Source organism: uncultured Bacteroides sp., from assembly GCF_902491285.1.
Taxonomy (GTDB): Bacteria; Bacteroidota; Bacteroidia; order Bacteroidales; family Bacteroidaceae; genus Bacteroides.
Genome location: NZ_CABUHK010000021.1, coordinates 1 through 57,671 on the forward strand (window position 1 = coordinate 1; position 57,671 = coordinate 57,671).

Genomic DNA, 57,671 nt, shown 5'->3' on the forward strand with positions numbered 1-57,671 from the left:
ACAACAAGTTCCAATATATTAAGCAGCTTGCGGGCATCTCCACCGGAGAAGCGCAACATGGCTGTTGTCTCTTTCAATTCGATTTTCCGTTCCTTCAATACGGTATCCGTAGTGATGGCGCGTTGCAGCAGTTCCAGCAGGTCTTCCTTTTCCAAAGATTTGAGCACATAAAGCTGGCAACGGGACAGGAGAGGGCGGATGACTTCGAACGACGGGTTTTCCGTTGTTGCGCCAATCAGCGTGACTGTTCCGTTTTCTACTGCTCCCAACAGAGAATCTTGTTGCGACTTGCTGAACCGATGGATTTCATCAATAAACAGTATCGGGCTGGACTGTGAAAAGAAGCGGTTGCTCTTGGCACGGTCTATCACTTCGCGCACGTCCTTCACACCGGAAGTTACAGCACTCAATGTATAAAAAGGAGTTTCCAGTTTGTTGGCTATGATTTGCGCAAGAGTCGTTTTGCCTACTCCGGGCGGGCCCCAAAGGATAAAAGAAGAGATGCGTCCTGCATCAATCATCTTGCGTAAGATAGCACCCGGCCCCACTAAATGTTTTTGGCCGATATATTCGTCTAAAGTCTTGGGCCGTAGCCGCTCTGCTAGAGGTTGCATAATTCTTAGAATACCATTAATACCATGAAACGGATACCATTCTTATTAATACCCGGATTGTCACGGTAGGTGAAACGATGTACATATTCAATGTGCAGCAACTTGAATATGTTGTAAATACCGACACTTGCTTCGACATACGGCACTTTCGGGTCCATCACGAAACTGGTAAACTTTCCGTCGCGCGTCGGGAAACGGAACAAGTCGGGATTGCTGCTCTTGAACGGATTATTCTTGTCCGTCAGTGTTCCCCACAATGCGCGGACACGGAACATCTCTCTCCATTTCAGGTTCTTGATGAGCGGAATACGGTTGAATAGTTTTCCATTCATGTCGTAAGACAAAGACAGGGAGGCGAAACGGTCGTTCAAGAATTCCATGTTATTGATGAGGTTGAACGTTTCCCGTTGGGTGATGTAGGACAAGTTGGCTTCCGGCAGAATCAACAGCGGGAAAGGCACGGTATTCCATTCTGCACCTGCTTTTACGCTACAGTCTATCTTTCCCCAGGAAGCGGGAAGCCAGAAACGTTTCCACACACTTGCTTCTGTACGGTTGAAGTTATATTCTCCGCCTAATACACCTTTGAATCCCATGGCATGAGTCAGCGTGAAAATAGGGGCATCCAGTGATACCGGCACGCGGCGTTGCTTGGAATTGACGAATGATTCGCCCGGAGCATAGCGCAATGTCAGGCTTGCTTCGGTAGTCGTGACGTCATGTACACGTGTTTGTGCAGCGTCGTTACGCAGATATTCCAGTTTTCCGGTAGGCTCGTCATTACGGTGGCGGAGCATCGCTTTCACTCCGAAACCGGTAAGCGTTTCGAGTTCGTAATTGACAGTCGCATCGCGCATATAGGACATTTGGTCTACCGTTGTTGTTTTCAGCGACAGGAAGATATTGTCTTTATCCGTAAACAGGAACTTATCCATCGGCGACATTACATCGTAACTGTAAGTTGCCGAAATATAATGTTTCGGGAATTCCCAAACCACATAATCGCGTTTGTTGAACGAATAAGTCAGCGTACCGCTATATTTCCACCGCTCGTCTTTCAGGCCGTAAGCGCCATATCCGCTCAAGAACCAATGCTTGTCGAAATGCGCCGTAGTCATGCCGCTCAACCGGAAACGGGTTCCATCGATGTAGTTGCTCGAAATCATCGTATTGATAGGGCCTATATCCACTTTACTCGGATGCCCTTTACTTCCTGTCTCTACAAAGTTCTCAATCAAGGCTTTCGCTCCGAAGATGATATATTTGAATCCCGGAATCTGTTCAAGACGGTTGACAAATATGTCCATCGTACTTTCCTTTTTCGTCAACGGAACCTGGCGGACGCTCGCCCAGTACTCGTCGCTTTTCGAAAGCATATCAGCTTCCTTTATCACGCTTCCTTTCAACCGGAAGAGCCGTTGTTCGATAGGGTCGAACTTGTAATCACTGTATTTTGTGATTCGTTCTACCTGCAATCCGCCTGCCGTTTTGTTGGAACTCCAGGAAAGGTCTACGGTCATATTGTCATCGGACAATACCCAGTTGCCGTTGGGAAGTTGTTCGTACTGCTGCACGATGTCCATGCGGTTGACGAAGTTGACTCCGGTCTTTTTGGGCAGATTCATCGTACATTTCTGTACGGCATACGTAGAATCATTCAGTACGTACAGATGCCCGGTGAACCCGAAGTCCTGCGAATTTTGCGGAACGAAAGTCAGATGTACGCATTCGCGCCTGTCCACCATCAATGTGTCCATCAGATAATATTTATAAAAAGAAATGGCGTTACTGCCGATAGGACTTACGAAGCGCTGTTGCAGCAGACGGATGTCGTCATCGTAGATGTTGATATCGGCAAAGACATCTTTCAATACAGTGCCGAGCATATCTCCTGTGGAGAAGAACTCTTCGATACCGTTGGAGTTTTTTCCTTTGATAATGGTTTTCTTGCTTTCGGGGTCTTTCCGGTAGATGGTTTGCGAAGCTGTCTCCTGTACGGAAATCGGGAGAATCAACTTATTCGTAGTTTCCGACACCTCTACCTGGTCTTTGAGGAAAGAATATTTCTTGTAGATACCTTTCTCCAGTTTTTCCGGCGTGAGGTCGTTGATAGACATTTTCATCTTCTCGTACTTTTCATACTGGTAGTAGTCGTTCACTTCGAGGACTTGCGCCTTTTTGTGCTCGATCACCTTTTTCATGAATTCGACTGCCGGATTATTCTTGCGGGAGTATTTTTCTTTTTTGGGCTTTACAACGACTTCGCTCAGAAGCACATTGTCCGGGGCTAATTGCACGTTAACCGTCTGGCTTCCATAGCTGACTTTAACCGTTTTGCTGATATAGCCGACGGCGGAGAAAACAAGTGTTCCACCGTTCCTGCGGGCATCGAGACTATATTCTCCGTCAATATTGGTGATGGTACCCATATCCTTCTTTTCCTGATAGTAGACGGAGATATACATCAATGGCTCATGTGTCACTGAATCAGTAACTACCCCTTTTATTTGCTGTGCAAAAGCATTTGAAGCTGCCAATACAAGTAAGAGCAGTATAAGTATTTTGCTATATCGTTGTTTCATAACGTTCGTAGTAGGGCTGCAAAGTTAACAAATAACTCTAAGGATAAGAGAATATATAACTTTTTTTACCCATCGTTTTTGGTTGTTTACAAGCATATATCGCCCAATGCTCAAATAAGTCAGGCTTGGGCATATATATTTAACAACTGGTTTCAGATTTAGTTTCATTTGTTGAAACTATTTGTATCATTCGGTGAAACATTTTGTTTCTCGGTGTGAAACTGTTTGTTTCTCGGTGTGAAACACTTCGTTTCCCGGTGTGAAACACTTTGTTTCAAGGCAGGTTGAAACTGCTTGCCCTACACTTTGACAGAATAGGGCAAGGAAGGTGATTGTTATTTGCTTGATAGAATCTGTACGATACGCTCTGCAGTGCGTCCGTCCCAACGTTCGGGGAGTTCGCCGTGCTTCCATTCGCCTTTCATCAGCGTGTCCATTGCTTTAGCGAGCAGGAACGGGTCTTCTCCGACAAGCTCGTTGGTTCCCATGCGCCATGTTTCCGGATGTTCGGCATATGTATTGAGGGTGATGCAGGGAATACCCATGAAGGTCGCTTCTTCGGCCACGTTGCCGGAGTCGGTGATGATTCCTTTTGCTTTGTTTATCAGATAACCGAAGAAAAGGTAATTCTGTGGCGGCATGATGTGTAGGTTCGGAGCTTCGATGCCCAGTTCTTTAATCGCATTGCGCACATACGTGTGCAAGGGTGCTACGATAGGCATGCCGGCAGACTTCTCAATCAATGTCTCCATCAGTTGTCGCAGATTCTCTTTGTCATTGAGCAATACGCGGCGGTTGAGGGTGAGCAGGAGGTAATTGCCTTCCTGTAATCCCAGTACGGAAAACCATATCGGTTTAAGTAACCGGTTGCGGTTGTATCGGATAGTATCTATCAGGATATTGCCTACATAATATACGTTTTCGCTTTCCGTGCCCGTCTGGTTCAGGTTACGGTTGGCAACCATGCCGGCTGTAAACAGATAGTCGGACAGCCCGTCGGTAATCATACGGTTCACTTCCTTCGGCATCTTCATGTCGAAAGAGCGGGTTCCGGCTACGAGGTGCGCCACCTTGATTCCTTGTTTTTTGGCTACGATGGCGCAACTCATGGTTGCGGTCAGGTCGTCCACTACAAGAACGACGTGTGCCGGGTTTTCGGTCAGCTCCTGTTCGAAGGCTACCATGATTCCTGCTGTCAAACTCGTTGGATTACTGCTTTCCACTCCCAGATACACATCGGGAGCTTTCATGTCAAGATCCGAAAAGAGAGAAGCGTCTAGACTTGTATCGTCTTTCCTTCCTGTGTAAACCAGCCGGTAAGAGATACTTTTACCCAGCGCCCGTGCGGCTTCAATAGCGCGTGTGATGGGAGCTATCTTCATAAAATTGGGGCGTGCCCCCGCGACAATTGTTATTTTCATATTGTTTCTACCTTATTCGGTTTAATTCGTGAAGCAAAAGTACATTTTCTTACGGAATTTATTCGTTACTTTGCATACAAAATAACAAATATATGCCCACATTCGTTCAAATTCTTGATTTTATAGGCACATTTGCCTTTGCTATTAGTGGTATCCGGCTGGCTTCGGCGAAGCGTTTCGACTGGTTCGGAGCCTATGTTGTCGGACTTGCTACGGCTATCGGGGGTGGTACCATCCGTGATGTCCTGCTTGATGTTACCCCCGGGTGGATGACAGACCCCATTTACCTGATTTGTACGGGGCTGGCTTTGCTGTGGGTTATCTGTTTCGGGCGTTGGCTTATCCGGCTCAACAATACTTTTTTTATTTTCGACAGCATCGGGCTGGCGCTGTTCACTGTGGTAGGTGTGGGCAAGAGCATAGCCTTGGGATATCCTTTTTGGGTGGCAATCATTATGGGTAGTATCACGGGAGCAGCCGGTGGCGTGATTCGTGATGTCTTTATCAACGAAATTCCCTTGATATTCCGGAAAGAAATTTATGCAATGGCTTGTGTGGTAGGCGGTATTGCCTATTGGCTCTGCGATGTGGCGGGGCTTGAGTCATACGGATGCCAGCTAATCGGCGGGTCGGCCGTATTCCTGACCCGCATCCTGGCTGTAAAATATCACATCTGTCTGCCTATATTAAAAGGTGGCGATGAGATAAGGGAAGAGTAGCAAAAACTTATTCGTCCTTCATTTCCAATTCTCCCTGGAAACTGATGGATTGCCGGTTCTGCATACTGACATCAATGTTTGCCGAACCGTTAGGGTATACTTTTGCTCTGAATTCATATCTGTCTTCAGGATTCCGGGCTATGAATTTGATGACAGCATTTCCTTTCTTATCCATTTCCATGGTATATTCCTTGAGGGGTGCTTTGAAGTTCAGCCCGTCACCGCCGCCATAAGGAATACTGTAAGCCCGTCCGAAATAAGGCAGGTAGGAGATGACCGAGTCATTTCTGATTTCCAGTGAGTAGGGAGATGTCAGCGGGATGGAACGTCCGCGCATCGGCAGAGCGGTCCGGGCATCTATCTTGTAATTTTCGGATGCGATGAGTTTCGTCACAGCTTCTTTTTTCTGTTCCTTCTTCTCTTTTTTACTTTGAGCCGAAAGGGTGGGGAACTCTGCCAGCAAGACCAGCACCAACATTAAGATTTGTTTCTTCATTTTCATATCAGTTGCATTTAGGTTGATATACATATGTATAACAACCAAATATACGAAAAAGTCGGGAGCTCTTCCCTTTCCTTTAATGAAAATTAAACAGAAATCCTGACCTTTACCTTAATATATATGAAGAACTTAGAACTGTTCCAGTATCTCAATCCGCTTTTCAATGGGGGGATGAGTGGCAAACAGACCGCTGAGCTTGCTATATAAGCCTTTTGTTTTCTTTTTGGGATTCTGAATAAATAATTGCGCTATATCTTTCCGTTGCACAGCTTCTATCGCCGGGTCGGCAGATATTTTGCGCAAAGCATTGGCGAGTGCCAGCGGGTTCTTTGTCATCTCCGCCGCTCCTGCATCTGCCATATATTCACGTTTGCGTGAAATGGCAAAACGCATCAGGCTGGCGAAAAGGAAACCGATAGCGGCTATCAACAAAGCGACAAGCATGAAAAGGAAAATTCCTCCGCTGCCTTTACTGTTGCTGCGTACACGTATATGTGTAATAGCATAGAATGTGATTTCCGTCAGCATGGAGAAGATTCCGACAAATACGATGGAGATAATCAGCAGGCGTACATCCCGATTGCGGATATGAGTTAGCTCATGTCCGATTACGGCTTCCAGTTCTTCATCATTCAGTTTCTTGATGATACCACTCGAAAGGGTAATCGTGTATGTACGGTCATTGATGCCGCTTGCGAATGCATTCAGCGAATCGTCATAAATGATATTTATCTTCGGCATACTCATGCCCTGGGACATACAGAGGTTTTCCACTAGATTATAAACGCGTTTGTTCTCTTTGCGGTCCAGCGGCTTGGAACCCGTGGCGGAATTAATGATTTTCGTATTGGCCCAATAGGCGATAAGAAACCAAATCGCCACCACTCCTAAAGTGTAGGGCAGGGAAGAGAGGAAAAAATGATTGACCATAGGCATCATCTCAACTTCCATGCTCTTTCCGTATCCGAAAAGAATCAGCAGATAGCAGGACAGGTAAAGGAGTGCTGTTACCAGACAAGGAAAGAGCAGCAATAGAAACACGGAACGTAGGTTGTTCCGGCTCTGCTGTGTTTGGATTCCGACGTATTGCATTGCGTGTTTGATTTATGCAGTGAGTGAACGGTGACTGGGTATTAGAAATTGATTTTGGGAGCTTGTTCCAGATTAGCGCGTTCGTTCTTTCCCAAATCGAACATAATTTCTCTTTGGAATCCGGTCATGCCTGCTATGATATTTGACGGGAATGTCTGAACGGCGTTATTATATTCTTTGGTTGCCGAGTTGAAATAACGGCGGACGGCAGCCAGCTTATTCTCCACATCGGCTATTTCTTCCTGTAATTGCAGGAAGTTCTGATTCGCTTTCAGGTCGGGATAAGCTTCCAGTGTGATTTTCAATCCTGCGAGGGCAGAGCTCAACTGGTTTTCAGCGGCTATCTTATCATCGATAGTCTTGGCGCTGACTGCGCCGTTGCGTGCCTGAATCACCCGGTCGAGTGTTTCCTTTTCGTGTGCGGCATATCCTTTCACGGTATCTACCAATTGAGGTATCAGGTCATGGCGCTGCTTCAACTGTACGTCAATGTCGGCAAAAGCGTTTTCACGGTTGTTTCTCAGTCTCACTAACGAATTGTACATGGATGCAAAAATAATGCCCAATAATACAATAATTCCTACAATAATAAGTATAGTCATCGTCTCTTCATTTATTTGATAATATTAATCAAAAGTAATCTATTTGGTTCTGTTAAGCAAATAAACGGGGACTTTTTTCTCCGAATACCACCTGAAATCTATCAGAAAGCACCTGAAAACTATCATTTGACAGAAATACCCCCTAAAAATTGATTAAAATCCCCCTGTATGAGACGTAAAATACCCTTAAACTTGCAACCGACGAGAAAAACGAAATATTAACCATAAAACCCTTAAAGTATGAAAAGTTTAAGTTTCAGAAAAGATTTAATTGGAGTTCAGGAGGAGTTGCTTCGTTTCGCTTATAAACTGACGGCCAATCGTGAAGAAGCGAATGATTTGTTGCAGGAAACATCTTTAAAAGCCTTGGATAACGAGGAAAAATTTGCTCCGGACACAAATTTCAAGGGATGGATGTATACTATCATGCGTAACATCTTTATTAATAACTACCGGAAAATAGTACGTGACCAGACTTTCGTAGACCCCACCGATAATTATTACCACTTGAACCTGCCGCAGGATTCAGGGTTCGAAAGCACGGAAGGTTCTTATGATTTGAAAGAAATGCACCGCATTGTCAATGCATTGCCCAAGGAGTATAAAGTGCCTTTTTCCATGCACGTATCAGGCTTCAAATATCGCGAAATTGCAGAAAAATTAGGTTTGCCATTAGGAACTGTGAAGAGCCGCATCTTCTTCACGCGTCAACGTTTGCAACAAGAACTGAAGGACTTCATTTAAAAGAGGATAATACATACAAACAAACTTAATGATATAAAGAGAGCAACGGAGATGGATTCCCGTTGCTCTTTCTTTTTTCTTATATGCTTAGGCATATGATGAATAACTGTGGTATCTGTCTACCGCTTTTTCTTTTTCCTGCTTTTGCTTTCTTTCTTTTCTGTCGTTTTTTCTTCCGGTGGAAACTTGGGAATCAGGTTCATCAACCGTAATATTTGTTTTTGGCGTTTTAGTATATAAGGCGAAGGATTGGCCGAGTCAAACCGTATCGGATTGGGAAGAGTAGCGGCTATGAGGGCGCATTGGCTTCTTGTCAGTTTGGCGGCCGTTGTGCCGAATTTATTTTCAGCGGCAGCTTGTGCACCGTAGATGCTGTTACCCATTTCAATAGAGTTGAGATAGACTTCCATGATTCGTTCTTTCGACCAGAACGTTTCGATGAGGAACGTGAAATAAACTTCGAGTCCTTTCCGTACCCACGAAGATTGCGGCCATAAGAAGACATTCTTGGCTGTCTGCTGACTGATGGTGCTTGCACCCCGTTTCCGTTTGCGTGTTTCATTCTCTTTCACCGCTTTCTTGATTTCTATGAAATCAAAACCGTTGTGTTCGGCAAAGCGGTTGTCTTCGGATGCAATGACTGCCATCGGCATACTGGGAGATATCTTATCAAAAGAAACCCACGTGTGTTTCCACGTGGGTTTATCTCCTGAAAAAATCTGCTGAACGCTTCGGATAACCATCAACGGAGTAATATAAACCGGCATAAACCGATAGATAATGACCGTCAGTAAAGTTGAAGCAAAGAAGAATATCAGCAGGTTTCGCGTATAACGCAGTAATTTTTTAATTAGCGGCTGCCTGTGCATCTCTAATCATTTGTTCACTAGCGTACATGTACACTTCTACACGGCGGTTCTGTTCGCGTCCGGCTGCAGTGTCATTGCTTGCAACAGGGTCGCTTTCGCCCATTCCTTGTACACTTTTAATCTGATTGGTAGAAACACCACAACTCAACAGGTAGCTGGATACACTCTGTGCACGTTCCTGTGACAAGTTCAGGTTTTTCTGGCGGCTTTGTTCGGCAGTACTGTTTTTCCAGCCCTGGTTATCGGTATATCCATAAATAGATACGTCCATGTCACGGTTCTGGTTAAGTACGTTGTTGGCGAATTTGCTGAGAGCAGATTTAGCGGCAGCACTCAGACTGGCATTACCTGTAGTGAAAAGAATACCCGAATCGAATGTTACTTTCACGGCTTGCAATCCGTTGTTGTCTGTTATCTGTTCTACTTGTGCGCCTTCAATTTGTTTTGCTTCTGCTGCTGCCTTATCCATCTTCTTGCCGATAAGAGCACCGGTTCCCGCACCTACTGCCGTACCAATGGCAGCACCGATGGCGGCACCTTTACCTTTGCCGATAACACCACCCAGGATTGCACCCAGTGCAGCACCCGAACCACCACCGATAGCAGCACCTTTACCAGTGTTGTTCATACTTCCACAACTACCAAATATCATGGCAATACTCATAAAGAGAACCATAAATTTCATCTTGTTCATAATGTTGATGTCTTTTTAATTGGTTTATAAAATAATATAGTTTTATACGAATCACATCGTATAATAAATAACACTGCAAAGATATATATTATTTGGCAAGCGTGTACTTTTTAAGTTAAAATAACTCGGCCAATTCTTTTCGCATGTTAATGAAAAGCTATGAAAAACTATGAAAAACTATCCTTTAGCTAGAGTAGGGATGCTCAGGCACTTCTTTTTGATTATGACAAACCAGCTTAAAAGAACCAGCCCCTTGGCAACAGTTGTGACACAGACAGCCCACCAGATGCCTTCTACTCCCATACCCATCCGGACAAACAAGATGGCGAGCGGGATACGCATATAATTGCAGACGATACTGATAACGGCAGGAGGTATCGTGCGCCCGATTCCGTAGAATACTCCCTGCATCGTGATTTCGAGCATCATGAAGAGTTGTGAATATCCGTCGATACGTAAGAACACACCACCGGCTTCATAGGCAGCCTGTTCGGGGACGAAGATAGAGAATACCTCGTTTCCGAAGAATACGAAAAGCAGTGTACAGAACGTTCCGAAAATTCCCGTCATCCATAAAGTCGTGTGCCAGGCTTTGAGTACTCGTTCGGTTCGTCCGGCCGCATAGTTTTGGGCGATGAAGGCGCTTAGTGCGGTGGAGAATCCCTGTGAAGTATTCCAAGTGATAGCTTCTATCTGTCCGCCGGTAGTGAAAGTCATCAGTCCGATATGCCCGCCCTGCTCTGAGGCCGTGCGGCAAAGGAACATATTGACGAAAGCAAACAAGGTATTTAAAGTAGCTACGGGCAGTCCCAGCTTTAAGATTCTCCGTGTGTATTTTTTCTTTAGGCGGGTGAAGAATGGAAAACCGCCCAATAACGCATCCCTGTGTCGCAACTGATAGACGAAAATCAGAAAGACGCTTGCTTCCGCAATCCAGGTTGCATAAGCCGCGCCGTTTGTCCCCAGTCCGAATCCGAAGATAAACAGAGGGTCGAGGATAATATTCAGTATCAATCCTGTCCCGCTTATGAAAAAAGGAATTTTGCTACGTCCTGCCGCATTGTAGATTCCGGTGAAGGCGGCGGAAAGGAATATGAACGGCAATCCGGTAGAAACAATTCGCAAGTACTGGACGGCATTGGCGGTAATGTGCTCTTCGAGTTCATAGATACGTATGATAGGGTCTGCGAAAACAAAAAGCAATCCACCCCAGCACAAAGAAAGAATCAATGCAATTGTAATATTGTGGGATGCAAAGTTTCGTGCATCTTCCTGACTCTGTGCACCGATGGACTGTCCGACACTAACCTCGGAACCTACTTTGTTTAATAAGGAGATAGAACCGGACATCCATGTCAGAATCCCGACAGAACCGATAGCGGCTACAGCTTCACTTCCCAGTCGTCCCACCCATGCCATATCCGTAAGACTATACGCCATTTGGATGAATGAGGTTGCCATGATAGGCATTGCCAGATTGAACAGTTGGCGGTTGATAGGACCTTGTGTGAGATTCTTTATTCCTTGCATATAATTTTTATAATCAAAATGAGGTGCAAAGATACACAAAATTACTATCTTCGCGCATCCAATAATTCATTAATCAAAGTATATATATACTATGAAACAGAAATTTTCTACTATTTTCTTCCTGTTGCTTCTTTTGCTGGCAGGTTCTCGGGTGGTAGCCCAAAATGCTCCGAAACCTTTTGATATTGAACAACCTTCACTACGTGTATTCCTTCCGGCGCCGGAACTGGCGACAGGTCGTGCTGTGGTGGCATGTCCCGGTGGCGGATATTCGCATCTGGCTGTCAATCATGAAGGTTATGACTGGGCACCGTATTTCAACAAACAAGGTATTGCGCTGATTGTTCTCAAATACCGTATGCCGAAAGGCGACCGCACACTTCCTATTTCGGATGCCGAAGCTGCTATGAAAATTGTGCGCGACAGTGCGGATGTGTGGAATCTGAATCCCAATGATATCGGTATTATGGGGTCTTCCGCCGGCGGTCATCTGGCTTCAACCGTTGCCACTCATGCCAAACCCGAACTTCGTCCGAACTTTCAGATTCTCTTTTATCCGGTGATTACGATGGATAAGTCTTATACTCATATGGGTTCACGCAATAACCTTTTGGGTAAGGACGCTTCTGCTGAATTGGAAACTGAGTATTCCAATGAAAAGCAAGTGACGAAAGACACGCCGCGTGCTTTTATCGTTTATAGTGATGATGACAAGGCAGTGCCGCCCGCTAACGGTGTGAATTATTATCTGGCTCTGAATAAGCATAAAGTCCCTGCCGTTCTCCATATCTATCCTTCCGGAGGACATGGCTGGGGGATTCGCGAGAGTTTCCTTTATAAAAACGAAATGCTGGACGAGCTGACTTCCTGGCTGCGTAGTTTCAAGGTTCCTCATAAAGATGCTATCCGTGTTGCCTGTATCGGCAATAGCATTACATATGGAGCACGTATCAAGAATCGCGACCGTGACAGCTATCCTGCTGTATTGGGCCGCATGATGGGGGATGCTTATTGGGTAAAGAATTTCGGAGTAAGTGCCCGCACTTTATTAAATAAAGGTGACCGTCCTTATATGAACGAAAAAACTTATCAGGATGCATTGGCTTTCAATCCCAATATCGTAGTTATCAAACTAGGAACGAACGATAGCAAATCATTCAACTGGAAGTATAAAGCAGACTTCACAAAAGACTTGCAGACGATGGTGGATGCTTTCAAAGCTCTGCCCGCACAACCCGAAATTTATCTCTGCTATCCTTCCAAAGCTTATCAGACCGGTGATAACATCAACGATGATATTATCGCTAAAGAAATAATTCCGATGATAAAGAAGGTTGCCAAGAAAAATAATTTGCCGGTTATCGATCTTCATACGGCAATGGACGGAATCCCCCAGCTTTTTCCGGACAAGATTCATCCGAACGAAGCAGGAGCTGAAATAATGGCAAAAGCTGTTTATAAGGCATTGAAGAAGTAAAACAAAATATAGAAATCACACCCTGCGCCCGACTGGAAATCTCTCTTTTCGAGAGAATTACAGTCGGGCGCTTTTTAGTTTAATGACGCATAATCTTCTTATAATATGCTAAAAAGAGTCTTTGTAGAAAGTCCTGGTTAAGTGGAATATTTATTTTTGTGCGCTTAACTATGTTAAAATGATTAGTGGATGTTATGAATAAACAGAAAGATTTCAAATTTTTCTCGAAGTTGATGAATCACGCTAACATGGGGTGGTGGAAGGCCGATTTAACAACTGCGAGCTATGAATGTTCTGGATATATATCAGAACTTTTGGGTTTGGATGAAACAGGAGTTATCAGTTTTGAGGATTTCAATAAACGTATACTGAAAGAGGAAGAGCATCCTACGACAGCTCATTCTTTTGGTGTACTTCAGATGTCGGAAACTGTATATTTGTTCGACACGGTGAAAGGCCCTGTCTGGATACGTAGCAAAGTCAGCTTTCAGGAAACGGACGAAGAGGGAAATAAAAAAGTCTATGGCATAGCCGAAGTTCAGGACGGTCCCGATATGGCAACAGCTTATCAGGCTTTGCGGTATAGTGAACGTCTTCTGGATTATATCTTCAAGCATTTACCTGTCGGTCTCGAACTGTATAATAAGGATGGAATCCTGGTTGGTCTGAATGACAAGGAACTGGAGATTTTTCATATAGATAGGAAAGAAGACTTGTTGGGGATTAATATCTTCGAGAATCCTATTTTCCCGGAGGAAATGAAAGAAAAGTTGAGGAATAACGAAGATACCGATTTTACTTTCCGCTATGATTTCTCGAAAGTGGGGCAGTATTATCAGAATTCAAAGAAAGAAGGGGTGATTGATTTAGCGACAAAAGCAACCATTCTGTATGATGACAATCATAATCCTATAGGTTGTCTGTTGATAAATTCGGATAAAACGGAGCCAACTGTTGTCTATAATAAGTCTCAAGACAAAGCCCGTCGTGAAGTCGAAGTGTCGGACTGCCTGAAGTCTGCTTTTTTGGCTAATATAAGTCATGAGATTCGTACTCCTCTGAATGCTATCGTCGGTTTTTCAAGTCTGTTGGCAAGCACGGAAAATATGGCGGAGAAAGAATTTTATAATTCGCAAATCACTCACAACAGCCAGCTTTTGCTCAATCTGATAAACGATGTTCTTGACCTTTCCAAGATAGAATCCGGGTATCTGGAGTTGCATCCTGATTGGTTTAATCTGGCAGACCTTTTTGATGAGAGCGTTTCGGAATATGCTTGTCAGATACCTTCCGGCATCGAACTTCGGGCTAATTATCCTCAACGGGATTTCTTGGTGAATTTAGACAGGACACGAATCAAACAGGTACTGGATAACTTCCTTTCGAATGCTCTCAAGAATACGACTTGCGGGCATATAGAGATATTCTATGAAGTAGATTCCCGCTATGTGCGTATCGGTGTCAGGGATACCGGATGTGGTATTCCGCAGGATATGAAAGACAAGATATTCGAAAGATTCGAGAAGATAGATTCTTTTATTCAAGGTGCGGGGTTGGGTTTGTCTATTTGTAAATCTATTGTTGACAAAATGAACGGACGTATATTGATCGATTCCCAATTGGGGATAGGCAGTACTTTTTTAATGGAATTGCCTTACCAATCTGTTCCGGTATAAAACAAAAAATCTCTTGATAACATCTGATTATCAAGAGATTAATTTGTTTTTAGTGATCCGCCTGGGAGCAGCGATTTGAAATATGGTAGAACTTAATTTGAATTTGATTTAATATGCAATCTGCTGATAATTGGCTGTTTTACTGCGAATTTATTTTAATGGATTGCAAACCGTATTTTATTCATTTTTCGTTAGATTTCAATTAGGAGGACAAAAGGAGGACAAAAATTTGCTTCGGAGGACAAAAAGTATTACCTTTGTATTGTAACACCTGAACATTATATTTTCTCTCCCATGGCAAAAATCCAAAGAAGCCTCTCGACAAAGGTTAACGACAATGGCAAGTCCGAAATAATGCTTAGACTTAGCCTATCGAAGAATGACAAAATCCGTATCAAGTCCAACATTTTTGTCCTTGCATCACGATTCAAGGATGGCACATTTATAAAACCTCGTGCTAATCAGCACGAGATTGCAGAACTGCGAGATACAGAAGACAGGCTTATATCGCTTGAGAGATTTTTAATCGGATTGAGCGAGACACATCCGATAAAAGAACTCACAAAGGATTTTATTACAGAACAGATTGACCGATGGCGCAATCCCGAAAAGTATGCGCCGAAAGAGGTAAGGATGAAGAAGCTGTCATTCAACGATATTATAGACGAGTTTCTCAAGCAGAAGCAGTTGTCGGAATCACGCGAGAGGCATTACCGTGTCCTTCAGCGCGCGTTGCATCGCTTTGAGATGTATCAACGTCTGACCAGCAAGAAATCTTACAAGTTTTCTTTTGATACCTGTACAACTGAGGAAGTTTATGCTTTTGAAGCCTTCCTTCGGGCTGAGCCGGAACTATATGACCAGTATCCTAACATCTACAAGTCTTTCCCTTCCATTACCCACAAGACGCACAAGGTAAAGAGACCAAAACCGAGAGGCGATAACTACATGGTGACTTTTACTAAGCGGTTCAAAGCCCTGTTCCATTGGTGTCATGCCCAGGGAATCACCATGAATAATCCTTTTGTAAAGTATGTGAGTTCCGTCTATGAGAAATACGGTACTCCTTCTATATTAAGGATGAAGAGGTATTGCAGCTTGCCGATTTCGATTTCTCATACAATAAGCGCCTTGACACGCAGAGGGATATATTCATATTTCAATGCTGTATCGGATGCCGCTTGGGTGATATGATGAAGATGACTCGTGCCAATGTAATAAATGGTGGTGTGGAGTACATTGCCTCTAAGACCGCCGATGAACGACCGGAAACAATTCGTGTTCCTTTATCAGACAGGGCGCAATTCATCATTGACAAGCACCGTGAAGAAGTCAAGGATGGTCGGTTGTTGCCGTTCATATCCCAACAGAAGTATAATGAGGCAATCAAAGAAATCTTTGAAGCGGCAGGAATAACACGACTCGTCACACGCCTCAATCCAACAACCGGCATTGAGGAACAGGTACCAATCAATACCATCGCAACCAGCCACATGGCTCGGCGAACCTTTGTCGGCAACCTTTACAAGAAAGTCAAAGACCAAAACCTTGTAAGTGCGTTGAGCGGACATTCCGTAGGCAGCAAGGCTTTCGCAAGATACCGCGAGATAGACGAGGACATGAAACGTGAACTTGTCAATGTCATGGGGTATTGAAATATATACAGTTATAGTAAATATTTGCTAAATTTGCATTATGAACAACGAGAATCATAACACTGAATATAAGCGGATTTGGAAAGACGAGTACCTTAAGTGGGTATGCGGCTTCGCTAATGCGCAGGGTGGAAAGATATATATTGGCATTGACGATGATATGTCTGACGTTGGCGTTACGCATCTGCATCAGTTGCTGGAAGATATTCCTAATAAGATTGTTACGATGTTGGGGATCGTTCCTGTTGTCAGTCATATAGAACGCGATGGAAAAGATATAATTGAGATTGATGTCGAGCCGTCCAACATACCTATCTCTTATAAAGGTGCTTTCTATATGCGGAGCGGCGCGACCAATCAGGAGCTGCGAGGACTGGCTTTACAACAGTTTCTAATGAAAAAAATCGGCAGAAGCTGGGAAGATACGCCCTGCTATGGCACTACGATTGACGATATAGACCCGGAGGTAATCCGGTACTTCTTGAAGAAAGGAATCAAGGAGAAACGAATGTCGCCCGATGCCGAAAATTCTACGCCGGAGGAAGTCATCTCGAATCTTGGGCTAATGGAGGATGGTGTTCCGTGTAATGGTGCCATTCTGCTTTTTGGCAAACACCCTCAACGCTGTTTCGTTACATCAAGTTTCAAGATAGGGCGTTTCGGCTCTACCAATTTTGATCTGTTAAGTCAGGAGATTGTTGACGGTAACCTCATACAGATGCCGGAAAGAGTGATGCGCGTTTTGGACGAGAAGTATCTGATACGCCCCATTCACTATGAGGGCTTGCAGCGCGTTGAGCCGCTTGAACTCCCTGAAGAAGCTTTACGCGAAATCATCTGCAACTCAATCGTCCACCGCGACCATCAGGGCACATGGACGCAGATGAGCGTTTATAGCGACCACATCCGACTTTGGAATGAAGGAAAGCTGCCGGATGATTTATCCGTTGAGAAGCTTATGGGAAAGCATACATCCCAGCCTCGTAATCCCAAAATGGCAGAGGCATTTTATCGAGCCGGATTCATCGAGGCCTGGGGTCGTGGCATTGAGAAGATCGTAAACGGCTTTAAGGCCGATGGTCTAACTCCACCCACATTTTCGGTTGAGCAGGGAGGCGTTACCGTCTACATTCCCCGCGAGAAATTCGTAGCAATCAACTTGGGCGGCACAACCGATATCGAACAGTTCAAAGGTTCAGAGAAAGCCGATGCAAACCGAACAGAAACCGAACAGAAACCGAACAGAAACCGAACAGAAACCGGACAGAAAGAGCGGATTGTCGAATTAATGAAAGCAGTTCCTATGATAACGAGAGCTGAACTATCAAAGGAGTTAGGATTGCATGAAAGTAGTGTTCAGCGACGCCTCGATGCTCTTGTGAAGGAGGGCCGAATTCGTCGTGTCGGTCCAGACAAAGGAGGTTCATGGGAGGTAATAGACCAATAGTAGCTGAATCTCTTATGCTTGAATTGCCGCATCACAATATTTGCAAATGAGTTTTTCGCAGTAGGAATACTTGTATACATGCTAATTTCAAAACGAATACACTCTGAATTCAATTAGATTTTTGATAAAACTATACCGACTTCTATCTATAAATATTCGAAAATGGACAAGTTAAATGCAGACTCATTGGCAGATAATTTGGTGAAACGTAGCTGGGAGGCGCTTAATCAATGCGACCACGATAAGGCATACCGACATATTCAGGAGTTTTGCCGTGAATGTACGAATGCTGATTTGCCGATTACAACTGTGTTAGGTTGGCTTCATGCGTATTGCGAATGGGGCATGCGCACTGGCGGCTATAAGGAAGCGCTTGCTACTCTGCGCGCCAATATAAAAAACTTCGAATCGGCCCCGGAACTGAAATTCGAACTGCTTCTTAATGGTGCTCGGCTGGAATGTGTGGGCAATCAGCTTGGCATATCTTCCGATTTGTCAATAAAGGCACTTGGGCTTGCCGAAGAACTTGAAGATCATTCGTTAATAGCCCGGGCTTACATGCAAATTGCTTCAATGTTTGCAAAAAAATATCACGGCTTGTCCATATATTTCTATCGTAAAGCAGAACGGCTTTATGACGAAGCCAAGGATAGTCATCAAAGGGATATGGTGCGCCTAGAGAGGGCTTTCTTAAGCTCTACAGCTTGTCGAATACTAAAGGCCTTACATCCTAATCATAATAATCTTGATAGGTTACAACAAGAAGCAGAGGAGATTATCGCTAAAATCGACTTAGGTAATCTAAACAAATTCGAACAACGACATTTACGATATTACCAGGCGGTCATCTTCAGAGACATCAAAGCTCTGTGCTGTCTTATTGAAGAGATTGAACCGCTTGATGCCCTTCCAGACAAGTGTCGATATAAGGATATGTTTATCGGGATTTGTATGGAACAGGGTAAATTTGAACTTGTCGATGAGATTGCTGATTCGTTTATCGCGGATAAGAAAGCGCTTTACGGAGGAAGTCTGGAAATCGAAGACTTGGCTCAAAAACTTCATCAGGCGATTGAGGCGCGCAAACCGTTGCAGTTTCTCCCACTCTTCATCCCCAAACCAACTGTTGCTGATGCCACGTTGCTCGACATTCTAGATAATTACGCACTTATGGATGAGATATGGGAACTTGACAAATCTGGTTTCCGTATGGTGTTCCCCGGTGTGCGTCAGGAAGGACTATTTGAACCAGTGGTTATGCCAGATGGTATATGTCGTCTCACTCCTCTGGCTCCAGCCTTCAATGTCTATTATCGTGGTCAGTCGCGACAAATCTCTCCCTCGAAGGCATCTTTGTTCAGGAATGGAATGACAGAAGCCACACGATTTGTAGAGCGTTTGAAGTATGTCGAATTTCGAAAGATAATAGAAGAATACCCTCTTACACATTTCTTGCGTAATACAATCGTAGCAACCGCACCTGACAAAAAAATGCATCATATACCATTGGCCATAGACCATCTCGCTCTCGCCCAGCACTACGGTATTAAGACTGAGTTGTTAGATATCACCACCGATAAATTCGTTGCTGCGTTCTTCGCCACCACTGATTGCAAGGATGACATTTATAAACCAATTGTCGACAACCGAGAAGAAAAAGGAGTGTTGTACCGTTACAGTATTCCACCAATGGAAATGTTTCCCGAGAAAGAGCCTCGGTTGAGAGCTGTCGGTCTGCAACCATTCTCACGCCCCGGAGAGCAATGCGGAATGGTGTATCCAATGACAGAGAACGAGGACTTCGAGAAAGTGGCGACTTCGATAGAAACCTTCCGGCATGACCGTACTGTATCGGAGTTCGTATTCAATTATACTAACCGTGGTCGAAAACTATTCCCGGACAGTCCAATGCAGAGTCATGCCACAAAAATAGTCAATTCGACGGTATTTTCCTACGGCGCTTTCTACGCAGTCAAGGAGGAATTTTATCCTGACTGCCCAGAAGAACAATTGCTGAATTATCTTTCTGAACGCAGCATTACTTTGGTTGAGAATGTTGATTTCGGATTTACAGAAGATGAGAAAGACGCTTGCATCAAGTATTGGCAAACCAATAGCGACAAATTCCTTTCACGAATCCGAATTCGATGGTGCTACAACGGCCCCATAAAGTTCGATGAATAACAGGAATCGCTGATTGATAAGAATCTCTCTTGAAATTGAAGAGAAAGTCGGTATAGACACCATCATCACCAACCACATGGCTAGGCGAGCCTTTGTAGGGCAGTCTTTATAAGAAGGTGAAAGATCAGAATCTTGTAGGCGCGTTGAACGGACACTCCGTAGGCAGCAACGTATTTGCAAGATACTCTGCCGTAGACAAGGACATGAAGCGTGCGTTTGTCAAAGTCATGAGATATTAAAGTTTTTAGGCAGCCTGCTAGTAGTTAAAGATTTTAATAATATTTCATCGGTAATCCGGCAATTCGTGCTAACGAGTTGTCGGATTTTCTTTTGACAGCCATCACTGTCTTGTTTTCAAATTATGGCAATTATTTTCAACCAGTTATACTACCTTTCAGATGTTAGGGTTGCTGTATTACGATTCGGAAAGCGGATTTGGCAACATGACCAATATATAAATATAATCTCTTTTATTATAGACACTTAAAAGTATTGCAGAGCTATTGACAAACCGTTTTATACATTATAACTTTGCGGAAAAATCAAACAATTACGCAATCATTATTGCGCTGATAAAACAATAACCGTTTAAAGTTTTAATGTTCTATAACGACCAAAATTCAAGTCCAAAACAAACTACGATGGTCATCATGAATATTGATGATCTGCGTGAGGCTTTCAAAGCCTGGAATCAGGAACAGATTGAGGCAAACGCGCCTCAGGAAGAAATCTACATCACCGCCAAGGATGCTGCCAAAATGCTTGGCGTAACCTTATCGACATTGTGGAGATGGGATAACGACAAGTATCTGGAGAAAATCAAGATAGGCAACAAGGTAAGGTACCGCCTGTCCGATGTTGAACGCATGATAAAGGGCGCGATATGACAACAGACTCTATCAAGCTGCTTCCGGTTTATGTCGATGAGCCGACCCACTGCGAAGCGGCATTTGATGATGAGGCGCAGGTGGTTGATGTGGAATATATTGATGTTTCCACGGAGCAAAACGAAAATTTCTATCAAGAAGATAGCGGGTGCCCTTATATCCGCGTAGGTACGGACTATTATCGTGAGGTGCTACGACCGCAGGCGAATGGAACCACCTGCAAGTGTCTTGTATATTGGAAGGCTTCGACTATCAAAGCTGACTTCGGGAAGGACTATCTGAATGATATACCGAAGTATGACTGCTTCTGTACCGTTCCGAGTCATACCGATTACCGCAAGATTATCGGCAACGCCTACAACCTCTATGAGCCAATCGTCCATCATCCCGAACCGGGAGATTGGAGCGCGATTGATGGCTTACTTCGCCACATCTTCGAGGAGCATTACGAGTATGGTCTTGACTATATCCAGTTGCTGTATCAGATGCCGCTTCAAAAGCTGCCGATACTGATATTGGTGTCAGAGCAGCGTAACACCGGCAAGACCACATTCCTCAATCTTCTCAAAGCAATCTTTCAAGACAATGCCACCTTCAACACCAATGAGGATTTCCGCAGCAAGTTCAATTCCGATTGGGCGGGCAAGCTGCTTATCATGGTAGATGAAGTCTTGCTTTCTCGGCGAGAGGATTCCGAGCGACTGAAGAATCTCAGTACGGCAACCTCATAAAAGATGGAGTCCAAAGGCAAAGACCGCAATGAGATTGCTTTCTTCGGCAAGTTTGTCCTCTGTTCCAACAACGAGCATTTTCCTATTGTAATTGACCGTGAGGAAGTGCGCTACTGGGTCCGCAAGGTTAACTCTTTGGAAACTGATGACCAGTTCTTCATGAAGAAACTTGTGGCACAGATTCCGGCGTTTCTCCACTTCATAATGCAAAGAGAGCTATCGGTGCAATGCGAAAATAGAATGTGGTTCAGTCCGGAAAGACTCCGTACCGCAGCACTCAACCGCATCGTGATTTCCAACCGCTCCAAGATTGAGTTTGAGGTTGCCGAACTGCTGATTGAGATAATGGATTACACCCGCGACACATCTGTGTCCTTCGTCGTAAACGACCTCGCGACCCTACTCAACTATCGCAATGTCCGTGCCGAGACGAGCGAGATACGCCGGCTGTTGCAGATATATTGGCACCTCAAACCGGCATCAAACTCTCTTACCTACCGCTTCTATTCGATGGGGATTCCACCTGCCAAGTACACCTCCAAGACCTCAGTCGGCAGATACTACACAGTCACTAAAGATTTTATTTTGAATTTATCTCTATTTTGATGAATTGATGAATGAATTAAAGAAAGGGAAGAAAATCAGCATGTTATAGTGCCGCAGGCTCTCATCAAAAGGTTTTACAGGCGTTGAGAAGCCTCCTATTCTTTCCCTTTCATTAATTATCATCTTGTGATGAATCAGATGGAGCTGTAATACTGCGAGTTACACATGCTTTCATCATTTCATCAAATTTCTACCGATTTTAATTTCACAAAAACAGCGTATTCCGGACTTCAAGGCCGCTATTGAATAGATGTCGGGCGCATCCGGAAAGACGTAGAGGGATTGCTTGCAATAAGACCTATGAGGGTATAGCCTAATATACCTTCATGCGAAGGTTGGCGGCTCCGATGCGGAGACTGACCGTGCAAGCACCCCTGTTATATAATTAATTCCAACCAAACCATAACCAAAAGCACCAATATTTATATGTCGTCACCTAAACAGATGATGGACTTCAAGCCCGTCAAATCAGTCGATGCCAATGTCAGCAATGAACATCAGCGCAACTGGAGCAATGAACTGTTCGAGCGAAAAGCCAAGAATCCCGACCACAATTACGACCGCTCCCGAACCGCCTTGAATTTTCAGGTCGGGCCGGGAGGAGTGATAACCGCCGTCGACAAATCGCGGCGTATCGGCGACAGGGTCGAGGAGATAATCAAAAAACATCTCCGGCCGGATGCCCGAGTGACCGCCTTCTCCAACCGTGCAGTCATGGTCGTATTCGGCGGCAACTGTGAGCGGATGCGCGAGATGGCTTTCGGCTCTCAGGTGCTTAACGATTATGAGGAAACAAACGGGCATCTGATTCGGCAACCGGAAATCGAACAATGGGCAAAGAACATCTATGGTTTTGTATGCCGAGAATTCGGAGAAGAAAACGTAGCTTCGTTCATTGTCCATCTTGACGAAACGGGACCACATGCGCACTGTGTTTTCGTGCCGTTGACAGCCGACGGACGCCTCTGTTCAAAGGAAGTAATCGGAGGTAAGAACAAGATTGAGGCGCAACAGTACATGAGAGACCTGCACACCCGACTTGCCGAAGTGAACCGCAAATACGGCCTTGACCGAGGCGACGACATACACGAGACCGGCGCACGCCATCGCTCGACCGCTGAATACAATCGCGACCTTCACCGTGAGAACGCCAAACTCGAAACTCTTATAAGTGACAAGTCCGGGCAGTTGGGCCGACTTGAAGAACAAATCAAGAAGGCTGAAACGCGCGTCAAAGGTCTTATGACCATGATTGCGAATCTTGAAAGGTAGGAGACTGAACTGAATGACGAGATAGCTCAGTTGGAAACTGACATCGAGAATGGTGCCGGAGATGTTTCCGAATTGCGCTGCCGCATCGCAGAACTTGAAAACCAGCTTGAATCTACCGGACAGAAGCTCGCCGACAAGCGTCTCAAACTCAAGCACGCCGACCGGCAACTTACCGAACTTCAGGATGAACTTGATGCACTCAGCGAGAAACGCGATAATGCGCAAAAAAATTTCCACGAGTTCACGGAAAAGAATCAGGAGCAGGTACGCATGAGGCTGACCGATGCCGTCTTTGCCAGGATGGTTGTCGATGTGAGGTCAATGATTGAATCCCTGCTACCGGAACAGAAAGCTGGGATTGACAGCGATTTCCTGACGGCAATCGCCGAGCAACCCAATGAGATTCTGAAGTGTGCCATGTATCTGTTCCTCGGCTATCTTGATGGCGCAACCCAATTCGCCAAGTCATGCGGAGGCGGAAGCTCTTCATCAGACCTCCCGTGGGGACGCAATCCGGATGAAGATGATCGCCGCTTCGCCTATCGCTGCATGATGCAGGCCCATCAAATGCTTCGCCCAGCAGCGACCAAACGCGGTATAGGCGGCAAAAGGTGAGACCGTAAGATCGTTGAATTCTCCCTCAGAGCCGATTAGTGAAGCCCAACGAATATGACTACATATGTGCGTGTGCCGATCCACACTCCGTCAGCATATCGTCAGGGCTGAACGGTAAGCCGCCCCCGAATAGCTACCATACTGCAAGCGAGCCTCGGATCCACAAAGTGGTGCCGAAGCTCGTTGATGAGTTTGCGATTGAAGCTTTGCGGTCGAGACCTTAGGCTCGATTCACGAAAGCGCGGCGTCGGAGCCGCAACTCCCTAAATTTTTTTATTCATTATATTCATCATACCCATCACGCAATCTATTGAGAGACTGCGACAAGCCAGAAAGTCCCGGAAATAAAGTCTCCGAAGATATGTTCATTTGTGAAAGTAGTTTTGTAATACCTAATTTCAGTGTGTTTGGAATAGTAATCTTAAACATTAAGATATTATCATTAGCCTTGTTTCTATCATCATGAGAATATTCAACAAATTTAGAAAACTCCATGCTATTAAACGAATAATCAGTTCTGTGGAAGGCTGAACCAGGGAGATAATTGTCAAGGTTGTACTTAAATGGAACTGATATATCAGTCGGTATTAAAAATAGTCCTTGCTGTATAGATAATCGTTCATTGCTCATCTTAGGCTTAATGGCAAGGATTTGTTGAGGACAATCACCAGGTTTGATATAACGTCCTATAAATGAATTTGCAAAATCATATGCATATGCATCAGCAGTGTTTAGAGATATAGAGGTTGCTTTCTTATCTACATTCTTTCTATATAAACTATACTTCCTTGAGTTAAGGATGTTCTTATTTATCGCCCATATTGCAGCGTCAGTATTATTAAAAGGATTTTGTGTGGCCATAAATAGGGCAACAAAAATAGACTCCGTGGCATCGACAAGTCGGGTGCAAGCACCATAATGTTGCATAATAGAAAGCCATTCGATATTGTCTTCCTCAGCGGGAATTCTATGCTTTTCGTAAAGAGGATATTTTCGTTTGAACTCTTGGAGCATTTCTGCTTCATATCTTCGGAGGATATCAAAATTATCCCCTCTCTGGTAAAGGCTTTTAATCATTCTCTCCAATGAAGAAGACAAATCCCAATCCGTATTTGCTTGTCCTCTAAAGTAGAAGTTAGAGAGGAATGTTGGGTCTAAGAGCGCAATGTCATTTGCGCTATCCATAACAACTTTATAATAAGTAAAGAACTTACTCATTTCAGATACGTTACTTCAAAACAGATTATAATGTTACGTTGGTATAGTTCTCGCGACCAAAGATGTCAGCGAAACGAGCATTGTAAGTCTGTCCGCCGAGTTCAAATGTTCCGGTTTATACAGCGGTATCGTAATCCTCAGAATCTACGGAATCATGGCGAGCAGTAAAGAATTTCTGCCCGTCAATAACCTCAACAAACAAAATGTTGTGTTGAGTGTATGTTAGTTTATTGTCTTCGGGATCTATGTACCACGATTTGACTTCACCTAATTTAGTCATGGCTATATATTGAAAAGTAGTTTTATGTTTGCGAAGTAGCTGTCTGCGGATTCCGATATCTCTAATGTGTTGCCGTTTTGAAAATTCTGAAATTCGGGAGATATTATATAATTGATGGAATAACCTTCTTAATGGCTAAACAGTTTTCAATATACCATTTGAAAATCTCTATCCACTGACTGGAATCGGTCATGTCGAAATTTTTCTTCAGATAAAAGCGAGTGGCTTTCGAGGCATCTTTCCATTCGATGTCCTTTTCTGATACACCTAGAGCTACTACAATTTCTGTTTTCTGCTTAATGAAATCGTTATATAGCTGCTTATCGTCAGGAATGTATATTCCAACGGTGGCTTCTCCTTTCTGCTTTTTAGCTTCTAAGCAAATATGAAAACGGCTATCGCCAACAGCGAGATCATACCAATTTTGAGATTTAGCAGTACGAAGTCTGAACGACTTAGTGAATGTTGTAGTCGCTGCATAGTCATTAAATGCTTGCCAAAATTCAAGTTGCAAAACTTGTGTGTCGGAGGCATCAGCATTTGGTTTTATCGTCTTTGCCCATTCATTGGGTCGCTCCACAATATTAAATTTAGGAGCTAACTTGGATGAGCCTATTTGCCAAAGTTCAATTTCTAACAAGTAGAAAGCAATCTGAGGAACGGTATTATCATTGAGCCATTCAATGGCCTCTCGATGTTCGTCACGTGCTTTTTTAACGACCCATACTATTGCTTTGGCTTGTTTGCCTGAGGCGTATGTTAGAAGTTGTCCGAGATGAGTGTGGTTGGAATCTTCTAACTGATTTTCAATAACAACGTAATTGTCGGTATTGGCTTCTTTTGCTAAAATGTCAGCCGAATAACCTCCCACCTTTGATTCTTTTTCAACAAGTTCCAATTCCATGTCGAGAATCTCGCCAACATAACTTAAATGTTCAGCGAGCCACGGTGTAAAGTCTTTTGCCTCGTTAGGCCAAGCCTTACGAAGATTGGTTTCTTGTTTAAGCATATCGAGTTCTATTATAGATAAAAAATCGTTACTTATTACCTTTCGAATTTCCGATTACATGGTTGTTTTCGGATTTTGCTGTTAACTATTTACAAAGTTAATAAATTATTCTGAAACAGCCGTTATGAAAACTAAAAAGTTATATTGCCGAGACTGCTCCAAAGATTGTGCACGAACTCGTTCACAATCCCTTTAGCGTCTTGAATGGAGGATAAAAAATCGGCGCGGAGGACAAATTGGGAAACATCACAACGAAATGTAGCGTAGGATGCAGGAATGGGTGGAAGTTAACTGGCGATTGAACTTGTGCATTTTTCGCATCAGTTCAAATGAATATACACATAACTATTTGTTATTGGGATTATTAGTTGTTGCATTTCATGCAACAACTGCTACATTGAAAATGACAGCGCCGTCTTGTTGATAAAATGTTGACAAATTTTGTTCGCTACAGACAATTTGCAGACAATAGTTCAAACTCTGGAAATCCGCTGACCCCTGATCCCTAACCTCGGAGCCCTTTTTTAATGGAATTGCCTTACCAATCTGTTCCGGTATAAAACAAAAAATCTCTTGATAACATCTGATTATCAAGAGATTAATTTGTTTTTAGTGATCCGCCTGGGGCTCGAACCCAGGACCCCAACATTAAAAGTGTTGTGCTCTACCTGCTGAGCTAGCGAATCAATCCTTGTTTGCTTTCTTTCGAATGCGGGTGCAAAGGTAGAACATTTTTTTATAACTCCAAAAGATTTCAAACATTTTTCTTATCTTTGTGCCATTATCAACAATATACATTATTAATATATGGCTGCTGACGATAAAAAAATTATCTTCTCAATGGTGGGAGTGAGCAAAGCTTTCACTCCGAATAAGAATGTGCTGAAAGACATTTACCTGTCCTTCTTCTATGGAGCAAAAATCGGGATTATCGGTTTGAACGGTTCCGGTAAGTCTACTTTATTGAAGATTATCGCAGGTTTGGAGAAATCTTATCAGGGCGAAGTGGTATTCTCTCCCGGATACTCTGTAGGTTACTTGGCACAGGAACCTCATCTGGATGACACAAAAACAGTAAAAGAAGTAGTAATGGAAGGCGTGCAACCTATTGTTGACGCACTTACAGAATACGAAGAAATCAACCAAAAATTCGGCCTGCCCGAGTACTATGAGGATCAGGATAAAATGGATGCCCTCTTTACCCGTCAAGGCGAATTGCAGGATATTATTGACGCAACAGACGCATGGAATCTCGATAGTAAACTGGAACGTGCGATGGATGCCCTTCGCTGTCCGCCCGAAGACCAACCGGTAGTCAATCTTTCCGGTGGCGAACGTCGCCGTGTGGCTCTCTGCCGTCTACTCTTGCAGAAACCCGATATTCTGTTGCTCGATGAGCCTACCAACCACCTGGACGCAGAGTCTATTGACTGGCTGGAGCAACACTTGCAACAATACGAAGGAACAGTTATTGCCGTAACCCACGACCGTTATTTCCTCGACCACGTTGCCGGATGGATTCTCGAACTCGACCGTGGCGAAGGTATTCCCTGGAAAGGCAACTACTCTTCCTGGCTGGAACAGAAAACCAAACGTATGGAAATGGAAGAGAAAACAGTCAGCAAACGTCGCAAGACGTTGGAACGCGAGCTTGAATGGGTTCGTATGGCTCCGAAAGCCCGTCAGGCAAAAGGTAAAGCCCGTCTTAACTCTTACGATAAATTGCTGAATGAAGACGTAAAAGAGAAAGAGGAGAAACTCGAAATATTTATCCCGAACGGTCCTCGTCTGGGTAACAAAGTAATCGAAGCCAAACATGTAGCCAAAGCCTATGGCGACAAACTTCTCTTCGACGACTTGAACTTCATGCTTCCCCCTAACGGCATTGTCGGTGTAATCGGTCCCAATGGTGCAGGAAAAACTACTTTGTTCCGCCTGATTATGGGCTTGGATACAGTAGACAAAGGCGAATTTGAAGTAGGAGAGACTGTGAAAGTAGCTTATGTAGACCAGCAACACCGTGATATCGACCCGAACAAGAGCGTTTATCAAGTCATCTCCGGCGGTAATGAATTGATTCGTATGGGTGGACGTGATGTAAATGCCCGTGCCTACCTTTCCCGCTTCAACTTCTCCGGTGGCGACCAGGAAAAACTTTGCGGCGTCCTTTCCGGTGGTGAAAGAAACCGTCTGCATCTGGCGATGGCTTTGAAAGAAGAAGGCAACGTACTGCTGCTCGATGAGCCTACCAATGACATCGACGTAAATACATTGCGTGCACTGGAAGAAGGTTTGGAAGACTTCGCAGGTTGTGCGGTAGTTATCTCCCACGACCGTTGGTTCCTCGACCGTATCTGTACACACATCCTTGCTTTCGAAGGAGACTCCAACGTATTCTACTTTGAAGGCTCTTATTCAGAGTACGAAGAAAATAAATTGAAACGTTTAGGAAATGAAGAGCCGAAACGTGTTCGTTATAGAAAGCTAATGACTGACTAAGATTTGATAATAGATTGGAAGTTTATAAAAACTTTATAAATCAGAATGAAAGGCTCTGCAAGAACTTGCAGGGCTTTTTTGTTCCTTAACGCAATAAAATGTTTATCTCTCTTAAAATTTTGTAGCAGGAATGTAACGTAGGTCTAAATAATATTAATTACCTTTGCTTAATCAAACAATAATTAATAAACGATTTTCCTTAATTAACAAAGAGAATTTTATGAGAAAACATTTTATTCATTTCCTGTTGGCAACCATGTTAATGGTAGGTACTGCAGCTACGGCTATTGCCCAGACAACAGTGAAAGGACAGGTGGTAGATGCGGATACAGATGAGCCATTAATTGGCGCTACTGTGACTGTTGAGGGAATTTCTCAAGGTAGTGTGACTGATGTAGATGGTTACTTTACTCTGAAGATGACTAAGAATGGTACTTTAATTGTTAAGTATCTTGGTTATAAAGAATTGCGGAAGAAGATAACTCAACACGGCACTATTGATTTGGGAGTTCTGAAATTAACACCTGACGCCATCGCATTGAATGACGTTACTATTACTTCTTCAGTGGCTGTAGCGCGTAAGACTCCTGTGGCTGTTTCGACTATTGATCCCGTTTTTATTGAAGAAAAACTAGGAACGCAAGAGTTTCCGGAGATATTGAAATCCACTCCGGGCGTATATGCCACTAAACAAGGTGGTGGATATGGTGATTCTAAGATTAACATGCGCGGCTTTAAGACAGAAAATATAGCTGTGATGATTAATGGTGTACCTATGAATGATATGGAATGGGGTGGCGTCTATTGGTCAAACTGGGCTGGATTGGCAGATGTGACACGTTCAATGCAGACACAGCGCGGTTTGGGTGCAGCAAAAGTTTCTGCTCCATCTGTCGGTGGTTCTATCAATATTGTAACCAAGACAATTGATGCCCAAAAAGGTGGTTCTGTTTCCTATGCTATGGGTAATGACGGATATAATAAAATACTTTTTACAGTATCCACAGGCTTGAGTAAGTCCGGTTGGGCGATGTCCATACTAGGCGGTAAGACTTGGGGAGACGGATATATTCAAGGGACTGAATTTGAAGGTTATAATTGGTTTGTGAATATAGCAAAGCGTTTCAATGATAATCATCAATTATCCTTTACTGCGTTTGCGGCGCCCCAATGGCATAATCAGCGTAATAATAATGATGGATTGTTTATTGACAGTTGGCAGTCATTAGCCAAAAATTATATGAATGGAGACAGTCCGTATAAATACAACCCGTCATACGGTTTTGGGCGTAACGGTGAACGTAAGACTTCTGCATACAATCAGTATAATAAGCCTCAAATCTCAATGAACCATTTGTGGCAAATTGATACTAAATCCAGTTTGAGCACAGCTCTTTATGTATCAATAGGTCGTGGGGCAGGATATTCAGGTCAAGGATTGACATCTGATGACAGAAATGCATGGTATGGTTCCTCATATGGTACTTTGAATACAAAATTCCGTAAATCGGACGGTACTTTTGCTTATGATGAGATTTATGATTTGAATGAAGCGAGTGAAAATGGTTCGGTGATGGCAATGTCCAAGTCTAAGAATGAACACAATTGGTATGGACTGCTTTCTACTTATACAACTAGATTCGGAGAGAACATCGACTTTTATGGTGGTGTTGATGTCCGTTATTATAAAGGAACACATACCAATGAATTAGTTGACCTTTACGGTGGTAAATATTTTGTAGACTCATCTTCCAGAAAGAACGTATTGGTAGCTAATAATGTTGCTGCGGCTGATCCGAGTTTTGTTAACCAGAAGTTGCAGGTAGGAGACGTTGTATATCGTGATTATGATGGCTATGTTGTATCAGAAGGCGCATTTGCACAGGCTGAATATAATAAAGGCAATCTAAATGCATTTATAGCCGGTTCAATTTCGAATACAGGTAACTGGCGTTACGACCGTTTCTACTACGACAAGGCACATGCCAAATCAAAAACAGTGAACTTCATAGGCTGGACGGCTAAAGGTGGTTTGAATTATAATCTAGGAGAACATCATAATGTCTTTGGTAATATCGGATTTATTAGTCGTGCTCCTTTCTTCTCTGGTGGAGCCTTTTTGCAATCTACTACAAGTAACATGACAAATTCGGATGCTGTGAATGAGAAGATTTTCTCAGCAGAATTAGGTTATGGTTTCCGCTCTAAATACTTCACTGCCAATTTGAATATTTATCATACAAAATGGATGGATAAGACTATGACCAAAGGCATCGAAGTTCTGGATAATGGTAAGTTTGTAGACCGTATGGGGTTGAACATGAGTGGTGTAGATGCTCTTCATCAAGGTATTGAACTAGACTTTGTAGCCAGACCTCTTTATTGGTTGGATGTTACAGGTATGCTTTCGATTGGAAACTGGCGATGGACAAGTAATGCCAAAGGATATTTCTATGATTCATCCGGTCAGCCGGTTTCAAAATATGGAAAGAATGCAGAAGGAAATGTAGAGATTGTTCATGCTTCCGGCATTCAAGCAGAAGACCATGCGTCTATGATAGTTAACTTGAAAGATGTCAAGGTCGGTGGTTCTGCTCAAACGACTGCTGCTTTAGGTACTATCTTTAAGATAAATAAGCAACTTCGTGTCGGTGTAGATTGGAATTTATATGCACGTAATTATGCAGACTGGTCATTTAATGCTAATGATATAGCGCTTAATGGAGTGAAAGATTACTCAACACCTTGGCGTATTCCGACAGCTAGTACATTTGATTTGAATGCTAATTATCGTTTTGAGATAGGTAAGGTTGGCGCGAGTATTTCAGGAAATGTAGAGAATGTGTTTAATCAGGAATATATCACGGATGCAACAGATGGTGGTAATCATGACTGGAAAACATCTTATGTATTCTATGGATTTGGTCGTACATTTAGCGTCAGACTTAAACTTAACTTTTAAAATTTAATTGATTAAAAACGATGAAGAAAAATCTATTTATTCCATTGGCGGCATTGATATTGCTGGCAGGGTGCGATTATAATGATAAGTACTTCGATGGTCTTGACGAGATTAGTAGGCCAACTGATGTGAAGAAAATCGAGTATACGTTGACTAATGAAGATTATGCAACGATTGCTTCTAATGCAACAAATAAGGCTTTGGCTAAGGAAAGAGGGCACGAGGACGAACTGGCAGCACTGAAAACGTCCATGACCTTTACTACAACAATCACTTCAATTGATTATCTTCCCGCCTTTATAGCTGCAAAATGGTACACTGCTGATGATAAATCCGTAGTAAAGATTACTTGCAATGAAGAGGGAAGCGAGTCCAGCCTGTCTGAAGCGGTAGTAAAATTCAGCAAAGGAGAATTATACACTTTGACAGATGCCGATTATAAGAAAGTTTGGGGAGAAGATATTAATATATTCTCTCCATCTCACCCGGCTTCTGATTATTTGCCGGAGATTCTGGCTGCTGCTGTTCCTGATGCAGAAGCGGGCGCTTATGTTTATGCGTCATACAATGTATCAGACCGTGAGCCGGTTGCTATAAGTTATGCTTTTAAAGAAGATTTTGAAGGTACGGAGCATAAAGTTGATATTGAAAGTAGTAAATGGACTAATATCACTGTAGCAGGAAAGAATAAATGGCAAGGTTATTCATTTGGCGGAAATTTGTATGCTAATATTTCTGCCTATAACCATAATGAGGACTTAAATGCGTATCTAGTTTCTAAGAAGATAGCAATTGAAGAAAACATGCTGCTGACTTTTGATGCATTGTATGCTAATTATAAAACTGAAGGCGGTAGGGTATCGGTATTAGTTTATACCGATTTGGATGAAGTAACTGCTGAAACTTTGGCTGCTGCAACTCCGGATGATTTAACTTCACGGTTTACTATCCCTACTTCAACAACAGGTAGTGGTGATCTTGCGAATGTAGGTGATGTCGATTTGTCTTCATATGCCGGTCAGGAAATACGTATTGCATTCCGATACGTTGGAAATGGTGTTACTGGTGAAACTTCTACTATTCGTATTGATAATGTGGCAATCAAAACTCCGGGTAAAAATACATATTCTATAGTAAACTCTCTATATGAGTATAATGGCGAAGTTTGGGAAGCATATTCAGGTGCAGATATCAGCGTATTGAGCCAATCGGATTTTATTCGTATGGGATTGAAATACGATAACTTCAGTTCCTCGGCGAAACCGGATACCTATTTGCCTACTTATATGGCTTTAACCTATCCGTATGCACAAAAAGATGATTTGAAATGTGTTGCATACAAATATTATGATGGGAAAGATACTTTCATTCAAGTTGGAGAGTATAAATGTGGTGAAGGTAACGTATGGGCTAGAACAAGCAATGTAGTAACTAACCAATTCAAACGTTCAAAAGGTGAATGGAAATATAGCCCAGATGTAACGATTGAACTGAAACCGGGTAGAAACCAACCGGAAGTGGCGGAATATTTCCAGGCAATCGTTGACTATGTTGCTAATGATCCGACAAAAGGTGAAGACTATTATCAGACAGGTTATAAAAATGCAGAGTTCTATTATGGTGCTTCATCCTACCAGAATAATATCAGTTTCAAGAAATCGTCGTGGAGAAGCTCTTGTCTGGCAGGTGAGAAAGCATACGGTTCGATGTCCGATGGTGAGTTGGATGATCTGCAGAAGAAACGTTTGCCTGAAGCATTTATTCCGGCATTAGAGAAACTTCATTCAGATGCAGATCTTTTGCCAAGTGGAACTGAACTTAACTATATAATTAATTTCGGAATTTATGAAGATAATTCTATTACTAAATGCACACACACTATTGCATATAAAGTAATAGGTAAGGGTAAGTTTGAATACGTTCCAGATTCATTCCAACCTCTTGAATAAAGAAACAATATTTTTGTAATAAACATAGTAAAGGCTGCTCGCGTAATGGTGAGTAGCCTTTATGTTTTTTGTTCAATTCTTAAACAATGTAATTGCAATATCCTTTTACATCTTCACCCTCATCACCACCGGATTATGGTCGCTATAATTCAAATCCGGTGAAAAATAATCCGTGCTCTTCAATTCCGGTGAATGGAGAATATAGTCGATTCTCAGCAGATGTTTGAAATACTTGAAAGTGTACATATATCCGTGTCCGCTTGTCTTGAATCCATCCTGCAACTTATCACCTTTCACCGTGTGATACACATAAGACGAAGGCAGGGAGTTAAAGTCACCGCAGACTAGAGTAGGATAGGGGGAATCGGAAATCAACAGGTTAAGAATATTAGCTTGGACGGCACGTTTTTCAAAGTTCTCGTACAGTCCGTCCATTAGAGTAAGAGCCGCACGTTCTGCCTGTTGCGTATCATCCGTGCGGAGTTCCCTTTCCAGCTTGCGCTTGTTACGGCTCACTTCTGTAGTTTGGAGATGATTATTAAACAAACGAATCATTCGCCCGTTGACCTCAATATCACACCAAAGACTGCAATTCTTGGAATCAGGATAGATGATAAGATGCTCCTCTTTGATAGGATAGCGGCTGAATACAGCCAGTTGTAACAACTGCTCCCCTTCGGGAGAAGAAGGTATGTAATGGTAAGACCAGTCGGAGAGAGCCACGCAAAGACTGTCAACACCAAATTCGCTATTAATGCCAAACTCCTGAAAACAAAGAATATCCGCTTGCTGGCTCTTCATGTAAGCAGCGATTTCTTTGCATGAATAGCCTGTATGCTCGTGGTTGAAAGCATCGACATTATAGGTCGCCACGGTCAATACTCCCGGAGTATATGCCCCCATTTTGACCATCGGCTTCGAAGCCGGGCTGAAAAGAGGAAACTGGAGCACACTACTGATATATCCCCAATTGCAAAATATAGCAATCAAAGGAATGAAAACCCAGCACCGCCAACGGGCAGTCCAATAAATGGCAATGGCCAGGTTTGCCAACAAAAGCACAGGCAGACCTAAACCGATGAAAGGCATAAATTTGAAACTGTCCGGTGTGGCGCTGCCTGCAAAAGCACCGGCTATTGTTACGCCTGCCAAGACGCCGGTCAGCAGGATAGATATGTAGTAAAATAGTCTGTAAAAGGCTTTCATCTAATCTTATAAGTTGTTTATTGAATAGTATATCGCAATTAGTTATTAATATATTATTTGTCTGTTGTACAGTCTGTCATGCAGGCTGCATATTAGAGGGGCATATTAGATACACTACACTCTTATGATGTCGACAGCCATTTCTTAATCATCGCCTTTAGCTTGTCCTGCGCTATCGGTTTAGCTATAAAATCATTGCATCCGGCTTCCTGTGCCGCTTTCCGATCCTGTTCGTAAGCAAAAGCACTTTGAGCAATAATAGGAACAGTTGCAGATAGTTCGCGAATGATTTTCGTAGCTTCCAGACCATCCAGATTCGGCATTTTTATATCCATCAGAATAAGGTCAGGCTTCACCTCGTCATACATAATAACCGCTTCCATTCCATCATGCGCACGAATAAGGCGATGTTTCTTTCCGAGAATAGCTTCAAGCAAGTCGAAGTTACTGTCCGTATCTTCGGCAACCAGGATACAAGCCGGTTTGACATTATCCAAATCTTGTGTTGCTTCGCTAGAAGAAGAATCACCATTTATTGAGGAAGCATCACCGTCTGACGAAGAAGAATTCCCACTCATTGAAGCCGTTTCTCCATCCATTGACGCTACCGCGCCACTTTCACTTTCCAAATTCACTTCCTCTTTCCCTGTACCCGTCCCCTTGTCCTTGTACGGCAAAGTAAACATAAACGTAGTCCCCACTCCAAACTCCGAACTGACAGAAATCTGTCCGCCGAGCCGTTCAACGATTGACTTACAAATAGACAATCCCAATCCCGTGCCTTGCGCATGCTGATTCAGCTTGGCGAAACGTTCAAACACACGTCCCACCTTTTCCGGTTCAATGCCCGTACCCGTATCCGTCACATGGAAAACAATCTGATTGTCCACCAATTCATAACCATAACTGATACTCCCTTCCTTCGTAAACTTCACCGCATTTCCAATCAGATTCGAAATCACCTGAAACACCCGGTTCTTATCCGTTTCAATCATCAGACTCTCGTCCGAAGGCTCGTAAACGAGACTCACTCCCTGTAGAGTACGGAAAATATGCGCATCATGCACCTCCTTGCATAAATAATGCAGATTGACAGGCCCGAAAGAAAACTCAACGATTCCCGATTCAATCTTCGACAAATCGAGAATCTCGTTAATCAATTGCAGAAGACGCTCATTATTAGCATTGACAATATTATAATACGTCTTTCTCTCCTCCGCATCGTCACTTTCAGCGATAAGATGCGAGAAGCCGACAATCGCATTCAGCGGAGTGCGTATCTCATGGCTCATATTGGCAAGGAAGGCCGACTTCAGGTTATCGGACATTTCCGCCTTCTCTTTAGACGACATCAGCTCCCGCTTCATCATTTCCAGTTCTGTGACGTCCCATTCGATGCTGACGATGATAGGCGAGGAGAGTTCGTCTCCATCCACCCTTATCTTCCGTTTGTCGAGGATAATCTGGTTTCCGTTCCTGTCCTTGCCTTCCACCGTCCAGTGCATTCCCTTTCCGGTGCTGGCCACCTGGATATCCTCCTGCCGCTTCTTCTCCGCCACGATGGACGGATAATAATCGAAGTCGTTCATACCAATCGAAGTACCGTTGAACGAGTCACGGTTGTACGATTCCCGATTCCGGTAGATATACCGGAAATCGTTGTTCACTTCCTTCACCACAATTCCCGCAGGAAGATTGTTGATGGTAGTATCCATAATTAGGTTCAGCCGTTTGATTTGTGCCTCATACCGCATACGTTCGGAAATATCATGTGCGAACGACCAGTAGCTGTCCTCACCCGAATCATTGGTGACGTTGTACATTGTACCCTCGTATGCCAATATATCCCTGTTAATCTTTGAAGGATGATGCGCGATGAAATTGCTGCTTCCGCTATGCAGGGCATTCCTGCAACGCTCATTCCAAGCATCTTGCGTAGGCATGTCGGCGGCAATATCATAAATCTTCAGTTTGCGGATATCCACATTCTCGCAAAGTCCGTGGTTGTGAAGGAAGCGCCGGTTGGCAAAAATAAGCGTGCCGTCCTCTTTGGCGGCAAAGATACTCTCCTTCGCATTGTTGATGGCGTGCGTCAGCGTATTAATATCATTTCTGCTATGTTGTATATCCGTGATATTCTGGATATACCCCTCGATATTGAGACTGCCGTCCGGAAGCTCCTCACGTAGGTAAGTCTGGATACGCATATAATAAATTTCCCCGTCCACCTTCACCCGGTAACTGATACTGTCCGTATTGAACTTTTCCACATTCCTGAGATGCCAGTTGATGAACGTCTCTTGATCTTCTTCGACGATATACTCCCTGTATTTCTCAAAAGAAATCGTCCGCACCGCTTCTTCGCACAATACTCCGGTATATCCCAGATAATGAAAAACATTCTCATTGGTGTTATATCCCCATTGCCCTATTTGCGCCACCTTCTGAATCTCCCGCAACGTGCGGTTCGCCTGTTCCAGTTGGCGTTTCACGTTGCTTCTTTGCGTGATGTCCCGATATTGGCAAAGCACCATCCCGTCATAAGGATGCATGAGACACTTGAAATAATACGTCTCGCCCCTCACTGCCAACTTGAAATTTTTGCTGATACTCCTTTGTTCCCTAAGTACCGTCTGAAAGACAGGCATCATCCTCTCCCTGGTATATTCCGGCAGAAGTTCGAATATATTTTTGCCTAAAAGTATATCTTCTTGCAGAAACCATGTGTCACAATACGGCGCGATATCCACGCAGACTCCGTTCCGGTCGACCAGCAACATCGTGTCCGCCGTCAGTTTCAGTATCCTCTGTGCATTATTTGCATCATGTAATGTTCTGTCCATGTCTGTTTTCTTTTTTTAGATGATTTGTCTTTACTTCTCCGCCCGCTTCGCCTTTTCCCAAGCCCCGTTACCTTTCTTCTTTTTCAGGTAACGTATCCCTTTCAACACATTGACATTCATAAAAAGAAAATAATACGGAATAAAGAGCAGCTTGTTCTTTATCTGCTTGGTAGACAGATAATAACCCCAATATCCCAATCCGTAGAAAAGCACCTGCAACACCAGCAGAACACCATAGAACACAGGCGCACCGCCTGCCAGCAAAATCGCGGCATTAAGCGGCAGCAACGCAAACAACAGAAACGGTGTAACAGACCACCGCAGCACCCGGTGCGACGTATATTGAAAACTCAACACCCCGTACCGGAAAGGATTCAGCAACGGGCGCAACCGCCAGATAGACTGCCAACCGCCCGCAGCAATACGTACCTTCCGCTTCTCTTCCTCCCGCATATCCGCCGATCCGCTTTCGATAGCATAAGCATTGGTACAGTAAGCAATGATATACCCCTTCATCGTAATCCTCAACGAAAGGATGAAATCATCCAGCAACGTATCCGGCTCCATCGCCTCGAACAACTCCCGGCGTACGGCAAACAGCTCTCCTGCAGCCCCCACAGCCGAGTACAACCGTGCGTCCAACGCCTTCAACGTCGACTCATACTTCCAGTAAATCCCTTCGCCACCGGCAGCCGCCCCGTCCTTGGTCTGCACAGCAATCCGTTTCTCACCGGCCACACAACCCACCTTCGGATTCTGAAAAGCAAGCACAATCTCCCGCACCGCTTCCCGGTTCACCATCGTGTTGGCATCCGTAAAGACCACGAGCGGAGTGTCTATAAGCGTCATTCCGCGCGTCATCGCCGCGGTCTTTCCCTGTCGCAACGGCTGGAAGTACACCGTCGCCTTTCCTGCCCAACGAGTCTGCAAACGTTCGGTCGTCCCGTCGTCACTGCCGTCCGTCACCCAGACGATGTGCAGCTTATCCGCCGGATAATCCAGTTCAAGACTGTTCTCCATCTTCTCGTCCACCACGTCTTCCTCGTTGAAAGCAGTGATGAAAAGCGTCACTTCCGGTAGTTCCTCGTTCGCCGATGGCAACGAACGCTTCACCGGCTTTACGAAAAGCTCTTTCAGTTTGACAAGGATATACAGCACAATCCCATAACCCAGATACGTGTAGAATACGACAAACAGGGCAAACCAAAAGACAATTTCGAGACAGAGAGTAAGAGTATCGTTCATAGTATCTATCTTTATTATTTCTGTTTTTTAATCCTCATGTACTCTTCCAGACTGATAGGAGAGTGTCTATGAGTTTTAGTTTTTACTTTGTTCTTTATCATATAATAAAAGGCGCCTATTACTTTCTTGAACTCTTTCGACGCGCTTCTGCGCGGATACATCTGTTCCACCATTTGGCGGCTCCACGGTTTAGTGAAGAAAGCAGTATATTTCTCGTCCGTCGGATTGACGATAAATTCCAAGTCATCCTTCCATTCGCACCGGTTCAGCATCAAGTCTCCTTCGGTGAGCCATAACAGTTTGTAGGTTAGCGACTGATAGGGCAGATAATTGAGAAACAGTTCGCCATAATTATTCTCATAATTCCCCGGCATTTTCGATTTCTCGAAAAGAATCAGTTTACCGTCCAGATAGAGAATAATCCATTTGTGCGATTTCTTGGGAAAGAGAAATTCCCCCAGCAGACTGGGAGTTTCCATATACCCCCTCTTGGCGACCCTGCACTGCTCGCGGATAAAATTCTCCGGATTTTCCGCGTGCTCGAGCACCTGGTTACAAATGACGTAATCAAACTCTTTATCCTTGAAAGGCAGAGCCTCACCGTCGGCATTGATAAACTCCTGATGCGGATAAATCTTCAGATTTCCGCAGCGGTGATAATTCGTGTCTACAAATAAATCCACAAGCACATCCGAGCGGAATGTAGGGCTGTGTCCGGGGCCCACTTCCAGTACTCTGTCTTTCTTGCCTATCTTCAGGTCGTTTCTGTCATAAGGATTACGTGTTATCATAACGGTATTTGTTTTTTAGTGTGTATCTTGTTTGTTTTTTATCAGATTGCTGTCCTCATCCTTATATTCGCTTTTCTTGGTAAAAATGCCGCCCAGCCCTTTGATAGCCTTCACCAGCCTCACTTTGAAACTATTGAAAAGAGAACCGTCATTATTCAGCGTCCCGTATCCTGTCATCACCCTCGCTTTTCCGGAGCGGATAAAAACGAGTTTGCCGAAAGGCTTCATGGCTAAGGCGAGCGAACCGTCCTCACCGCGGATGATGTCCGTCCGGAACCCGAACCGTCTGCCCAATTCGGTATTGAACCCGAACGTCATGCCACGTACGCAAAGCTCCGGACGCTGTATAGCCTGGATGCGCAGATGCATATCCCTCAAAGCCTCATACCACCATAGCCCTATGCCGGAATGGCGTTCATCGGGAATAAAACTCCACAGGCTGAACGTACAAGCCACCCCCGGCTTCATCAGTTGCCCGACGTGTGTCGCTACGTAACGGGGCGGATATATCGTATCGGTGTCAATGCAGATATGATACTTCCCTTTTGCCCGGTCGAGTCCGCATTGGCGGGCGTGTCCGGGGCCTTTCTTCGTCTCGTTGAAATACGTGACGCCCAGTTGCCGCATCACCTCTTCCGTGCGGTCTGTCGAATTATTGTTGACAGCCAGTATTTCTATCGGAAAATCACATTCATTGTCGCAAAGCGACCACAGACAACTCAGCAGGCGCGTCTCCTCATTATGACAAATGAGAATGACCGAAGCCAATGGCTGACTGTTTTCCGTTAACTGCCGCAACTTCTCCTTCACGCCGCTTACTACTTCCGCCGGTGCCGAAGCGAACGGCTTCTCGTAAACCTGTAAATATTTGGCATACCATTTCATAAGCAATTCCTTTTAAATAAGACTTCCCGACAGCCTAAACGAGACTCTCAAATAACTCCTTCCATTGTCCGGCGATTTGTTCAATCTTGAAGCGCTCCACGTCGATGCGTGCCTGCTGCCCCATCTTCCGGCGTATTTCATCATTTTCTATCAGATAACATATTTTGCCGGCCAACATCTCAATATTCCCGTTTTCCACCAACAGACCGTTTTTCCCATCGTCGATAATATCCCGCGGACCGCACGGACAAGCAAAAGAAACGGGTGGTATGCCGCACGCCATCGCTTCGATAATCACCATGCCAAACCCCTCGTAGCGTGATGAAAGGGCAAATATGGAACTTTCGCAATATTTTTCGTCAATATCAGGCGTACTGTGTTCCAGAATACAACTGGAAGCGATTCCCAACCTGTCGATTTGCTGTTGCAGTTGCTGTCGCATACCGTCGCCGTAGATACGCAGAACCCAGTCCGGATGCTGCATGTTGACGATGCTCCAGGCGTCAATCAGCCGGTCGAACCCTTTTTGTGGCATATACCTTCCTGCGGCAATCACCTGCTTGGACGACCCGTCGGACTGCCGTTCGGGGAAAAAAGGAAGCGGGTTGTATATCACCGCTACATTTTTCAGTTTCGTCCATTCCGCGGCGTCTTCATAGCTCAATACCACGAAGCGTTTCAGTTGCCGCACCTGTCGGATAAGCTGCCACATCCAGTACTTCTTCACGCAGTGCTGTACGAAAGCCGGGAGACGGTTATCGCTGAACTCACGGTAATTGGACTTGTTGAAGTGGATTTCCCCGAGTTTGATGCTGCCGTCCTTCATCTTATTGATAAAGTTGATGTCCCGCCGGAGAAGTGAGATGGTGATGTCCGGACGGATTTCGCACAAACAGTCGTTCAGCCGTTTCATGAATAATTGCTGCTTGTTCCAGTAGCCGGAGATTCGCTTCCACAGGCTGCGGCCGTACATCTCGTCATAATTGATATCGAGTTGGTGGAGAGTAATGGACGGATATAATTTGTAATACGGTTCCTTGTCTTTTCCGTCAGTCAGGATAATATGTATCTCGTAGCCGAAATGTTCCGCAAAATAATTTGCTTTCAACGTCAATACCCTCTCCATGCCGCTGGGGTAATAGAGTGAGGGGATGCAGTAGGCTATTTTTATCTTCTTGTTCATCAGCTATTGTTTGTAATTTGTTTCAGAATGACAGGGTGTTTGTTACCCGAATCCGATTTCATTAATCACTTTCTGCATTTGCGCTTTCCATGATAGCGGGCGGGCTGATTCGCGAATCTCGGCCGGAGTCATGGAAAGCGAGCGTTGAAACTCAATCAGCTTCGGGATGTCTATCGGCGATTCGTCCGCAGGGGCTTTCCATACATACGCCATAGCGTCGAAATCCTCATCCGTTTCCGAATACGTGAAGGCAAATCCGCGGGCGGCATATTCGCGGTTTTTCAGTGTCTTGATATGCGTGATACCGCTTCGGTGGCGTCCCAGGCTACCGATGGCAAAGTCAGCCTTTTCAAATTGCGCGTCCAGTTCCTCGCTGTGCAGAGGTCCGTGCAGAATGACATAAGGCTCCAGATGATTGTCACGGATGACAGGCAGGATTGCTTCTCGTTCGCGTTCACCGGCCATGGGCCCTACAATGTGGAAATACACTTTATAGTCGGGATTTGTACGGTAATACTCCGCCAGTCCGTTCACCAGCCGGTCAAATCCATGCCAGTAATGCACTTCCGCTACACCGATAAGATGCAGCTCATCGGTCGTCGCATTTTGGCTGTGCTTCATCGGGATGGCATCGAAGTCTATTCCGTTGGAAATTCGTATAGTCCGTCCGCCGAAAATCGTTTCAGCGTTGGAGAAGGTGACGATGCCGTCCAGTCTCTTGGCGAGCCGGTGGCGGAAACAGCGGTCGATAAACAGGGAAAACTTCATGGAACGCGTGATATATTCCTGGTCGTACGGATAAGTCGGTATTTCCATTACTACTTTGGCTCCGGTCTTTTTCAGGCGTTTCACCATCTTCAGGGTGAACGGGTTGGCGTTGTGGTGCGAACGTATATATACCAGTTCTATTTTTTCGTGGCGCGCATACTCAATGATAGGGGCGTAGTAGATACGCTTCCACATCTTTGCCGTAGTTCCTGTCCCAAAATCGGCAATGACCTCGTCGTCCACCATCAGACGGTGTTCGCCATGGGGAGTAATATCGTAATAACACAGGCGTGCGTCCACTCCACATTCTCTGAGGGCTTTCACCTGGTAGTGTATTTTCTTACTGATTCCATTGGCTTTGTCGAAGCCGTGGAAAATAAGGAACAAGGCTTTCATCGGTTTTTTCTGTTTCTATAATATCGTTTATTCTGTTCTTTTATTTCTCTGTTTTACCATGCTCCGTACTTTTTCGATGATATCAAATTCGTGCGTAGCTTGTATATATCCACCAAAGATAATAAAACTAATTGTACCTTTGGCAATAATTGTCACAAAAAAGTTCATACCTTCCATCGTGCATTGCATGGGCACGAGTGCCATCGCTATCAAACCGCTGACCGCGAACGGAGAAATAAGCTGACGTATGAGCAGCCGGAAGCTCCGCCGGAAGGTCACTCGGTACATCTGCCGGTAGCATTGCACGAAGTTGACGGTGAACGTCACCACGATGCAGCTTGCCACTGCCGTGAGCGTGCCGAAATAGAAAATGCCGAGCAACATTCCCGCCACGTTGAGCGTAGACGAAAACAACCCGCAGACGAACAGGCTCCGCGTGTCGCCTGCCGCCTGGAAGATGGAGCCCGACGAAGAAAGGATAATCTGTATGCCCACCGAAAGCGCCAGTATCCGGAATACGGGTACGGACGGCAGCCATTGACTGCCGAAGATAATCAGCGTCACTTCTTCCGCTGTAAAGAAAAGAAGTACGCTCAGCGGCAGTCCGATAAAGGCGAGGAAGCGGACGATACGTTCGTAGGAAGTAGCCAGCTTTTCTTTATCATCTTGTAAATCACTGAAGATGGGATGCATCACCGGGGTGATGACCTGCGTGATGTTTTGCAGGGGAAGCATCATCAGGCGGTAGGATTTTTCGTAATATCCGAGGTCGGACATGCTCATATACTTGCCAATCAGGAGTTTGTCAAGGTTGCGGCTGAAATAATTGATGACGTTGAACAGGAACTGGTAGGCGGAATAGGAAAAAATCTTCCGTAGTGCCGTCAGTCCCAGCGTGAAGCGCAGGCGTTGCGGATAGCGCTGGAAGGAGATGACGAATATCAGTATGCTGGATAGTATCGGGGTGATAATCAGCGCGTACAGTCCCGCTCCGCAGAGGGCGGCGGTCACGGCGGCGGCACCGCCGGATATTTGTATGACGAAGCTGCGGACAGCGATAAATTTGAACTCCTTGTTGCGGTAGAACAGCGCTCCGGGCACGATGGTGGCGGAAGCGAAAAACAGGTTGACGGAGAGCAGTTGGCACAGTGTCCGCAAGATGTCGCTCTCGTAATAGTGGGCGATGGGCCAGGACGCGGCGAAGAACAGCGCGCTGATGCCGATGCCCGTCCACACGGTAAATGAGAAAATGTCCGACAGTTCGCCTTTGGTCAGCGACTTGTTCTGTATGATGGCGGGCGATACGCCCATGTCCGTGAGCAGGTTGAAAAAAGCGATGATGACAGAGGCGATAGCTACTACTCCGAAGTCGTCCGGCGAGAGCAGGCGTGCCAGTATTCCCGCTACTACGAGGGAGATGACGACACCGCTGTATTTGGCAAGCGCGGTGTAGAAGACGCCCGAAAATAGCTGCCGCTTGATGTTGTTAGCCATTTACTGCGTCTTTATAAGTTTGCGCGTATTCCTTTCCCACTTTCCGGACATTCATGTTCTCCATGGCGTAGTCATAATTTGCTTCTCCCTTCTCTTGTAATGCAAGCCGGCGGGCGGATTTGAGTGCCCGGACAATGTCCGTTTTATCATCGGGGTCGAATGTCGGGTTACCGGTTTCGGAGAGTATCTCGCCGATATTTCCCACAGCGGGCCCCACCACCACTTTGTGGTAAAAGAAGGCAAGAGGGACATTGCCTGAGTTTAATATATCTTTTCGTTGGATGAATATCACATCCGAGGCAGCCATATAATAAGGTAGGTCGCAACTGTCCACCAGTTCATCGTTGGCTCCGGCTTCCAGCTTCATCCAGCGGTTGAGCAGCGGCATGAGCAGATAATATCCGGCACGTGAAGTCCATCGTTTGAGGAAATTGCCACCATAGTCGTTGCGTCTTGAGAAAGGATAAAGCCTGGGGGCGAGCAGTAACTTGTCCGGCTGGTCCCACGCGCGGAATGCTCCGAGCATCATGCGTATTTCTTCACGGTTGCGGAATTTGCCGAAAGCGGTGACGATGAACGCTTCCTGCGGAATCTTGAGATACTGGCGTGCACGCTCTACGCTGATATTCTCCTGATAGGTATATTGGTAAATATGGTGCGGAATCACGACATTCCGGCTGCCGGGATGCCTGGCGGCAAATTCGTCGCGGCTGAAACGCCCCATATGCACCACGACATCGCTTTGCGACTCGATGATGTCATACGCCCGGCTGATGACGTCGTTGGCATAGTGCGGGCGTACATTGTGGCGCGTATAAATGAAATGTGCCCCTCGCGAGCGGAAGAAACGAATCCGTTCTTCCAGCCGGCAGATGATGTCGGGATTGTCACAAGTCCAGCCCACTACTTCTTCGGGCCACTGGAAATGGATGATGTCATACGCCGTATCCGACTCCCAAAACTCTTGTGTGGAACATCGCACGTTGATACCCGTCATCCTGATAGCATCGCACAAGATGGGGACGAACAGGTTGTCTGTGTCCCCATCTTCTCTGAAAACAATAAGTGCTTTTATCGTCGAACTGTTTGTTTCTTCGCTGTCATTCATTTCTATACATTTGTTGTTCAGCTTAGCTGTGCCACAAAGGTAATAAAACTTATGAGAAACTTTATCTTTTTTTTATCTTCTTTTTGTCGGCAGGTTTCTTCTCTGTCTTGTTATTCTTTTTGTTCTTACCAAATTTCGCATTTCTCTTTAGTAGGGCTTTTCTGGCTTTCCGGCGTCTTTCCAGTTCTTCGTCGGTGGGCGCCTGTGCGAAAAGAATGGCATTCTTGTCGTAATTATTTATCTCGTCCTTGTCTATGACGGATATGACAAGGCATTTTCCTTCTTCCAATGCCTGCGTGGTTGCCCGGCGGAGGTTTTGGATATGAAACTCGCATTTCAGTGCTCTGAGATGTACGTAGAATGCCTGTGCATACGATAGAATCTTGTAGTTGCGCGATTTTTCCATCCGCCATGCCGTGCCGGAAGTGATGGAGCTTAGTTCTTGCATTTCCTCGTGAGACAGTGGAGAGATAGTACGTACGTAACAAATAAAACGGCCGAAAGTGGCATGGATGCATTTTTCTAGTTTCTGTCGCATTACTTCGTCCTCATTGAGGAGTTTTGGTTGTTTATTCATCTTTTTTTGGGGTTATTAAATTGTTGATGCAAAGGTCTTTAAAAGTTTTTATAGCACTCTATTCATTTCTGAAGAAGTGTATGTCATACATTTAAAAGACCTTTGTGCTCACGAAGTTACCCCACCGGAACAGGTGAGATTTTGTCGAATATTTTTTTAAACGGGAAAAAAGAATGAAGAAAGACCAGTATTTTAACTTGGAAGTGAATTTATTGAACGACGACAATATCGCCGGCATGATGTTGGAGCTGGATGCTGCGGAAGCTATCGGGATTTACGTGATGTTACTGCTGCATCTGCGCACGAAGGACAATTATGAGGCGTCTTGCAAGCCGCTTCAACTGAAAGCTTTTGCCCGTCGCTACGATTTGGATTTGGAAATGACAGAGCATGTGCTCCGTGGTTACAATCTTTTTGAGGTGGACGAGGAGCGGCAGACGTTCCGCGCTCCCTATCTGGACAGGGTGATGCATAGGCTTGAGGAGAAGTGGCGGGCGGACACCGAAAACGGCAAAAAAGGCGGTCGTCCGCGGAAGCCTGTCAAAAGCGCTGAAACGCCCGCCAGCAAGGGGCAAAAACCCAACGAAACCCAAGAGAAGAGAGTAGAGGAGAAGAGAAGTATTCCTTCTGTTGAAAACAACAGCAGGAATACCGGCGCACCGGAAGCGGTGGCGGTTGCTGCCGTTGCCGCTGCTGTCCCGGTTGCGGTGACGGGCGGGGTACGGATTCGTTCGGTGGACGAAGAGGGGCAACGCCCGTTGCAGCCTGTGGTGTCATGGGAAGTGTTGGTGGACAGTCTTGCCGATTCGCGGCTCTATATGGAGCTGGCAGGGCAGCGTTTCGGACTGGGGCGGCTCTTCCTCGACCGCCAGAAGCAGATTCTCAAGCTGTTCAAAGCTCATATACGGCTTTACGGGAAGGAGAAAGAGTTGCTTTTCTTTGATGATGTGAAACGGTATTTTTCCAATTATATCGCTGCAGGTTCACCCACTTGCGTCAAGTTGCGCGAAGCGTTGCTACAGGAACTCAGAGAACGGGACATCGGGAGCGCGAACCGTTTTGAGAGCATAGTCGGCAAGCGGCGGACGTATCTGGGACATCTCATCCCGGACGATGCGCCACCGCGACCGGACGGTTCGGCAGTGTGGGACAACGTGGGCAGGAGATGGCTGCATTGAGTCCGGCTTTCATCAATCGCCGGACGGGGGACTGATGGCTTTCAGCCCACGTCCGGAGATTGCTCTGCCCACGTCCGGCAGGTACTCATCCCGCGCTTGAATGGAAACCGGTCCGGCGCTTACGAACGCTCGTTCCGATGCCCGTCTGTTGCTCGTACCGGATGGAATTTGCTTTTATACCGTGTGGAAAATGAAATAATCTGAAAAATGAAATAATCTGAAAAACAAAATAGAAATTATGAGAAATTTTGCCAGTTACCAAGTCGATGTACGTCATCGCACGAGTGGAGTTATCAAAACAATCTGTAACCAATGTCTCCCGACGAGGCATAACAAGCGCGACCGTTCGCTGCGTGTCAATATCGACACCGGGCATTGCCATTGTTACCATTGCGGAGCCGATTTCTACGTCCCCGACGATAATGAGGAGCGTGAGAAGGCGGAGCGTCGGGCAGCCCGCCAGCGTCGTGCGGCAGCCGTTCCGCAGCATTTTCAGCGTCCGGTGTTCGACGCTTCGAAGACAACGCTTTCCGAAGCCACGGAACGTTGGCTGGTCGAGACGCGCTGCATCCCGCAGTCCGTCATTGCCGCGCTGCGCATCACGGAGCAGGAAGAATTTATGCCGCAGTCCAGCACGAAGGAGCGTTGCGTCTGCTTCAACTACTTCGATGGCGGGCAACTCGTAAACACGAAATTCCGCAGTGGCAAGAAGCATTTCAAAATGGTGCAGGGAGCCGAACTGATTCCTTACAATATCGACTCCGTCGTAGGACAAACGTCCTGCATCATCCACGAAGGCGAACTGGATGCCGCTTCTTCCATCGCCGCCGGATTTGAAAGTGTAATCTCCGTCCCCGCCGGCGCCAACTCCAATCTCTCGTGGCTCGACCGTTTCATGGAAACTCACTTCGAGGACTTGAAAGAAATCATCATTGCTGTAGACACCGATTCCCCCGGAATCCGCCTGCGCGACGAGCTTGTCAACCGCATGGGAGCCGAACGTTGCCGTATCGTCACTTACGGTCCGGAGTGCAAGGATGCCAACGAGCATCTCTGTAAATATGGCATTGAAAGTCTCCGCATCGCCATCGAGCAAGCGGCGGAAGTCCCGCTGGAAGGCATTTTTACCGCTGCCGACCTGCACAGCGACTTGCGTGCCTTGTTCGACAACGGTTTCGGTCCCGGTGCGGAGACCGGTTGGGAAGAAATGGATAAAATTTGTACTTACGAGCGTCGCCGCATCGTCATTGTGACCGGCATCCCCGGTGCGGGAAAATCAGAATGGGTGGACGAACTGGTGCTGCGCCTCTGCCTGCGGCATCAATGGAAGATTGGGTTTTTCAGTCCGGAGAATGTCCCCATCGTCTATCATCTCCGCAAACTGATTGAAAAACTTACCGGTCATCGCTTTCAGAACAACTGCGGCATGACGGACGCTCTTCTGGCACGCTCCGAAGAGTTTCTGGCGGAAAACGTATCGCACATTTCCCTCAAAGGTGACGTCAGCCCCGACCGCGTGCTTGCCAAAGCTCGTGAACTCGTCGTCCGCCGTGGCTGCCGCATCTTCGTCTTTGACCCTCTCAACCGCTTCGACCATGACCCCAAACCGGGACAGTCGGAAACGCAGTATCTCTCCAACTTATTGAATAAATTCACGGAATTTGCCACTCAATATAATTGCCTGCTGATAGTTGTCGCCCACCCGCGCAAGATGAACCGCAATCCTGTGACGAATGCCACCCCGCGTGTGGAAATGTACGATATTAACGGCTCCGCAGATTTTTACAACAAGGCTGATTACGGAATTGTGGTAGAGCGTGACAAGGAAATCGGTATCACCCGCGTATATGTGGATAAAGTGAAATTCAAACATCTCGGCGTAGGTGGTGTGGCTACTTTCGTCTACGACCCCGTCAGTGGGCGGTATCTCCCCTGTGAAGAATCCCACGATCCTGCCGTGCCCATCGACCAGCGTACCCGGAATACCGTCTTCGACACTTCCTGCTGGCTACCGGAAAAAGAACTGTTTGATTAGTGATTAACGGAGGAGTGATCACTAATCGCTACCCCGTTAATCACTATCTACGGTTCTTCGAGCACTTCCACGATGAGCCGTACCTGTGCGGGAGTGTAGCGTCTGCTTCGGGGATTCATGCCGGTGGCGAGCAGACGCTCTTTCAGTCCTGGTGCAGCGTCTATCCATTCGTTGAACCGGGCTACTGCGCTCTGTTGCTTGATGTAGGGGAGATATAATGCGGCAAGCTCGCCTTTTCCGTAGCTGCGGTATTGGAATGCTTTTTCTTCTTCCTGTTCGGGAAGATTGTCGGATTTTGCTTTCATTGATAGGGTGGTTGAGTTTGTTTTTACTAGCTATAAAGTTACGCATTTTTACTGAGTTGTGCAAGTTTTGGGTAATCTCATTTGAGGGAAATTGAAAACATCAGGGAAGATTGAAAAGGAATGGGGGGACGTTAAAAAAAGGAAAAGAAACCGCTCACTATGAAAAATATAGTATCTTTGTATAGACCGGATACATCTCGGTCTATACAAACGTAAAACAAAGAAAATGGGAAAATTTATCAATCCGTTTACGGACGTAGGTTTTAAAAAGATATTCGGGCAGGAAATTACGAAAGACTTGCTGATTGATTTCTTGAACGGCCTGCTTGTAAACGAGAAGAGTATCACGGATATCACTTTTTTGGATAAGGAGTTACTTCCTGAATACATGGGCGACCGCGGAGTTATTTACGATATTTATTGTACGACAGAGAGTGGTGAACAGTTTATTGTGGAGATGCAGAACAAGCAGCAGACGAATTTTAAGGAGCGGGCTCTTTTTTATTTATCGCATACTGTTGCCCGGCAAGGAGAGCGGGGCGCTCATTGGCAGTTTGACTTGAAAGCGGTGTATGGCGTGTTTTTCCTGAACTTCTGTCTGGCAGACGCTCCGCACAAACTTCGGACGGACGTGGTGTTGGCCGACCGTGATACGCATGAAACATTTTCGGATAAGTTACGTTTTATCTTTATCGAGCTTCCTTCTTTTCACAAAGAGGAATCGGAATGTGAAACTGATTTTGAACGTTGGATTTATGTATTGAAGAATATGGACACATTGAAAAGAATGCCTTTCAAGGCACGAAAATCTGTCTTCGAGAAGTTGGAGAAGATTGTGGACATTGCTTCCCTGACTAAAGAAGAGCGCATGAAATACGATGAGAGTATCAAAGTGTTTCGTGACCAACTGGCTACCATCTCGTTCGCGGAAGAAAAAGGCTGGCGAAAAGGACTGGAGAGAGGGATGGAAGAAGGTGTGGAGAAAGGTATGAAGGAAAAGAGCTGGGAAATAGCCCGTAACCTTAAGAAATTAGGAGTTTCCACCGATACTATCTCTCAGGCTTCCGGACTTTCCGTAGAAGAAATTGAAAATATCTGATGATAAGCACTTACAGGAATGGCGGCATGAGATTCGGAATCATGCTGCCATTTTTGTATCTTGGGCATTCAAAGATAGCAATGCCTGTTTTTATTCCTCTTTATTCCCTCTTAATCCTGCGTAGCCCGATGTAACCCGTCAGGCTGCCGGTGTGTTGCCGTATCTTTGTTTCACCATCAGAAAGGGAGAATGTCCTTCCTTTCGTAGAAACAATCTTTTAAGTATGGCAACAGTTACAGTAGTGCGCTACAAGCGCAGAAAACGAATCGGTGATGACGAGTCGCCGATGGTGTACGCTCTCAAACCCAAGTCCGGGGAAGCGAAAATCTATTCCATTGAATCTTTGGCGCGTGAAATCGAGTCTATCGGAGCACTTTCGGTAGAAGACGTGTCGCACGTCATGAAGTCCTTTGTCCGTGCGATGAAGAAAGTCCTTGTGGCGGGCAATAAGGTGAAAGTCGAAGGGCTGGGTATCTTTTATACTACGCTGACTTGTCCCGGTGTAGAGGTGGAAAAGGATTGCACCGTGAAGAATATCACCCGTGTCAACCTTCGTTTCAAAGTCGATAATTCCTTGCGTCTTGCCAACGACAGCACGGCGACCACTCGTGGCGGGGAGAATAATATGACCTTTGAGCTGCTCTCGGATAAGAAGTCAGCGTCCGGCGGGAACGGAAGTGGCGGTTCCGGTGGTTCCGGCGAAGGAGAAGGCGGTGACGGCGGAGAGACTCCCGACCCGGACCCGGCAGCTTAGTCGTATTTCCGGCTTACGGCTATTTCCCGACGGCAGGCTAGTGCACGGCTTTCCGTCTTCATATCAATAAAATAAACTATAAAATGCAAAGAAATGATTGACAGAATCTTAGACATTGTATTGGAAGTCCTGTTCTTCTTTCGCAGAAAGAGAAAGGGCAAAAAGAGTGAAAGGACGGGTCGATGAGGAAGATTGACCTGATTGTAATCCACTGTTCCGCCACCAGGGCGGACAGGGATTTCACGGAAGATGATTTGGAAGTGTGCCACCGGCGACGTGGTTTCAACGGGACGGGGTATCATTTCTATATTCGCAAAAATGGGGACATAAAAACGACTCGTGCCATCGAACGGGTTGGTGCGCATACAAAGGGACACAACTTGAACAGTATAGGTATCTGCTATGAGGGCGGACTCGATTGCCACGGTCGTCCTGCCGATACCCGCACGGAGTGGCAGATTCATTCAATGCACGTGCTTATCCTCACGCTGCTGCGTGATTATCTCGGTTGCCGCATTTGCGGGCATCGTGACTTGAGTCCGGATTTGAACGGAAACGGAGAAATCGAGCCGGAAGAGTGGGTGAAGGCTTGCCCGTGCTTTGAGGTGAATACTCAGATTATTAAAAGCTTTTGATAAAAAGAATATTCGGAAATGTAATAGTATCAAAGGAAAGACTTGCGACAAGTATATGTACTTGGTTGCAAGTCTTTTTTATATCAAATTGTCTTTACTTGGCAAATTCTTTGTATATCTTTAGCAACGATTCCGCCGTATTCCGCCAAGAGAACATCCGGCTGCGGTTGAGCCCGTATTCCACTTGCTGCTGATAGAACGCTTCGTCTTCTTCGAGTTGCAGTATCTTGTCTGTAATATCTTCCACGTTGAAAGGGTCTGCCAGCAAAGCGCCTTCGCCTGCTATTTCGGGCATGGCGGAAGTATTCCCTGCGATGATGGGCGTTCCGCAAGCCATCGCCTCGAGCATCGGGATGCCGAAACTTTCGCGAAGCGAAGGATACAGGAATGCGAATGCACCCCCATAAAGTGCCGCAAGGTCAGTATTCGCAATATATCCGGGGAAGCGGAGCGAACTTTTTATTTCCGTGATTTTCTCGTCTTCCAGTATCCGGTCGATAGCGTCTTCTTTGAGGTCGGCGATAAGTAACGGCAATTTCTTAGTTGATTTTTTCAGATAATCGCTGTATGCTTTCAGCACTCTCGGAGTGTTCTTTTTGGGGTCTGTGTTTCCCAGGAAGAACAGGTAATCGTCTGCGTCGATATACTTCCGCGTAATCTCCGGCGCTTTGGGTTGCAGGTGGAAGTGACTGTTGAATCCGTTGTACACGGCTACCAGTTGTTCGTCGGGCAGGTGCAGGGCTTCGAGAATACGCTTCCGCTCGAACTGGGAGACGGTGATAATCTTTTCGCATTTCGGCAGGATGCGCGGAACGACGAGACGGCGATAATGCCACCCCATTTCCTGATACCATGACAGGCTGGACGATTGGCGTTTCTCCAGATAGATTATGTCATGCAATGTCAGTACCAGGGGCACGGGGCAGTGCAGGGGGGCGGTGTTGCTTGTGCAATGTAGCAAATCGGGCTTGATACGCTTTACCGCACGGGGGAGCGCCACTTGTTCCCAAAGCGGATAGGTGGGGCATTTCAATTCGATGATATGCACGTTGTCCGAACTTTTGAGACATCTGTCTTCGCCGGGACTGACAAAGATGAAGTATTCGTTCTCATGGTCCATTTTCTGTAACTCCCGAATCGTTTCAAGAGCGACGAAATCCATCCCATGCTTGTTGGGGCGGAAGATACGCTGGGCTTCGATGGCTATTCTCATATTCTTTTCGTTTAAGGAATTGTTCTTTTTTTGATTTATTCTCCGTGCTCTGTATGGATAAACTTTTTGTAGGCTCCCTTCAGTTTGAACAGATTGCCGATGGTGGTCAATGCCAGCATGGGGATTCGTAATACGGCTTTGCCCAGTTGTTTGTTGAACAAGTGTCCCGGTATGGGGAGTGTCATTGCTGCTATTTGGGCGGCGGAGAGTATCCACCATTTGACTGCTATCGTCCATTCGTGTCCGGTAGCAGTGCCTTGCAGGCTTAGCCATATGCCGATAATCGTGATGACAAGTGTCAGACCGAAGACGCCCGCCAGTTGTATCAGTCGCGGGGGAAGCATCCATTGGAGTATCTTGTCGCAATAGTCCGGGTTGCCTTGACCTATCGCTTTGGGCAAGCTGAGGAGCGAGCTGCGGAGAATACCGAACTGTGCGGCTATCCAGCGTTTCCGTTGGTTGCTGATGGCTTCCTCTTTCTGCGTTTTTTCGTCGTATATGGGAATTTGCGGCAGGTAGACGGTGTGGATGCGCTGTTGCAGAAGCAGCACTTCGAGTTCTTTGTCTTCGCCTGCTGTTTCGAGAAGCCGCACGTTTTGTCGGAACCAGTCGGCTTCAAAAGCCATTCCCGAACCGGACAGGGCGGCGGAAAGTCCGAGGGCGTTGTGTCCGCTGCGGAAAATCCCGTTATTGATTTCTTCGCTGATACCGTCGAGAATAGAGATGTCAGTGTTCAGGTTTTTACCGGTGCGATGAGCCTGTACGGATTTTATTCCACTGTCGAAAGCACGGTTCACTTCGGCGAGAAAATCCGGTGAAGTCAGGTTGTCGGCATCCATGATGACCACTATGTCATAGTGTTCGTCGCTGATGGAATCTACTGCCATTGTCAATGCTTTGGCTTTGGAACTGTCCTTGTAGTTGGCTGTCAATAGGCGGATGGGCAGGGAACGCAAGTCTTCGTTGGTGGCAGGCTGCATCTGGTCGGAGATGACGATGATGTCAAACAGTTCCCGCGGATAGTCCTGTTGCAGGAAGCTACGTACGGAAGAGGCAATCACCCGGTCTTCCTTGTAAGCGGGGAAGAACACGATGAAGCGCCGGAGCGTGCGGGCTTCCGGGAAGCGGGGAGTCCGGTAGAACTTCGATGCGATGGCATACAGCAACAGATAGCAGACGCAAAGCGCAAGGAGTGTAAAGAGTATCCAGTCGATGATAATCATAGTATTCGGATTTTAGGGAGTTACTGTGTTTTTCTCGGACGAGGGGGAGAGCAGCCCGGTATTTACTCCGTAGAATACGGCTGCGGCGAGGTCGAAACGTCCTTTGAATGTATAGGTCAGGATGTTTTTGGTGGCAGCTATGGTGCTTTGGTAGAGGACGGCGGCGATGCGGTCGAATCCTCTCAGGTTGCGGCGGGCGTAGAATAGGCGGTTGCGTGTCAGGTAGTAGGTGCGCAGTTTGCTGAGTTGCCCGGTGCTCTGGCTTTCTTTATGGAAGACGGTGCAGCGAGGGTCGTACCATAGCTCGTAGCCGGCACGTGTCATGCTGGTGCTCCAGTCCAACTCTTCGTAATAGAGGAAGAATATTTCCGGCATCATTCCCGCTTTTTCTATCACTTCCCGCTTGAGCATCATGGCTGCGCCGTGTAGGTAGGGGGTGGGGTGGGGTGTGTCGAATGTGCCGTCGTCCGGGCAATCGAAACCGAGCATATGGTTGCGTAACGTGATGCGTGACAATGGGGTGAATCCGGCAAACTGTATGTGTTGCGGTGGAAAGGCGAAACGTATCTTAGGCGATACGCCGCCTATTTCGGGACGGCTTTCGAGGCGTTCTATCAGGCAGGCGATATGGTCTGACTCGATGTAGGTGTCGTTGTTGATGAAGAACAGGTATTTCCCTTTTGCCGCACGGATGCCGATGTTGTTGCCGCCGGAGAAACCGCGGTTCTCGTTGCTGCGGATGGCGACGACGGAAGGGTATAGTTGGCCTATCCGGGCTGCTTCATCTTCGCGGGAGGCGTTGTCTACCACAATGATTTCGTAGCTTACGGAGTGTATCTTGTCTTGCAAGGATTCTATCAGTTCGCAGGTGTCCTTAAAGCCGTTGTAGCAGATAGTGATAAAGGATATGTCCGGTGTGTTGTTTGTCATTCTTGTTCGTTGTTTTCTTGGATGGATACTAGTAATTGCTTGTCGATATGCGGGGCGGCAAAGCAGAGGGCAAAGCCTATATATACGGTCAATGGGTTGGGATACTGCATTACGTCGTTGACATAGGCGGCTATGAAGTAGCCTGCGTCCATGCAGAGCCATGCCGCTACGAGCCCTCGCAGATTTTTGTTGCGTACCTTGAACATCAATATCCATGAGCACCAGGCGAAAAGGATGCCGTGTATGCCGAGATAGAGAATCAGCCCGACGATTCCCGTTTCCACCCATACGCTGACCAGCCATGAGTCAGGCGGGTAGGGCATTTGTTCCTTGGAGTTGAAGTTGCCTGCTTTGGAGAGCCCGATGCCGTAGCCGATAGGTTTCTTAGCCATCAGCTCCTTCATTCTTTGCCGGTTTTCGACGCGCACCATGTAAGAGGCGTCTTCGGTAGGGTGGAAGGAAGAGCGCATTTTGTGGATATATTGGTTGCCGCTCCCGATATTGGTGTAATAGAAAAAGACAAAGACGCCGATGGATATGCATATGCCGGCCAGGAGTGCTTTCCAGTTCTTGGCTATGATGGTAATCATCAGCATGCCGCCCATGAGGACTCCCATGGCGGAGCGTGTCCCGGAGATTCCCATTCCGTAGATGCCGCAGAAGGCGATGAAGAGGAAGTAGATGCGCTTCCATTTTGAGTCGACAAAGAAGCCTGCAATGGCAAAGGTGACGCCTGCCATGGCAGAGTGTACGCCATAGTTTGCCGCGTCCGAGAAACAGGAGAAGTAGCGGATGCCCGACCAGATAATGTGTGTCCGGGCGCCGCCCAGGACATGAAGGAAGTAGAGGTCTTTGGAACTGAAACCGTGGTTTTTCTGCCAGTAGCCTTTAAGGGTGAAGATGATGACGAATACAGACCATATTATCAGCAGCAGTTCGACATCTTTCTTGGTACGTATCACTATCGGTATGACGAAGGCACATATCAGAGGGGTGAGGGCGTAGGGAGTGAGGTTGATGTTCCATGCTTCCATCACATTGTTGGGATTCATTATTTCCAGTAGGTAGAACAGCAGCCAGGCGGTAAAGAGCCAGGTCATTGTGTTCTGACCGGACCGCCAGTCGGTACGTTCGTCATTGCTGAGCTGTACAAGGCAAATGGTGGTGGACAGCAAGATGAGTGCCATTGAGAACAAGCCTATCTTGACATTTACAACCATGCTTGCCGCGACCAGGGCGAACTGCGCGGCAAGCAGAATGTGGAAAGTTATTATCCTATTCGTCATCGTCCTCGTCTTCTGCTTCTTTTGCTTTTCTCCTGAGGTTGAATTTGATTTTTTCCGTTAGTGATAGCTGACTGAGGCGATAGCCGATTCTGCGCAACAGCGTGTGTGGCGGAAGTTGTCCGGTGAAGTCCTCGGCTGCTTCCCGGCTGGCATTTGTCAGGCAGATGCGGAAGGGTACTTCCGTCTTGCCCATTTGCAGCATGAGTTGTTCGCAAAGCTGCTTGTCGATGGTTTTCCATCCCCGGTCTGCCGGAGCCACCAGGATATTGGCGTTGGCATCTTGCAGTAAGGCCGTCGGGATGTTGCTTTCGGACAAGGGCGGATAAGCGACAATCAGTATGTCTTCTCCTTGCGGGGTGTAAAAGTCTGTAATGCTTTTTGCCAGCAGGTATTGGGTGGAGTTAGTGTTGAAATCTTCTTTGTTGGTGATAAACTTCGTATTCAGCATGCGGCTCTGCATATATCCGCAAATCAGGTTCCCTATCACTTCCTCACCGGAATCTTCGCTGGTACTGAACAGGTTGATGATGAACACGCCGGGAGATTTCCGATTGGTCAGGAAACGGAGCAGGGAGTTGGTCAGTTCTCTAACGGAAGATTGTACGTAGGTCTTGGTCAGCCCACCGTAGCGGGAGAGTGTAAGACTGGGGACAGCGCCTATCACTTTATAGCCTGTCACGC

General features: G+C 45.8%; 47 protein-coding genes, 1 tRNA gene and 1 pseudogene (1 of these 49 running past the window's edge). 21 read left to right on the forward strand and 28 right to left on the reverse strand.

The window, feature by feature from the left end; translation table 11 throughout:
• From RDN93_RS07515 to RDN93_RS07525, 3 genes are all read right to left on the reverse strand, one after another.
• The coding region (locus RDN93_RS07515; RefSeq protein WP_308744923.1) for an AAA family ATPase at positions 1–614 on the reverse strand (614 nt) is incomplete at its 3' end.
• A 5-nt stretch (positions 615–619) separates the two neighbouring features.
• Positions 620–3,196: a DUF5686 family protein gene (locus tag RDN93_RS07520; protein ID WP_308744924.1), complete on the reverse strand. Its 2,577-nt coding sequence runs from the start codon at positions 3,194–3,196 to the stop codon at positions 620–622.
• 335 nt (positions 3,197–3,531) lie between these two features.
• The gene (locus tag RDN93_RS07525; protein WP_308744925.1) at positions 3,532–4,617 is read right to left on the reverse strand and encodes a UDP-N-acetyl glucosamine 2-epimerase; all 1,086 of its coding nucleotides are present in this window, start codon (positions 4,615–4,617) and stop codon (positions 3,532–3,534) included.
• A 92-nt stretch (positions 4,618–4,709) separates the two neighbouring features.
• Here RDN93_RS07525 and RDN93_RS07530 point away from each other — a divergent pair, with 92 nt between their 5' ends.
• On the forward strand, positions 4,710–5,336 hold the full coding sequence (locus tag RDN93_RS07530) for a trimeric intracellular cation channel family protein (RefSeq protein WP_308744926.1): 627 nt from the start codon (positions 4,710–4,712) through the stop codon (positions 5,334–5,336).
• Positions 5,337–5,343: 7 nt separating this feature from the next.
• On the opposite strand, the gene RDN93_RS07535 is transcribed toward RDN93_RS07530, so the two are convergent.
• The 3 genes from RDN93_RS07535 to RDN93_RS07545 all read right to left on the reverse strand — a co-directional run bounded on the left by RDN93_RS07535 (position 5,344) and on the right by RDN93_RS07545 (position 7,532).
• The gene (locus RDN93_RS07535) at positions 5,344–5,838 is read right to left on the reverse strand and encodes a DUF4251 domain-containing protein (RefSeq protein WP_308744927.1); all 495 of its coding nucleotides are present in this window, start codon (positions 5,836–5,838) and stop codon (positions 5,344–5,346) included.
• A 129-nt stretch (positions 5,839–5,967) separates the two neighbouring features.
• Positions 5,968–6,930: a M48 family metallopeptidase gene (locus tag RDN93_RS07540; protein WP_308744928.1), complete on the reverse strand. Its 963-nt coding sequence runs from the start codon at positions 6,928–6,930 to the stop codon at positions 5,968–5,970.
• A gap of 41 nt (positions 6,931–6,971) precedes the next feature.
• Entirely contained in the window at positions 6,972–7,532 is a 561-nt protein-coding gene (locus RDN93_RS07545; RefSeq protein WP_308744929.1) for a LemA family protein, read from the reverse strand.
• 240 nt (positions 7,533–7,772) lie between these two features.
• Between RDN93_RS07545 and RDN93_RS07550 the strand changes: the two genes are divergently transcribed.
• The gene (locus RDN93_RS07550) at positions 7,773–8,276 is read left to right on the forward strand and encodes an RNA polymerase sigma factor (RefSeq protein WP_308744930.1); all 504 of its coding nucleotides are present in this window, start codon (positions 7,773–7,775) and stop codon (positions 8,274–8,276) included.
• A gap of 119 nt (positions 8,277–8,395) precedes the next feature.
• Here the strand turns inward: RDN93_RS07550 and mtgA are convergent, their stop codons facing one another.
• From mtgA to RDN93_RS07565, 3 genes are all read right to left on the reverse strand, one after another.
• On the reverse strand, positions 8,396–9,145 hold the full coding sequence (gene mtgA, locus RDN93_RS07555; RefSeq protein ID WP_308744931.1) for a monofunctional biosynthetic peptidoglycan transglycosylase: 750 nt from the start codon (positions 9,143–9,145) through the stop codon (positions 8,396–8,398).
• Positions 9,123–9,839 (reverse strand): OmpA family protein, encoded by a 717-nt coding sequence (locus tag RDN93_RS07560; RefSeq protein WP_308744932.1) that lies wholly within the window; start codon positions 9,837–9,839, stop codon positions 9,123–9,125. Before RDN93_RS07560 ends, mtgA begins: the two co-directional genes overlap by 23 nt.
• 177 nt (positions 9,840–10,016) lie before the next feature.
• Entirely contained in the window at positions 10,017–11,369 is a 1,353-nt protein-coding gene (locus RDN93_RS07565; RefSeq protein ID WP_308744933.1) for an MATE family efflux transporter, read from the reverse strand.
• 91 nt (positions 11,370–11,460) lie between these two features.
• Between RDN93_RS07565 and RDN93_RS07570 the strand changes: the two genes are divergently transcribed.
• From RDN93_RS07570 to RDN93_RS07620, 11 genes and pseudogenes are all read left to right on the forward strand, one after another.
• Positions 11,461–12,846 (forward strand): GDSL-type esterase/lipase family protein, encoded by a 1,386-nt coding sequence (locus RDN93_RS07570; protein WP_308744934.1) that lies wholly within the window; start codon positions 11,461–11,463, stop codon positions 12,844–12,846.
• A 194-nt stretch (positions 12,847–13,040) separates the two neighbouring features.
• Entirely contained in the window at positions 13,041–14,522 is a 1,482-nt protein-coding gene (locus RDN93_RS07575) for a PAS domain-containing sensor histidine kinase (RefSeq protein WP_308744935.1), read from the forward strand.
• A gap of 294 nt (positions 14,523–14,816) precedes the next feature.
• Complete coding sequence (locus RDN93_RS07580; protein WP_308744936.1) at positions 14,817–15,716, forward strand: phage integrase SAM-like domain-containing protein; 900 nt, start codon at positions 14,817–14,819, stop codon at positions 15,714–15,716.
• Positions 15,614–16,177 carry a site-specific integrase gene (locus RDN93_RS07585; protein ID WP_374047374.1) on the forward strand — a complete coding sequence of 188 codons (564 nt, stop codon included), beginning with the start codon at positions 15,614–15,616 and terminating at the stop codon, positions 16,175–16,177. The genes RDN93_RS07580 and RDN93_RS07585 overlap by 103 nt, the downstream gene beginning before the upstream one ends.
• Positions 16,178–16,217: 40 nt before the next feature.
• Positions 16,218–17,624 (forward strand): ATP-binding protein, encoded by a 1,407-nt coding sequence (locus tag RDN93_RS07590; RefSeq protein WP_308744938.1) that lies wholly within the window; start codon positions 16,218–16,220, stop codon positions 17,622–17,624.
• A 162-nt stretch (positions 17,625–17,786) separates the two neighbouring features.
• Complete coding sequence (locus RDN93_RS07595; RefSeq protein WP_308744939.1) at positions 17,787–19,808, forward strand: FRG domain-containing protein; 2,022 nt, start codon at positions 17,787–17,789, stop codon at positions 19,806–19,808.
• A 116-nt stretch (positions 19,809–19,924) separates the two neighbouring features.
• On the forward strand, positions 19,925–20,047 hold the full coding sequence (locus RDN93_RS07600) for a hypothetical protein (protein ID WP_308744940.1): 123 nt from the start codon (positions 19,925–19,927) through the stop codon (positions 20,045–20,047).
• 402 nt (positions 20,048–20,449) lie between these two features.
• Complete coding sequence (locus tag RDN93_RS07605; protein ID WP_308744941.1) at positions 20,450–20,695, forward strand: helix-turn-helix domain-containing protein; 246 nt, start codon at positions 20,450–20,452, stop codon at positions 20,693–20,695.
• Between the two features lie 98 nt (positions 20,696–20,793).
• A pseudogene (locus RDN93_RS07610) lies at positions 20,794–22,032 on the forward strand (primase-helicase family protein).
• Between the two features lie 444 nt (positions 22,033–22,476).
• A complete protein-coding gene (mobV, locus tag RDN93_RS07615; protein ID WP_308744942.1) occupies positions 22,477–23,304 on the forward strand; it encodes a MobV family relaxase in 828 nt (275 codons plus the stop codon).
• 30 nt (positions 23,305–23,334) lie between these two features.
• Entirely contained in the window at positions 23,335–23,919 is a 585-nt protein-coding gene (locus RDN93_RS07620; protein WP_308744943.1) for a hypothetical protein, read from the forward strand.
• A gap of 273 nt (positions 23,920–24,192) precedes the next feature.
• Here the strand turns inward: RDN93_RS07620 and RDN93_RS07625 are convergent, their stop codons facing one another.
• The 3 genes from RDN93_RS07625 to RDN93_RS07635 all read right to left on the reverse strand — a co-directional run bounded on the left by RDN93_RS07625 (position 24,193) and on the right by RDN93_RS07635 (position 27,112).
• Positions 24,193–25,137 (reverse strand): FRG domain-containing protein, encoded by a 945-nt coding sequence (locus RDN93_RS07625; RefSeq protein WP_308744944.1) that lies wholly within the window; start codon positions 25,135–25,137, stop codon positions 24,193–24,195.
• Positions 25,138–25,520: 383 nt separating this feature from the next.
• Complete coding sequence (locus tag RDN93_RS07630) at positions 25,521–26,426, reverse strand: DUF4268 domain-containing protein (RefSeq protein WP_308744945.1); 906 nt, start codon at positions 26,424–26,426, stop codon at positions 25,521–25,523.
• A gap of 613 nt (positions 26,427–27,039) precedes the next feature.
• Positions 27,040–27,112, reverse strand: a tRNA-Lys gene (locus RDN93_RS07635).
• 121 nt (positions 27,113–27,233) lie between these two features.
• Between RDN93_RS07635 and ettA the strand changes: the two genes are divergently transcribed.
• The 3 genes from ettA to RDN93_RS07650 all read left to right on the forward strand — a co-directional run bounded on the left by ettA (position 27,234) and on the right by RDN93_RS07650 (position 33,836).
• Positions 27,234–28,925: an energy-dependent translational throttle protein EttA gene (gene ettA, locus RDN93_RS07640; protein WP_303875390.1), complete on the forward strand. Its 1,692-nt coding sequence runs from the start codon at positions 27,234–27,236 to the stop codon at positions 28,923–28,925.
• A gap of 220 nt (positions 28,926–29,145) precedes the next feature.
• On the forward strand, positions 29,146–31,887 hold the full coding sequence (locus tag RDN93_RS07645) for a TonB-dependent receptor (protein WP_308744946.1): 2,742 nt from the start codon (positions 29,146–29,148) through the stop codon (positions 31,885–31,887).
• A gap of 20 nt (positions 31,888–31,907) precedes the next feature.
• The gene (locus RDN93_RS07650; protein ID WP_308744947.1) at positions 31,908–33,836 is read left to right on the forward strand and encodes a choice-of-anchor J domain-containing protein; all 1,929 of its coding nucleotides are present in this window, start codon (positions 31,908–31,910) and stop codon (positions 33,834–33,836) included.
• Positions 33,837–33,941: 105 nt separating this feature from the next.
• Here RDN93_RS07650 and RDN93_RS07655 read toward each other — a convergent pair whose 3' ends face one another.
• From RDN93_RS07655 to RDN93_RS07700, 10 genes are all read right to left on the reverse strand, one after another.
• Positions 33,942–35,042, reverse strand: coding sequence for an endonuclease/exonuclease/phosphatase family protein (locus RDN93_RS07655; protein WP_308744948.1), 1,101 nt, complete (start codon positions 35,040–35,042; stop codon positions 33,942–33,944).
• Between the two features lie 122 nt (positions 35,043–35,164).
• The gene (locus RDN93_RS07660; protein WP_308744949.1) at positions 35,165–37,885 is read right to left on the reverse strand and encodes an ATP-binding protein; all 2,721 of its coding nucleotides are present in this window, start codon (positions 37,883–37,885) and stop codon (positions 35,165–35,167) included.
• 30 nt (positions 37,886–37,915) lie between these two features.
• On the reverse strand, positions 37,916–39,130 hold the full coding sequence (locus tag RDN93_RS07665) for a glycosyltransferase family 2 protein (protein ID WP_308744950.1): 1,215 nt from the start codon (positions 39,128–39,130) through the stop codon (positions 37,916–37,918).
• 14 nt (positions 39,131–39,144) lie between these two features.
• Positions 39,145–39,921 carry a class I SAM-dependent methyltransferase gene (locus tag RDN93_RS07670; RefSeq protein WP_308744951.1) on the reverse strand — a complete coding sequence of 259 codons (777 nt, stop codon included), beginning with the start codon at positions 39,919–39,921 and terminating at the stop codon, positions 39,145–39,147.
• A 15-nt stretch (positions 39,922–39,936) separates the two neighbouring features.
• Positions 39,937–40,806, reverse strand: coding sequence for a glycosyltransferase family 2 protein (locus RDN93_RS07675; protein ID WP_308744952.1), 870 nt, complete (start codon positions 40,804–40,806; stop codon positions 39,937–39,939).
• A gap of 34 nt (positions 40,807–40,840) precedes the next feature.
• Positions 40,841–41,989, reverse strand: coding sequence for a glycosyltransferase family 4 protein (locus RDN93_RS07680; protein WP_308744953.1), 1,149 nt, complete (start codon positions 41,987–41,989; stop codon positions 40,841–40,843).
• A 42-nt stretch (positions 41,990–42,031) separates the two neighbouring features.
• The gene (locus tag RDN93_RS07685; RefSeq protein ID WP_308744954.1) at positions 42,032–43,153 is read right to left on the reverse strand and encodes a glycosyltransferase; all 1,122 of its coding nucleotides are present in this window, start codon (positions 43,151–43,153) and stop codon (positions 42,032–42,034) included.
• A gap of 27 nt (positions 43,154–43,180) precedes the next feature.
• Positions 43,181–44,647: a lipopolysaccharide biosynthesis protein gene (locus RDN93_RS07690; protein ID WP_308744955.1), complete on the reverse strand. Its 1,467-nt coding sequence runs from the start codon at positions 44,645–44,647 to the stop codon at positions 43,181–43,183.
• Positions 44,640–45,755, reverse strand: coding sequence for a glycosyltransferase family 1 protein (locus RDN93_RS07695; protein WP_308744957.1), 1,116 nt, complete (start codon positions 45,753–45,755; stop codon positions 44,640–44,642). The genes RDN93_RS07690 and RDN93_RS07695 overlap by 8 nt, the downstream gene beginning before the upstream one ends.
• Positions 45,756–45,816: 61 nt before the next feature.
• Complete coding sequence (locus RDN93_RS07700; RefSeq protein WP_308744958.1) at positions 45,817–46,332, reverse strand: hypothetical protein; 516 nt, start codon at positions 46,330–46,332, stop codon at positions 45,817–45,819.
• A gap of 173 nt (positions 46,333–46,505) precedes the next feature.
• Here RDN93_RS07700 and RDN93_RS07705 point away from each other — a divergent pair, with 173 nt between their 5' ends.
• Entirely contained in the window at positions 46,506–47,510 is a 1,005-nt protein-coding gene (locus tag RDN93_RS07705; RefSeq protein ID WP_308744959.1) for a Lin1244/Lin1753 domain-containing protein, read from the forward strand.
• A gap of 238 nt (positions 47,511–47,748) precedes the next feature.
• Positions 47,749–49,545: a bifunctional DNA primase/helicase gene (locus tag RDN93_RS07710; RefSeq protein ID WP_308744960.1), complete on the forward strand. Its 1,797-nt coding sequence runs from the start codon at positions 47,749–47,751 to the stop codon at positions 49,543–49,545.
• A gap of 47 nt (positions 49,546–49,592) precedes the next feature.
• Here RDN93_RS07710 and RDN93_RS07715 read toward each other — a convergent pair whose 3' ends face one another.
• On the reverse strand, positions 49,593–49,850 hold the full coding sequence (locus RDN93_RS07715) for a DUF4248 domain-containing protein (protein WP_308744961.1): 258 nt from the start codon (positions 49,848–49,850) through the stop codon (positions 49,593–49,595).
• A 226-nt stretch (positions 49,851–50,076) separates the two neighbouring features.
• Between RDN93_RS07715 and RDN93_RS07720 the strand changes: the two genes are divergently transcribed.
• The 3 genes from RDN93_RS07720 to RDN93_RS07730 all read left to right on the forward strand — a co-directional run bounded on the left by RDN93_RS07720 (position 50,077) and on the right by RDN93_RS07730 (position 52,338).
• Positions 50,077–50,949, forward strand: coding sequence for an Rpn family recombination-promoting nuclease/putative transposase (locus RDN93_RS07720; RefSeq protein ID WP_308744962.1), 873 nt, complete (start codon positions 50,077–50,079; stop codon positions 50,947–50,949).
• A 223-nt stretch (positions 50,950–51,172) separates the two neighbouring features.
• Positions 51,173–51,703 (forward strand): DNA-binding protein, encoded by a 531-nt coding sequence (locus RDN93_RS07725; RefSeq protein WP_308744963.1) that lies wholly within the window; start codon positions 51,173–51,175, stop codon positions 51,701–51,703.
• Between the two features lie 182 nt (positions 51,704–51,885).
• The gene (locus RDN93_RS07730) at positions 51,886–52,338 is read left to right on the forward strand and encodes an N-acetylmuramoyl-L-alanine amidase (protein WP_308744964.1); all 453 of its coding nucleotides are present in this window, start codon (positions 51,886–51,888) and stop codon (positions 52,336–52,338) included.
• A gap of 94 nt (positions 52,339–52,432) precedes the next feature.
• On the opposite strand, the gene RDN93_RS07735 is transcribed toward RDN93_RS07730, so the two are convergent.
• The 5 genes in view from RDN93_RS07735 to RDN93_RS07755 are tightly spaced (at most 35 nt apart) and all read right to left on the reverse strand, a layout consistent with a single transcriptional unit that may run on beyond the window.
• Positions 52,433–53,551, reverse strand: coding sequence for a glycosyltransferase family 1 protein (locus RDN93_RS07735; protein ID WP_308744965.1), 1,119 nt, complete (start codon positions 53,549–53,551; stop codon positions 52,433–52,435).
• Positions 53,552–53,586: 35 nt separating this feature from the next.
• Positions 53,587–54,774, reverse strand: a complete 1,188-nt coding sequence (locus RDN93_RS07740) for a glycosyltransferase family 2 protein (protein ID WP_308744966.1) — start codon at positions 54,772–54,774, stop codon at positions 53,587–53,589.
• Positions 54,775–54,786: 12 nt separating this feature from the next.
• Positions 54,787–55,704 carry a glycosyltransferase family 2 protein gene (locus RDN93_RS07745; protein ID WP_308744967.1) on the reverse strand — a complete coding sequence of 306 codons (918 nt, stop codon included), beginning with the start codon at positions 55,702–55,704 and terminating at the stop codon, positions 54,787–54,789.
• Positions 55,701–56,990: an O-antigen ligase family protein gene (locus RDN93_RS07750; protein ID WP_308744968.1), complete on the reverse strand. Its 1,290-nt coding sequence runs from the start codon at positions 56,988–56,990 to the stop codon at positions 55,701–55,703. Before RDN93_RS07750 ends, RDN93_RS07745 begins: the two co-directional genes overlap by 4 nt.
• On the reverse strand, positions 56,980–57,671 hold the end of the coding sequence (locus RDN93_RS07755) for a hypothetical protein (protein WP_308744969.1). Its footprint extends 1,534 nt past the window's final position; only the last 692 of its 2,226 coding nucleotides appear in the window; its start codon lies off the right edge, out of view — the gene reads right to left on this strand; the stop codon is at positions 56,980–56,982. The genes RDN93_RS07750 and RDN93_RS07755 overlap by 11 nt, the downstream gene beginning before the upstream one ends.

Coding starts and splice junctions, on each gene's coding strand:
- RDN93_RS07520 (WP_308744924.1), bottom strand. CDS start 3,196: ATGAAACAACGATATAGCAAAATACTTATACTGCTCTTACTTGTATTG.
- RDN93_RS07525 (WP_308744925.1), bottom strand. CDS start 4,617: ATGAAAATAACAATTGTCGCGGGGGCACGCCCCAATTTTATGAAGATA.
- RDN93_RS07530 (WP_308744926.1), top strand. CDS start 4,710: ATGCCCACATTCGTTCAAATTCTTGATTTTATAGGCACATTTGCCTTT.
- RDN93_RS07535 (WP_308744927.1), bottom strand. CDS start 5,838: ATGAAAATGAAGAAACAAATCTTAATGTTGGTGCTGGTCTTGCTGGCA.
- RDN93_RS07540 (WP_308744928.1), bottom strand. CDS start 6,930: ATGCAATACGTCGGAATCCAAACACAGCAGAGCCGGAACAACCTACGT.
- RDN93_RS07545 (WP_308744929.1), bottom strand. CDS start 7,532: ATGACTATACTTATTATTGTAGGAATTATTGTATTATTGGGCATTATT.
- RDN93_RS07550 (WP_308744930.1), top strand. CDS start 7,773: ATGAAAAGTTTAAGTTTCAGAAAAGATTTAATTGGAGTTCAGGAGGAG.
- mtgA (WP_308744931.1), bottom strand. CDS start 9,145: ATGCACAGGCAGCCGCTAATTAAAAAATTACTGCGTTATACGCGAAAC.
- RDN93_RS07560 (WP_308744932.1), bottom strand. CDS start 9,839: ATGAACAAGATGAAATTTATGGTTCTCTTTATGAGTATTGCCATGATA.
- RDN93_RS07565 (WP_308744933.1), bottom strand. CDS start 11,369: ATGCAAGGAATAAAGAATCTCACACAAGGTCCTATCAACCGCCAACTG.
- RDN93_RS07570 (WP_308744934.1), top strand. CDS start 11,461: ATGAAACAGAAATTTTCTACTATTTTCTTCCTGTTGCTTCTTTTGCTG.
- RDN93_RS07575 (WP_308744935.1), top strand. CDS start 13,041: ATGAATAAACAGAAAGATTTCAAATTTTTCTCGAAGTTGATGAATCAC.
- RDN93_RS07580 (WP_308744936.1), top strand. CDS start 14,817: ATGGCAAAAATCCAAAGAAGCCTCTCGACAAAGGTTAACGACAATGGC.
- RDN93_RS07590 (WP_308744938.1), top strand. CDS start 16,218: ATGAACAACGAGAATCATAACACTGAATATAAGCGGATTTGGAAAGAC.
- RDN93_RS07595 (WP_308744939.1), top strand. CDS start 17,787: ATGGACAAGTTAAATGCAGACTCATTGGCAGATAATTTGGTGAAACGT.
- RDN93_RS07605 (WP_308744941.1), top strand. CDS start 20,450: ATGGTCATCATGAATATTGATGATCTGCGTGAGGCTTTCAAAGCCTGG.
- mobV (WP_308744942.1), top strand. CDS start 22,477: ATGATGGACTTCAAGCCCGTCAAATCAGTCGATGCCAATGTCAGCAAT.
- RDN93_RS07625 (WP_308744944.1), bottom strand. CDS start 25,137: ATGAGTAAGTTCTTTACTTATTATAAAGTTGTTATGGATAGCGCAAAT.
- RDN93_RS07630 (WP_308744945.1), bottom strand. CDS start 26,426: ATGCTTAAACAAGAAACCAATCTTCGTAAGGCTTGGCCTAACGAGGCA.
- ettA (WP_303875390.1), top strand. CDS start 27,234: ATGGCTGCTGACGATAAAAAAATTATCTTCTCAATGGTGGGAGTGAGC.
- RDN93_RS07645 (WP_308744946.1), top strand. CDS start 29,146: ATGAGAAAACATTTTATTCATTTCCTGTTGGCAACCATGTTAATGGTA.
- RDN93_RS07650 (WP_308744947.1), top strand. CDS start 31,908: ATGAAGAAAAATCTATTTATTCCATTGGCGGCATTGATATTGCTGGCA.
- RDN93_RS07655 (WP_308744948.1), bottom strand. CDS start 35,042: ATGAAAGCCTTTTACAGACTATTTTACTACATATCTATCCTGCTGACC.
- RDN93_RS07660 (WP_308744949.1), bottom strand. CDS start 37,885: ATGGACAGAACATTACATGATGCAAATAATGCACAGAGGATACTGAAA.
- RDN93_RS07665 (WP_308744950.1), bottom strand. CDS start 39,130: ATGAACGATACTCTTACTCTCTGTCTCGAAATTGTCTTTTGGTTTGCC.
- RDN93_RS07670 (WP_308744951.1), bottom strand. CDS start 39,921: ATGATAACACGTAATCCTTATGACAGAAACGACCTGAAGATAGGCAAG.
- RDN93_RS07675 (WP_308744952.1), bottom strand. CDS start 40,806: ATGAAATGGTATGCCAAATATTTACAGGTTTACGAGAAGCCGTTCGCT.
- RDN93_RS07680 (WP_308744953.1), bottom strand. CDS start 41,989: ATGAACAAGAAGATAAAAATAGCCTACTGCATCCCCTCACTCTATTAC.
- RDN93_RS07685 (WP_308744954.1), bottom strand. CDS start 43,153: ATGAAAGCCTTGTTCCTTATTTTCCACGGCTTCGACAAAGCCAATGGA.
- RDN93_RS07690 (WP_308744955.1), bottom strand. CDS start 44,647: ATGGCTAACAACATCAAGCGGCAGCTATTTTCGGGCGTCTTCTACACC.
- RDN93_RS07695 (WP_308744957.1), bottom strand. CDS start 45,755: ATGAATGACAGCGAAGAAACAAACAGTTCGACGATAAAAGCACTTATT.
- RDN93_RS07700 (WP_308744958.1), bottom strand. CDS start 46,332: ATGAATAAACAACCAAAACTCCTCAATGAGGACGAAGTAATGCGACAG.
- RDN93_RS07705 (WP_308744959.1), top strand. CDS start 46,506: ATGAAGAAAGACCAGTATTTTAACTTGGAAGTGAATTTATTGAACGAC.
- RDN93_RS07710 (WP_308744960.1), top strand. CDS start 47,749: ATGAGAAATTTTGCCAGTTACCAAGTCGATGTACGTCATCGCACGAGT.
- RDN93_RS07715 (WP_308744961.1), bottom strand. CDS start 49,850: ATGAAAGCAAAATCCGACAATCTTCCCGAACAGGAAGAAGAAAAAGCA.
- RDN93_RS07720 (WP_308744962.1), top strand. CDS start 50,077: ATGGGAAAATTTATCAATCCGTTTACGGACGTAGGTTTTAAAAAGATA.
- RDN93_RS07725 (WP_308744963.1), top strand. CDS start 51,173: ATGGCAACAGTTACAGTAGTGCGCTACAAGCGCAGAAAACGAATCGGT.
- RDN93_RS07730 (WP_308744964.1), top strand. CDS start 51,886: ATGAGGAAGATTGACCTGATTGTAATCCACTGTTCCGCCACCAGGGCG.
- RDN93_RS07735 (WP_308744965.1), bottom strand. CDS start 53,551: ATGAGAATAGCCATCGAAGCCCAGCGTATCTTCCGCCCCAACAAGCAT.
- RDN93_RS07740 (WP_308744966.1), bottom strand. CDS start 54,774: ATGATTATCATCGACTGGATACTCTTTACACTCCTTGCGCTTTGCGTC.
- RDN93_RS07745 (WP_308744967.1), bottom strand. CDS start 55,704: ATGACAAACAACACACCGGACATATCCTTTATCACTATCTGCTACAAC.
- RDN93_RS07750 (WP_308744968.1), bottom strand. CDS start 56,990: ATGACGAATAGGATAATAACTTTCCACATTCTGCTTGCCGCGCAGTTC.